Here is a 55,557-nt window from a genome sequence, read left to right as displayed (position 1 = left end):
CGTCTTGTAGCGGAACCAGAATGTCTGAAAGTCTTTGTCGCTGTACATTTTACTTACGTTTAAAATTACTGGCGACAAAGTTACATCTTCTTTATCAAATCACCAAATCCGTTTTTGGACGCTTACGCTCTATTCTCCCACAAATTCACACAGATTTCTTAGACCTGTGCGGTCTGGGGGATTAAGGGCACGCAGATCTCGCTGATGACGCAGATCTTTTGAGTTATGCGGGTTATGCTATGTCAAATATTGTTTCTGAATTATCGCAAATTCCAATTCTTCAATCTAGATGGCTGCGAAAAGGCTAAAATATCGGTTTTATATCGTATTATATGCTCCTTGCAGAACGAATGACCTATAGTTGTACGACCATAAGGCTGCGGTTGTACAACTATATAGGCTATGGTTGTACAACTCTGGAGTTATGGTTGTACAACTATAAGGGTCTTAGTTGTACAACTGCAGAATTCTGATTTTTTGACGAAATTCATAAACATAGATAACATGCTGATTTTCTGATATTTACATATTTTTGTCATATTTCAGATATTCTCCAGAAAAGATTTCCTGGTCGAAAATCCGCGAATTTTGAAGAGATTTAATCTTGAATTTGTAAGATTTATTAGCATCATTCTACCCTTTTATCCGTTACTGTTCTTTCTTAAAGTGCAACTTATCCAATGCTTCTGGGGTCAAAAGACAATTATCGGAGAAAAAGATAACCTCCGTTCCTGTACCATTATTATTTGCACTATAATTCAAGCGAAACTCCTGATGACGAAACTCCTGATAAAGAGACTTGATGAACTCTGAATTATCATACGAAACGACCCATTTCATTTGACCAAGCCGTGATACCAGACTCTTGATGTCCCGGTGATCAGAATCCTTATAGTAGTTCATATACAACCCCTGCCCCTTCTTATAATAAGGTGGATCCAGATAAAGTATCGTTTTGTCGATATTCTGATTAGTTATTTTTTGAATGAAATCTACAGCATCTTCATTGTGCAATTCTATCCTATCCGCATAAGAGGCTATGCGACGGATACGCCTCATGAGTTCGTCTTTCCTATACCTTGCATCCATCTTATAATTACCGGTCTGGGCATACCCTCCAATGACACCTGCCTTGATGATTCCTGAACGATTGGTACGGTTCATAAAGAATGTTGAGAAACCTAAGTCTAACAGACTAGCCTGGTCCTTCTTGTCTACCTTCTGCAACTCCCGGAGCTTTTTCCAGTTTTCCATCGTAACAGGTGTCTCTGCTATCAGGCGACACAGATTTTCCGTATCATACAATACACTGTGCCAAAAGGCATAGATAGAACGGTCCTTATCATTGATGATTATCTTGCTGACATACTCATCAAAGAGTAAAGACAATGCAACGGAGGCCCCTCCAGCATAAGGTTCTACATACACCCCGTCCAGAAGACCGTTGTCTTTCACAAACTGCTTGAAGAAGTTGGAGATTTTAGACTTTCCTCCAGGATATCTTAATGGTGAGAGAATGCTCATGATTTTGTTTCCTCCTTTTTGCTTATAGCACCCCAAAGGCATTCAAAGAAGGGCTGGATATTGTCCCATTCAATGATCAGATTATCTGCAATCGGACTGATGCGATAATTATGTATGTATGCATTGAGCGTTTGAGGTGACAAAGGAGAGTTACGATCACTGATTTCCATTTCTATTCCCTTTGTCATATCCTTATTGGCAAAGTGAGAAGTATGCAAATGCTCAATGACCCTTTTGAGTTTCTCATGCAGATTCAACTTCGACTGGCTCGCAGTCTGTACACCCACCGGCAATAGGTTGAACTGTTCCATATAAACGTCTACTGACATTTCTATGAAAATACGAAGCAGAATCGCTGCCGTATTGGTACAGGTCTTGACCAACAGTCCACTCATCTCCTTAAAAATTTTGGCTATCCGGGATTCTGTAATTGGCAAATGAAATGATTTCGGAACCAATGTGGCTCTAGTTTTCCGGGGCGACACCTTTTTGCCAATAGTGCTTTCTACAAATTTGGGAGCCTCAGCTATCTCCGGATTTTCCTGCAATTCCCATTGAACAACCTTATTCTCTGGAATGTTGGGATTTTCTATCCGCTCAAATAATTTGCTGATATAATCTGCACGATCTGATTTACTATAGATGACTCCTACCTTGAAAGAAGGAGTCAACATCTCGGAAATAATATCCACAAAAGACTTGGTCAATACCTCTGGTTTAAGGTCAGATACCAAACGGCCTTCCTGCAATGCCAATCCCAACTTTTCACGTACGGCCGGATCAGCCAACAGACGCTGCAAATTGGTAACATTCAGTTTTTTCATCCTTGCCTTGAAATCATCATCTACAAAAGACGAAGCATTCAGCATATTGATTACCTGTAAAGCATAAGCTTCTTTTCCAGTGGTCACCTTATCAAAGCGCTGCTTTTGTAAAGAAGTCCATTGCTTTGTACCTATTCCCTTCAATCCATTGGCATGCTTACGTACAACCCAAAAATTGACTTCATCTCTAGATGGAAAAACACCACATTCTACACGATGAATCAATTTGTCTGCATGTGAATTCTTCAGCTTGATAAATTTCTTTCGCAAAGAGAGATGAGATTCATCTATCAATTTAGGATTCAAAAGGAGCTTCAATGTCGTAATTCGCCGGTTACCTTCAATGACGATATATTTCTTCTCGTCAGTTGGATGAGGTATCACGTAGGGACTATCCATAGGATTCAAACCGATATTTAAAATATCAACGGCCAGTTGGTATAATTCATCATGATAGGCTTCAACCATCTGGTTGATGGCATCCCTCTGTGAATTCTGGTGTTCGAACCGGAAGTTATCCAAATCCAGAAACAGATTGGTAACACAAATTGTTTTTCTTTCCATAACAATTGAGTTTTAGTAAACCCCTCGAGCGGTAATGGAAAATCCATCCGCCCGAGAGGAATCATATTCTAAAATCGTTCATTAACCAAGCAATGACTTGACCTGCCTTTCATACTACCACATATTACGAAACGCAAAGCATTTATGGCAAATTACTTGATTGGCAAACCGTTTCCCTGTTGATGCTCCATCTCGTGAAGAGCCTTTTTGACGAGTTCTTGTCGCGGTGGGAAAGCTGCCCTCAATACATTGGCTGATGCCTGATACAGTAATGAGAGCTCTTGATTTACATCTTCGGTCGTATTACACTCAGTCCATACTGAAGTCATTAAGTTGGAAAACATCTGTTGAACAGAACCATAACTCAAACTTGCGTCGGGTGGATCAGCATAAAGCTTTGCCAATGTTCTGCCATTGATGCCGAGTAAAACTGCGAACTTTCTCAGAGAAGGAATACCCCATCTTGTTTGTATCTGGCGAATCTCATTTGCAGCCGTGGTTAACCAACTATCCGCCTTGACTTTTACGGATATTCGGTTCATTAGGCAAACGCAGGTTGGTTACTAATCTAACTAGTATCGACCACCTTATTTGCTAACAAACTTTAAACATATCTTAAAAAGTGTATACAGTGCTGCACCCTATAGAGTACATCACAGGATTTCCAAGATTACGTACTTTTGTAAGCGAAATCAGAATTGATTTTTAATTCATATATATATAATAATGTATAAAACTATCAGAATATGAGAGCAATGTATAAAAGCGAACTGGCTGCTTATGCCGGAGTGTCGACTGGGACACTGAGGAGATGGCTAATGCCGTACAGACAGGAACTGAATGAAATTGGTGTGAAACCGAAAGACCAGTTGTTAAGTCCGAAAGCAGTTAAGTTCATATGTGATCAGCTGTCTATCGATATCTAACAATGTCGAACAGCACGCTTTTGAAAAGTCATACCTTTGCAACGTCAATCAGAACAAACGGGATTGCTCATCTCTTTGAACTGACGATGACTGAACTTAATTATTAATTTCTTAAATGTTTTAAATTATGAGTAAAAGTTACAAAGTCTCTAAGAAGACCATGAACATGGGTCCTAAGAAGGGTAAGACTGTTTATAGCGTTCGCCCTTACAGTTACGGTACCTTGACAACCAAGGATATCGCTAACCAAATCGCTATGGAGTCTACGGCTACTCCTGCTGATGTGATGGCGGTACTCGACCGCTACACCTACTATGTGAAGGAAAACCTGAAGAAGGGTTACGACATCGAACTGTTCGGTTTCGGTAAGCTCTATCTCCGTTTCCTCACAAGTAAGGCTGTAGAGACTGAGAAGGAGGCGAATGCCAAGCTCGTGAAGAGTATCCTTCCTGCCTTCCGCCCTTCGTACTATCTCCTGAAGAACGGCAGCCGTGTTTACAACCTGATTCCTGATTCCATCGAACTCGTCAAGTACGGTGAAGAGAAAAAGGATAAGACCACTGGCGGTGAGACAACTGGCGGTGAAACGACTGGCGGTGGTTCCAACACCGAAGCTGGCGGAACAGGTTCCGACAATGGTGACGGATTGGAGTAGTCTCCAACTCTGGCAGTGCCTTACCTCTCCGAAAGGGAGGCACTGCTAAACTCTGATAACTTATTGTTTCATTTAAATATTATTGATTATGAAAATGTTTCGTTCTAACTCTGAATCAAATCCAAACAAGATTTCCTGGACTCAAATCGTGAATGCCATCGTACAGGCGCTGATTGCTGCTCTCACGGCACTGGGAGTAAGCTCGTGCGCCAATACGCTTTAATGTTGAATGTTGAGTGTTGAATGTTAAATGTTGAGTGTTGAATGTTGAATTATTCTTATGATAAAAGATACATTTCCAATGATTATCGGGGAGGAGAAGGTGCGCTCTGAGCGTAGACTCCTCGCCGGAGTTGAAGACGGCAAGAACATGATGTCTGCCGACTCTGTGAGATTTCTGGTACTGCATTGCTCGGCTAGCCGATGCAATCAGGACTATAGTGTGGAACAGCTGCGCCGTGACCATAAGGCTCGTGGGTTTTATGACATTGGCTACCACTTCTACATCCGTAAGGATGGAACGATGACGCAGCACCGTAAGCTGCTGGAGGTGGGGGCGCATGCCAGACCTTATAATAGATGCTCTATCGGCATCTGCTATGAGGGTGGACTAGATGAGCAAGGCAAGCCTTGCAACACCATGACAACTGAGCAGGAAACGAGACTCGTGGATCTTTTCAGGAATCTTAAGATTCTCTTTCCTAAAGCGAAGATTGTGGGGCATCGGGACTTGCCTGGGACTACTCCAAAGGAGTGTCCGTGTTTGGATGCGGGCAGCTGGACTGCTCGGCACCGCCTTGATTAACTCTTATATTTACTTCTTCTGGTTGGTATGGGAATACTGGCTAGAAGGAGTTTTTTCTACCTCCCCGTCTCTCCTGCAAGGAAAGACTTTTTTCGAAAACCTACCCGTCCTTCCTTACCGTTAAAGAAGGCTCCACCTCTCACCCCTGCCCTCTCTCCTCAGGAGCGAGGGAGGAAACCGCCCTACTCGGTGCTCGGAACCGCTGCGCTCTAAGGTTGGCGGGGCATCAAAGCCCTCGCCATATTTTGCGGGATGGGACCGCCGGGGAAGAGAGTTTACAATTTATAATTTACAATTAATAGTTTATAGCTTGCTGATTGGTGGTGCATGGGGGTCGGCTTGCTGGGATGGGACCGCAGGGGGACAACTTGCCATTACCTTGCAATAGTTTGCTATTATCTTGCTAAAGGTGGTGGGTACTACCCCTATTTTAAAACCACCCTGTTTTGTAATAAATCACAAAGAGAACGCAATGTCTTTAATGTATAAGGACGAATCGTCAAGTCATCACAAACTATCTTCTTATCCTTACCTAAGAAAAACATTCCACAATGCTCATTAAGACCTGCTTTAACAGGATATATTCTTAATCTATCATGTAAGTTTGCTAAATACTTTGGAGTAAAAAGAGCATAACCCACATAATGGTTTTCTGTCTTTTTAAAAACATACTTACCTTTTTTATTCAAATGCCTTTGGTCTATAAATGACATCCTAGACAATGAAACATAAGACTCGACTTCACCATTCGTAAAACGTCGAAGATTGAATGCCGCAAAATTCAACTGATGGGTATTTTCATCATAAAAAGCTGGAGAAGACAACAATCGAGCTATCTCCTCCATATCTTTCAATACTGGTTTCTCAAATGTTATATCACATTCCATTAGGCAATGTTCTTTAGGACTTCCAAAAATTTAGGGAGTTCCGAAAGTGGGAGGATGCCCTCTTTCTCTATCTCTCCATAATTGACATCATACACTATCCTATCACTAAGAATCGACAAGCAGGCATCTCCTTTGGAGGTCTTCCATTGCATTAATATATAGCCATTGGTGTTTGGGAATATTGCTAATCCCTGAAGTAATGGTTCGCTGCAAGATGAAACAACCTTCTGCGAATAATCACATGCTTTTGATGATATGGAAGGGGAACCTTCATAATCCCAATTTGCTGGCAAATCTCGAAGTTCAAGAATTCGCTTCTCAAGCCGTTGCCTTAACGAAAGACTTGACTTCTTTTTCAGCTGTTGCTTCAATAATCGCAAAGCTTCTGCCATAGCATCAGTCACACTGATGTTATTCTGCTCTGCTATCGTTGCATAGCCTTGATATAATGTATTATCGAGTACCAATGTTGCCATAATCGTAATATTCTAATTATTGCTTGCAAATATAAGGGTTTTCTGTGAAACTACCAAATTTTTGGAGGAGTTTTTGATTCTTGCTCTAATGTCCCACACGGATCTCACGGAGCTTTTTCGTTGCATTACTCCAAGTATTGCTTTATCATTATTCTTAGTCTCCCACAGATCTCACAGATTTACACAGATTTCTTCGTTGCTAGCAACGGGGATTCTCATTTGGCCTCTCAGTAAAAACTACGAAGGAGTAAAAAATCCGTGAGATACGTATGCGGAAATTCAACTTTCTTCTACGATTTCCAGCAAATTTCTACTTATCGTAAGCGTGGCACCACTGATGTACTTGATTTCGCTGCCGATGACGGCTTTCTTGCCATTATAGCTCTGTACGTAGGCTTCCACACCTTTCATGCTACCAGACACCACTCGCACTTTGATACCTTTCTTCAAAGGAATGGGGGCAGCAGTGACTGGCTCTTCGTCATTCTCTACAAAATATCTATAGTTGGCAATAACCTGGTCGGGAATTCGGTATATATTCCTTTGTCCCGGCATCGTCAGCATCTTATACACATCCGAACGGAAGCGAATCTTATCAAGTTGTCTCTGAGAAACATTGCAAAAGATGAAAGTGGAAAGAAATAGCTTTTCTTTCATTCTTCGCTTATTGGAACGCTTGTCTATATAAACTACTTTTACCTTGGGAATCCAGTAATCAAACCAAACTTGATTGTGATTAAGATTGATTTGTATAGAATCAGCTATTCTCGTTTCACAATTCACTCTCACTACAGCCACATACCATCCTGCATCATCAGGTTTATCAAGCCCATCATTAGGCTTTTTGGGATCCATTTTCTTAGTGTTTTCTTCGCTTTTTGCCACGGCTTCGCCGTCGTCCCCTGCAATAGTGGACGTAACCTGTGATTGTATATTTGTCTCTTTCATCATGCGAATCAAGTTCGTTTTTTGATGCCGATTATCTGAATCTCTACATAAGAGACACAGAAAAACCGAAAACTTTCGTTCAATCAACGACTTAGGAAATTATATATGGAAAGAAGAGTGAAAAAATGTTGATTTTCGTAGAACGATATTAATTTTTTAACACCCATAATTTGCTAGTTTCCAACAATTTTCGTATTTTTGCAAAGATATTCTGTGTCTCTTATGTAAAGATTCAGAAAAATCGGTTCATTTTGGTTCATTTTTTAGAAATCCCTCTTTTTATTCTTTTTTGCAGCTTATAGGGCTGCCAGTATTTTGGCATTGGCATCATCTACTTCTGAGCTTTTGATGGAGCGGAGATAGATCTGCGTGGTGGTTTCGGAATGATGCCCCAATGCCTCGCTGATGACAGAGATAGAGATATGGTTGTCTCTTGCTGCCGTTGCCCAGGAATGACGGGCGACATAGAGGGTGAGTTTGCCCTTGATGCCTATCTTAGCACCTAACTTTCTGAGGTGGTAGGAGATACGCGCTTCCGCATTGTGATACAGGCGCGTCTCGTCCTGCATTTTGTCAATATTTTCGTCTTGTTTTTTATTATCATCATCAACGAGGAAAGGGAAGAGATAAGGTGAGGAGGCGGTCTGCGCCTGATACTTTTCCAACAGCTTCTGCATCTCCTTCTCCCATCGGATGGTGAGACGCTGCCCTGTCTTTCTTCTTGTATAATGAAGAAAACCGTCCTTGAGGTCGGATTTGCGGAGATGAGCCAGGTCAATAAATGAGATACCTCGCAGATAGAAACTCATCAGAAATGTATCTCTTGCCATCTCTTCTTTGGGAGTGAGTTCCTTGACCGAATGCAGACGCTTGATTTGGCTGACATCCTCTGTAGGTATGGCTCTCTTGCGGGTTGGGGCAATACCGGTATAGACATTCGTGAAGGGATGCTGCTGTGGCGTCAGTCTCTTTGCCACGGCTTTGTTATAGGTGGCACGGAGGATGCGGAGATAGAAGGAACTGGTGTTTTTGCATACCTCCGCCGTATGATGCAGATATGCCTCATACGAGCGCATCACGTCTGCATCTATCTCACTCAGGGCAATATCCCTGTTGTCCCGGTATCGCTTAAAGCTGTTGAGGGTTGCCTTATAATGCAGCGAAGTGCGGTATTGCCCGTTCTTCACCAACAGGGCGATAAGGAGGTTCATGAACTGGAATAACGACTCTGATGTTTTCTTGTTTCTTGCCATAAAACGTATATATATTTGATGTTTATAAAAAATGATAGGGACATCTCTGTCTCTACGAAAGAAACAAAGATGCCCCTATATATAATAAGGTAACGGCAGGAAACAATGAACACTATGAGGTAGGGTTCAGAGAGGGAGATACAGGAAATCAATCCTCATTAAGGAGTTTCTTGATTTCCTCATCGGTCTTGGTGAGTTTGTCTTTACAGAGTTTCACCAAAGTTTTGGCACGTTTCAACTGCTCGGAGAGCTGATCAATATCGAGTTCATCATTCTCCATTCTTTCTACGATTTCTTCAAGCTCTCTTACGGCTTGTTCGTATTTCATTTCTTCTTTTTCCATACTTATTTCAGTTAAGAGTTGATAGTTTATAGCGGCTTCGCCGTTTAGCAAGATTGCTATAAACTATTAACTATAAATTATAAACTATTATTCAACTTTTGCCTTCACGCTGCCCTCGGCAAACCTCGTTTCAATGATGTCACCAGACTTCAGTTGCGAGGCAGAACGGATGCTCTTGCCATCTTTCAGCGTGATGCTGTAGCCACGTTTCAGCAACAGTTCGGGGTCTTGTGCCTGAATGCGCTGGGAAAGGAGCTGCAGACGATGACTCTCGTTGAGCATCTTCCTTTCCAATATCGGCTGAATATTCTGAGAAAGAATCTCGAAATGGCGCTGGGCCTCCGATAGTTTCGACTGGACATTTGTGCTTAAACGGCTCATCAGACGGTCGAGATAGGCTCCCTGCTTCGTCTTCACCAGCGAAAACTGGACAGGAATCGTGTTGCTCAGTCTGTCGAGCCTCATCTTCTCCACCTGCAGACGGTGCTTCACATTCTGCACGATAGCCTCTTGCGCATTCACCACACGGGCATAAACCTCAGTAAGATGATTAACGAGGAAGGCGGCAGCGGCTGTCGGTGTCTTTACACGTTGGAAAGAAATCATATCCAGCACACTCTCGTCCCTTTCATGTCCTATTCCCGTGATGATAGGCAGCGGGAAGTTTGCCACATTCTCGGCAAGCGCCAGGGTGTCGAAACCCGAGAGATCGCTCGTAGCGCCACCGCCTCGGATGATGACTACGCAGTCAAACTGTTCCCATTCGGCATTGATACTGTCGAGGGCAGCTATCACACTCTGCTCTACTCCCTCGCCCTGCATCGTAGCCGGAAAGAGGCGGGTTTGAAACTGCAGACCATAATCGTTATCGGCAAGCTGGTTGCAGAAATCACCATAACCTGCTGCCGTAGCACTGGAAATGACGGCGATGCGCTGGCAGAACATCGGGAGTGCCAACTCCTTCTGCAGTTCGAATACGCCCTCTGCTTTCAGCGTATTGATGATTTCCAGCCGCTTGCGCGCCATATCGCCCATCGTATAGTTAGGATCAATATCATCTACTATCCAGGAGAAGCCATAGTTCTCATGAAACTGCGCATGTACCTTGAGTAGCACTTTCATACCGGCATGAATGCGCTGTCCGGTGATGCGCTCGAAATTCGGTTTGATGAACATCCATCGGTTTCGCCAGCAGGAGGCATGTGCCTTGGCAATGGGCGTATTAGACCGCTCATCCTTCTCGATGAGTTCCATATAGCAGTGCCCGCCGTAGCCCTCGCGAGCCTCGGAGAGTTCCGCTTCCACCCAATAGCTATCGGGCAAGGACATCGAAATGACCTCACGGACTATGGAGTTTAATTCATAGAGAGATAACCTTTGCTTCATATATTGCTCTTCACTCTAAATTCTTCACTCTTCGTTCTTCACTTTTCACTTACTTAATCGCTTTCCCCGTCTGATAAGCCTTCCAGAAATCAGGCACACCATATCCGAATACATTATCGGGATGATGCTGATTATTACCAGCCAATCTCACGAGTTTCATAATCTGCTTAGCCGTCTTCTGAGGCAAAGCCTGCCAGAGACACGCTACCATTCCGGCGATGAGCGGAGATGAGAAAGACGTTCCGTTATCATTGATGATATTTCCACGGCCCGTAATCACACAGGTAGGACTTCCGTAAGCCATCACATCAGGCTTGATTCTGCCGTCAGCAGTAGGTCCCACGGCACTGAAAGCCGCATTCTCGCCCATTTCGTTTACGCTGCCCACGGTAAGGATATTGCGTGCATCGGCAGGGAAATTGATTTTCTTCCAACTTCCCATTCCGTCGTTTCCTGCAGAATTGACACAGATGATTCCCTTGTCAGCACACATCGAAGCGGTGCGGGAGATGAGGGTAGAATTACCGTCCTGCTCATAATAATGATGGTTGGTAGACGCATCATCGAAGCCATGATAGCCTAACGAAGAGTTGATGACATCCACGCCGCAACTGTCAGCATATTCAGCCGCAAAAGCCCAGTAATCCTCTTCTGCCAGACTCTCTGTGCGCTCATCTTCACAGCGCACCAGCAGATATTGAGCCTCAGGCGCCACCCCCACGAATCTTTCGGGTTCGTTGGCAGCCATCGTAGAAAGCACCATCGTTCCATGCTCCATCTCGGCGAAAATATTCTTGGATTGAGGAACCACAAAGTCCTTAACGCCCGCCAATCTGATATTATGCAGCGCCGGAATCTTATCCACATTCATGAATCCGCCGTCGAAGACAGCAATCATCATTCCTTTGCCCAAATGTCCGGTTCCATGCAGCCGCTTGCCGTTGAGCGACTTGATCTGCGCATCGGCAGCACCATATTCGCCTACTCCACCAGTCCAATCGTTCAATTCCCTGCGAACGCTACTTCTGATGCGCTGACTGACAGAATCGGGAGCAGAGAAGACCTTCATCTTCCGGGTGATGAAATCGAGATCATCCAGTTTCCGTAGTTCCTTCTCCTTATGAATGCGGACCAGCAGGGTATTGTTCCACTTGCTCTTGCCCACAATCTCGATGCCTGCCTCGCTTACAGCCTGCTCATAAGCAGGAGCTATAGGCAGATCAGTAACATCGATGGGCAGATTCTGCCTCTTTCTGCGCTCAATGGAACGGGGAGAGAGAAAATCTGCCGGGCGACTTACCGAAAAGGGAGTGTGACTGAGGTCTTTGTCTCTGAGATAAAGACGATACATCATACACTTGCCTCCCGGATACGACACCATATCGGTTTCGGCGATGCGGGACAACCGCATCAGTTGCTCAAAATTGCTAACCCTGTCTTCGCGAGCGAACAAAGAGAGAGCAGTCATTAAGAATGCATAAAGCATCAAAAATTTTTTCATCATTATATCGGTAGTCCGGTTTGTTATTGTTGTTGCTGCAATATTTCTGTATTGCATTTGTTAATGAGTTGAATTGTTTATTCTGAAGTGCAAAAGTACAGAAATTGTACGAAAACACCAAAGGAAAAGGGAAGTTTTTTATCATGAAATGCAAGTTTTTCTCATATATATAATAAGGTATCAGATATTTTTTGTACTTTTGCAGACAAGTAGCCGCTGCAATAGCATTCTGAAAGAAGCTGGGCGAGCGGCTATGAGGAAAAAACAGATACAAATGGAAAATAAACAAGCGACATTAGAATTAGGTACGAAGCCGGTGGGCAAGCTGCTCGTTCAGTATGCCTTGCCAGCTATGATTGCGATGACAGCCGCCTCACTCTACAACATCGTTGACCGAGTATTCATCGGTCAGGGTGTGGGAGCCATGGCCATCTCAGGTCTCGCCATCACCTTCCCCTTCATGAACCTCACCGCAGCCTTCGGAGCCGGTGTGGGCGTAGGAGCGTCTACTGCCATCAGCGTGAAGTTGGGACAAAAAGATTATGCCACAGCGCAAAACATTCTGGGTAACACAATTTCTCTGAATCTCATCATCGGTATCGGACTGAGCATCATCTGCCTGCTCTTCCTCGACCCTATCCTGAGATTCTTCGGAGCCAGCGACCAGACGCTCATCTATGCCCATGAGTATATGGTCATCATCCTGCTGGGCAATGTGGTGAGCCACATGTATTTCGGTATGAATGCCCTGCTCCGAGCCGCGAGCAAACCCAAGCAGGCGATGTACGCCACCATCTTCACGGTGGTGATGAACGTGATACTGGATGCCCTCTTCATCCTCGTTTTCAAATGGGGAATACAGGGTGCCGCCATCGCCACCATCCTATCGCAGCTGATGGCGCTGATGTGGCAAATCAAGCTCTTCAGAAACAAGAATGAACTGCTCCACTTCAAGAAAGGCATCTACAAACTGAAGAGGAAACTCGTGGATAATATCCTTGCCATCGGCATTTCGCCGTTCCTGATGAACGTGTGCGCCTGCATCATCGTCATCTTCATCAACAACCAGCTGGTACGGTTCGGAGGCGACCTCTCCGTGGGAGCCTACGGAATAGCCAATGGTATTGCAATGGTGTTCGTGATGTTCGTATTCGGCGTAAACCAGGGAATGCAGCCTATAGCCGGATACAACTATGGAGCCCAGAAACTGGACCGACTGATTCGCGTACTGAACCTGAGCATCATTGCCGCCACCGCCATTATGGTAACGGGCTGGCTGATAGCGATGTTCCTGTCTTACTACTGCGCGAGAATGTTTACTACCGATAAGCAACTGATAGACTTGGGCATTAAGGCGATCAGAGTAGTGATGTTCTGCTTCCCGGTCATCGGGTTCCAGATGGTTATCACCAACTTCTTCCAGTGCATCGGAAAGGTGAAGATCAGTATCTTCCTCTCCTTGTCGAGACAGTTGCTCATCCTTCTGCCGCTCCTGGCTTTTCTGCCGATGATATGGGACATTGATGGAGTATGGTACAGTATGCCTATCTCCGACTTCTCAGCCGCAGTCATCGCTGCCATCGTAATGTCATGGTACATGAACAAGTTGAAAAGACAACATAGAGAAAGTGAAGAACGAAGAGTGAAGAGTGAAGAATTCAACGGCTTTACTAATCATAAAGTTCAATGTTCAAATCTCAAAGTTCAAAGTAACAAAGGCTTATCATAAAGTTCAATGTTCAAATCTCAAAGTTCAAAGTAAATGGAAAAGATTATCATAAACGTAGGTCGCCAGATAGGTAGCGGCGGCCATATCATCGCCGAGAAGCTGGCAGAGGATTTCGGTTGCAAATGTTACGACCGTGAGCTGCTGAATCTTGCCGCCAAGGAGAGTGGATTCTCTGAGAAATTCTTCGAGCAGAACGATGAGCAGAAGGGATTCTTCAAGTCTCTCTTCCATACCCATCTGCCCTTCCTGAGCGATAACAATTTCTATCACAATGACTTCTCGCAGGAAGGTCTGTACAAGTTCCAGAGCGACGCCATCAGAAAGGCTGCCGATGAGGGCAACTGCGTGTTTGTGGGCAGAACCGCCGACTATGTGCTGCGTGATTACAAGAATGTGATCAACATCTTCATCACCGCCAATATCGACGACCGCATCAAGGCAGTTTGCAAGCGAAAGGACATCGACAGAGCTAGCGCCCGCAAGTTCATCGAAAGCCACGAGGAGCAGCGCGCCTCTTACTACGATTACTATACAGGCAAGAAGTGGGGACACAGCGAGAGCTACGACCTCTGCATCAACAGCAGCCATCTGGGAATCGAAGAAACAGAGAAGTTTATCGCAGAATTTATCAGAAAGAAGTTCGGACTTAGTGATTAATTATTAGTGATTAGTGATTAATTTTAGGGACATAAAATATTAAACATCATATAAATGAAGAAGATTATGCTTTTGGGCTCAGGCGAACTGGGCAAAGAATTTACCATCGCCGCAAAGCGAGCAGGACAGTATGTCATCGCTTGCGACAAGTATGACAATGCACCAGCCATGCAGGTAGCCGACGAGCGGGAAGTTTTCTCGATGCTCGATGGCGACGCATTGACCGCAGTGGTAGAGAAATATCACCCAGACATCATCGTGCCTGAGATTGAAGCTATCCGCACTGAGCGACTCTTCGACTTCGAGAAGGAGGGCATCCAGGTTGTGCCTTCTGCCCGTGCCGTAAACTACACCATGAACCGCCGTGCCATCCGCGACCTTGCCGCCAAGAAACTGGGTCTGCGCACCGCCAAGTATTTCTATGCCAAGACCTTCGAGGAATTTAAGAACGCAGCCGATGAAATCGGTTTCCCATGCGTAGTGAAACCTCTGATGAGTTCAAGCGGCCATGGTCAGAGCTATGTTCACAACGATGATGAACTGAAGGAGGCTTACAAGGAAGCAATGGAAGAAGGTCGTGGCGACGTGAAGGAAGTGATCATCGAGGAATTTATCGACTTCGATTCTGAGTTCACCCTGCTCACCGTCACCCAGAAAGACGGTCCTACCCTCTTCTGTCCACCTATCGGCCACGTACAGAAGGGCGGCGACTACCGCGAGAGTTGGCAGCCATTCCAGATTTCTGAAGAGGCTTTGAAGAAGGCTGAGCACATTGCCGGCGAAGTAACCAAGGCATTGACTGGTGCCGGTCTCTGGGGCGTAGAGTTCTTCCTGAGCAAGCAGGGCGAGGTTATCTTCTCAGAGTTGAGTCCTCGTCCACACGATACAGGTATGGTAACCCTCGGTCACACCACCAACCTGAGCGAGTTTGAACTCCACTTCCGTGCAGTGATGGGCTTGCCTATCGCCGGAATCCATCTGGAGCACATCGGCTGTTCTGCCGTCATCCTCTCGCCAGAGGAAAGCACCGAGCCATTAAACTACAATATGCTCGATGCGCTGAAGGAAGACCACACCCGCATCCGTATCTTCGGCAAGCCAGAGGCTCACGTAGGTCGCCGCATGGGCGTCGTACTCTGCTACGGCGAAAAGGGCGATGACCTCAACCAGCTTCGCGACAAGGCAAAGCGTCTGGCAAAGACTGTATTGGGAACCGACCCATACATGAAGAAATAAGACATGAAAGAATTAGGAAGAATTATCACATTACCCAAGATATTCGACCCAAGAGGCAACCTGACAGTGGCAGAGGGAGAGACGCATATTCCCTTTGCCATTGCCCGTACCTACTGGACCTATGATGTTCCGGGCGGAGAAAGTCGCGGGGGCCATGCTCACAAGAAATGCCAGGAATTCATCATAGCAGCCAGCGGTTCCTTTTCGGTAACACTGGATAATGGAGAACAGAAGAAGACCTATCATCTCAACCACCCTTGGGAGGGACTGTTCGTGGATGTCAATATCTGGCGAACACTGGATGATTTCTCTTCCGGCTCATTGTGTCTGGTTCTGGCTTCCCACAAGTTTGAAGAGGAAGACTACATACGCGAATATGACGAATATCTCAGATATGCAAGACATCATGTTTGAAATCATCAAATACACCCCCGAATATCGCCAGCAATGGGATGAGTATGTGGCAAAAGCCCGAAACGCTACGTTTCTCTTTTACCGCAACTATATGGATTACCATTCCGATAGGTTCAAGGACTATTCTCTCCTATTCTTCAAGAAGGGGAAGCTCCACTCCATCCTGCCAGCCCATCAGGTAGGCAAGACCCTCTGCTCGCATTTCGGACTCACCTATGGCGGACTGATCATGAACATCCACGTCACGATTTCAGAGGTCTGCCAACTCTTTGAGGAACTGAATGTCTATCTGCGCCTTCAGGGTTTCGAGAAGGTACAGTATCGTCCTATTCCCTGGATCTATCATCTCCATCCTTCAGAAGAAGATCTCTATGCCATCTTCTGGAAATGCAAGGCTCATCTTTCGCTCCGCAATATCGGCACTACCATCTTCATGCAGCAGAAATTGCGCTGGCGCAAAGACCACCTGCGCCGTCTGAAGAAGGCTCATCAGAATGGAGTGACCGTAGTGAGAGATGCAAGCCTGTCGGAATTCTGGGAGGTATTGAATGAGAACCTGGAAAAGCGATTTGGTGCCAAACCGGTACACACGCTTCAGGAAATGGAACTTCTGAAAAGTCGATTCCCCGAGAATATCATCCAATACAATGCTTATCGCAACGGGCACATTATAGGAGGCCTCACCTTTTATATTACCCAGCAAGTGGTACACGGACAATATAGTTCTACCAACGATGAGGGAAAGGAATTCGGAGCCATGGAGGCTATCTATGAACAGATTATGTATCATGATTACCCCGATTATCCCTATCTGGACTTCGGCAGTTCTACGGAACAGCAGGGAGCCTGGATCAACGAAGGCCTCATCGCCCACAAGGAAGGTTACGGAGGAAGAGGCGTGGTCTACGACACCTATGAATGGACAGTATAAAGAGAAATCCCGAAGTTCACACGATAGTGAGCTTCGGGATTTCTGCCTTTTACAAGAGTATAACTGTCACACCACGAGCAGCTTGCGCACCCATAACCAGAGCCTGCTCAATATCGGCAGTCTTGGAAGGACCACTGATGAAAATACCGAAATTGTACTTCGGATCCATCTCAATACGGGCATAAGCCTCATGCATATTGTTCACAATCTTCTCTTTTTCGAGGAATATCACAAGGTATTCCGAGATGAAAAGCACCGCTTTCTCTTTCATGGTCTGAGGAATCCAGACGCAACCATTCTCGGCAACACCCACTTCACCACGAACAATACCCACATCAGTACCATTCAGGTCATTAGCCTCAGCCACCGTATCAGGATTCTTCTGAGCAATCGTGATTTCTGGCAGATGAGAGGCAAAGACCTTGGCTTCCGGATAAGCCTTCTTCACCAGCTCATCCAGACTCTCACCCTCCTTCGCCTCTATCACATGGCCACCTACCGATTCCGTCATCTCAATAAACTGTTTCAGCGTATCCTCATACTGGATACCCTTCACATCTACGGCAGGCATATCGAATTGAACATGCGTATTCTTACGCAACTTGTTCAGGAAATCTTCTTTCTTCATTTTACTTTTCCCTCCTTCCATAATTGATGAAAACTCTTCTTGGCAAACTCAGGCATGGCGTGACCGATGCCCCAGGCATTCCAATTGCTGAAGTGCGTACAGCATTCAGGAATCAGGTTGGCGAGTGGCGCAAACTTCAGGGCAGTGGTGTAGAGCGCAGGACGCTCGAAGAGATACTTCATACCATTCGACATCTCCTTCTTCACAGGATCTGCCTTGCTCAACTTCTCCAGACTCTGGCGCCATACGTAAATCTGCGAACCCGGTCCTACCTTGGAAGGACAGACATTGTCGCAAGACAAGCACAAGGTGCAGGCAGAAACATTGTCGCTGTACTTCTGAGGATTCTTCAGCATACCCAGGTTCACACCAATAGGACCCGGTATAAAATAGGTGTAACTGTAACCGCCTGAACGACGATAAACCGGACAGGTGTTCATGCAGGCTCCGCAACGCATGCATTTCAAAGTCTGCCAGTGGTCCTTATCGGCGAGAATATCGCTTCTGCCATTATCCACCAGCACCACATGCATCTCGGCACCCGGACGAGCCTGGCGGAAATGAGAAGTGAAGGCGGTGGTAGGCTGACCGGTTCCGCAGCGGCAAAGCAGACGCTGGAACACAGCCAATGACTTATAATCAGGAACCAGTTTCTCAATACCCATCGCTACGATATGGAGCTTAGGCATGGAAGTGGTCATATCCGCATTACCCTCGTTGGTGCAAACCACGCAATCGCCGGTGGCAGCCACACCGAAGTTACATCCGGTCATACCTGCTCCAGCTTCCATAAACTGGTCGCGGAGATGATGACGGGCACAGCGGGTCAGGTAAGTAGGATCGTAGTTGCCGATTTCCTTGGAGATTCCCTTCTCCTCGAACATCTTACCTACCTCCTCACGCTTCAGGTGGATGGCAGGCATCACGATATGGCTAGGCTTCTGACCCAGAAGCTGGAGGATACGCTCACCCAGGTCGGTCTCCACCACGTCAATACCGTGCTGCTCCAGATAAGGATTCATCTCGCACTCCTCGGTGAGCATCGACTTCGACTTCACCATCTTCTTCACGTTATGATCCTTCAGGATACCGAGCACAATCTCATTGAATTCCTGCGCATCCTTTGCCCAGTGAACCTTCACCCCACGGCTCTCCAGATTCTTGGAAAACATATCGAGGTAATCGGCAAGATGGGTAATCGTGTGCATCTTGATTTCAGACGCATGCTCACGTAGGTCTTCCCACTCAGGAAGTTCCTGCGCCATTTTATCTCTTTTCTGACGAACAGACCAGAAGGTAGCGTCGTGCCAGGTGGTCTTCTCTACATTCTGCGTAAACTTCGCAGCTCTCTTGGAATGTTCTGTACTCATAGTCCTGCAGCTAATATTTGAACAACATGAATAAACTTGATCGGCATCTTCTCTTTCTTGGCGATTCCCGCCATGTGCATCAGGCAGGAAGAATCCGGACCCGTTACATACTCAGCGCCCGTAGCCATGTGGCGCTTGATCTTATCTTCGCCCATACGGGTAGAAACGGCAGGTTCCTCAATAGAGAACATACCGCCGAATCCGCAGCACTCATCCTTGCGCTCCGGTTCGTGGATGGTAATGCCTTCCACCATATTTAAAAGGTCGATAATCTTGTTGAACGGCTTGATGTGGCGCTCAGAAGGAGATGACAATCCCAGTTCGCGCACACCGTGACAACTGTTGTGTACACTCACCACATGCGGGAACTTTCCCGGCACATGATCCACCTTCAGCACATCGTGAAGGAACTCCACAACATCCATGATTTTATTTGAGGAAATACACTCGTGCTTACCCTCAAGGATTTTAGGATAATACACCTTTACGTAAGCGGCACATGAGGCAGAAGGAGCTACGATATAATCGTAATCCTTGAACAGCTCATCAAATGTCTCTATGACCTTCTCCGACTTGTCCTGAAAACCGGCATTAGCCATTGGCTGGCCGCAGCAAGTCTGTTTTTCGGGATAACCCACGTCTAGTCCGTAATGCTTAAGCAACTTGTATGTAGCCACACCCGCTTCAGGGTAAAGGGCATCCACATAACAAGGGACGAATAATCCGACTTTCATTGTTGTTATATTTATCTTGTTTGCTATTTTTTATTCTTTTTCTACATGACTAAAAGCCGTTGCAAAAGTAACAAAATAATTGCAAAAATACGACATTCTAGAGAAGAAATAATAATAATTGATGTTATTTAACTGTAAAGAATTGCTGAAAAATTGGAATAATCAATAAATAGCGTAACTTTGCATTCCGAAATAGAATCCGTCATGGCGCCATCGACCACAACATTCCCCTGTTCACCAATGCCCGTCTGGCTTCCGCCTTCATCGAGGCATTCTGCACATTGAGCCAGAACCAGCTTCAGATTAAGAGCTGGCAGGAGTACGAGTAATCCGTGCCTTTTCTATATTATGCCACACCCTCCAAGCCTTATAGGGCTTTTATTTTATTCCCCGCCATGAGAAAAAGAAGCTGAAATGATGGCTTTCTCATTATTTTATTGTACCTTTGCAAACAGAAATAAGAATAAAACATGATAGTTTGTATAGCAGAGAAACCTAGCGTGGCTAAGGACATCGCCCGAATCATCGGAGCTACCACGGCACGCGACGGTTATATGGAAGGTAATGGTTACCAAGTAACATGGACCTTCGGCCACCTTTGTGAGCTGAAGGAACCGGATGATTATACTCCGATGTGGAAACATTGGAGCCTTGCGGCGTTGCCGATGATTCCACAGCGTTTCGGTATCAAGCTCATCAACGATGAAGGCATCAAGAAACAGTTTGCTACCATCGAGAAACTGATGCAGGCTGCCGACAGCATCATCAACTGCGGTGACGCCGGGCAGGAAGGAGAGCTTATCCAGAGATGGGTGATGCAGAAGGCACAGGCGAAATGCCCCGTCAAGAGACTGTGGATTTCATCCATGACCGATGAAGCCATCAAGCAGGGCTTCCAGGAACTGAAAGACCAAGGAGAATATCAGTCACTCTATCTTGCCGGACTTTCCCGTGCCATCGGCGACTGGATTCTCGGTATGAATGCCACCCGACTTTACACATTGAAATACGGCCAGAACCGACAGGTGCTCAGCATCGGCCGGGTGCAGACCCCTACTCTTGCCCTGATCGTAAACCGCCAGAAGGAAATCGACAACTTCGTTTCCGAACCTTACTGGGTACTCGCCACCATCTACCGCGACACCCAGTTTACCGCTACCAGCGGCAAGTTTACCAGCAAGGAGGAAGGCGAGAAGGCTTTCAGCACCATCGCCGGCAAACCCTTCACGGTTACAGATGTAAGCAAGAAGAAGGGAAACGAGGCGCCACCTCATCTCTACGACCTCACCTCGCTACAGGTGGATTGCAACAAAAAGTTTGCTTACTCTGCCGATATTACGCTGAAGCTCATCCAGAGTCTCTACGAGAAGAAGTACACCACTTATCCTCGTGTAGATACCCAGTTTCTGACCGACGATATCTATCCGAAATGTCCGCAGATTCTGAACGGAGTAAGTCAGGCAAAGATTATGAGTCAGCAGAAATACCTCCCGCTCATCCAGCAGCTCGCTACTATCAGCAAGAAATTGCCGAAGAGCAAGAAGGTTTTCGACAACAGTAAGGTAACCGACCACCACGCCATCATCCCAACCGGTGTTCCGCCAACCGGACTCACCGATATGGAGGCAAACGTGTATGATCTCATCGCCAAGCGTTTCATCAGCGTGTTCTATCCGGACTGTAAATTCTCCACCACCACCGTATTGGGCGAAGTCATCAACGAAGACGGACCGAAACCGGAGAAGATAGAGTTCAAGGTAAGCGGTAAGGAAATTCTCGAACCAGGCTGGCGAGTTGTCTATGCCAAGGATGTAAAGAATACAGATGACGATGATGCTTCAGATAACGCCGCCGGAAATGCAGACTCAGGAAATGGTGCCAAGAAGGAAGTGGTAGAAGAAAGAACCCTCCCATCCTTCACAAAAGGCGAATCGGGAGAACATCAGCCCACCCTGACGGAGAAATGGACCACGCCACCTAAGTATTATACCGAGGCAACCCTGCTCCGTGCAATGGAGACAGCCGGTAAATTCGTAGAAGACGAAGAACTTCGTGCTGCATTGAAGGAGAACGGAATCGGCCGACCTTCCTCCCGTGCCGGCATCATCGAGACCCTCTTCAAGCGCCACTACATCCGTCGCCAGCGCAAAAATCTGATGGCAACCCCGACAGGCATCGAACTCATCGACACCATCCATGAGGAACTGCTGAAGAGTTGCGAGCTGACCGGTATCTGGGAGAAGAAACTCCGCGACATCGAGCACAAGACCTACGATCCTGCCGACTTCATCAACGGACTGAAAGAACAGATCAACAAGATTGTCATCGATGTATTGTCAGACAATAGCAACCGGAGAGTGACCATTATGACAGAGGAAGACCTCAAGAAGAAACCGGCTGCCAAGAAACCGGCTGCCCGAAAGGCTCCTGCCAAGAAAGCCGATAAGGCAGCAGCACAGAATACAGATTCTCAGAATGCTCCTGCTCAGCCAACTCCTGCGACCGACCCAATGGTTGGCAAACCATGTCCGCTCTGTGGCAAGGGTATCATCATCAAGGGCAAGACCGCCTATGGCTGCAGCAACTGGAAGGCAGGCTGCCAATATCGTCAGCCATTCTCGCAGATGTAAATCAATATGAAACAAATAAGATTTTATCAAATCATAACAGCAATTAGCTGCCTCTTTCTGATAAGTTGCGGCATTGACCAGAACCTGAAGAAAGCAGACAAGCATCTTTCTTTAGGCGAATACTACGATGCGGCAACCCAATATAAAAAGGTGTACACCAAGACACCTACCAAAGAGCGGGCTGCCCGGGGCAAGGTGGCTCTGAAGATGGCACGCTGCTATGATAAAATCAACAGTACGCCGAAGGCATTGGCTGCCTACAGCAATGCCATCCGATACAAGCAGGCAGACCTCAACGACCGCCTGGCTTACGCCCGGCTTCTCCTGAAGAACGGAAGTTACAGACAGGCAGCCAAGGAATTCGAATTTCTGCTCGATTCCATGCCCGACAACGTGCTGGTAAAGAACGGACTCGAATCGGCACAAAAAGCCCCAGTCTGGAAGAAGGAAGGAAGCCGGTACAAGGTAAAGCGGATGGATGTTTTCAACTCCCGAAGAGACGACTATTCGCCGATGTTCCTCAGCGATGACTACAGCCAGCTCTATTTCACCTCAACCCGCAACGAAGCCCAAGGCAGCGACCTGAACGGAGTGACGGGAACGAAATCAGCCGACATCTTCTTCTCTGAAAAGAACGATAAAGGCAAATGGAGCAAGCCGGAAGCCATCGGAACCGGTCTCAACACCGACTACGAAGAGGGCGCATGCTGCTTTACCCCAGACGGCAAGCAGATGTACCTCACCCAGTGTACCACCGATCCCACTTCGCCCCGATTAGCCCAGATAGTAACCTCCAACCGCTCAGATGCAGCCTGGAGCAAGCCTACAAATCTGCAAATCAGCAAAGATACACTCAGTTGCTTTGCCCATCCAGCCATCTCTCCTGATGGCGAATGGCTCTATTTCGTATCAGACATGCCGGGCGGAAAGGGCGGTCTCGACATCTGGCGAGTGCGCATCACCCCTGCCGGACTGGGCGGTGTAGAGAACCTGGGCGAACCTATCAACACCCCAGGCGATGAGATGTTCCCTACCTTCCGTCCTAACGGCGACTTCTACTTCAGCAGCAATGGTCATGTAGGAATGGGCGGACTCGACATCTATATCGCCAAAGTAAATTCCCTCACCCGGAAATATGAACTCACCCACCCCGGCTATCCGCTGAATACAGAAGCCGATGACTTCGGAATGACTTTCGAGGGGCTCCACAACCAGGGTTTCTTCTGCTCTAACAGAAAAGACGGAAGAGGCTATGACCATATCTACTCCTTCGAGAATCCGGAGATTGTTACCACGATGAAGGGATGGGTCTACGAGAAAGACGGTTATGAACTGCCTGCCGCAGAGGTGAGAATCGTAGGCAACGACGGAACGAACAGGAAACTATCCGTCAAGGGCGACGGTTCGTTTGTCCTCCCTATCAATCCGCATGTCGACTACCTGGTGATGGCATCCTGCAAAGGCTACCTCAACCACAAGGAAGAACTTCGGGTTGATTCGGCTAAAGAGAGTAAGGAATACGTGCTCCAGTTCCCGCTGGCTTCCATCACAGCCCCCGTACTCATCGACAATATCTTCTACGATTTCGACAAGGCAACCCTTACCGAAGCCAGTACAACAGCCCTCGACCAGCTGGTAACGCTGCTGAAAGAGAACCCGCACGTTACCATCGAACTCAGCGCCCATTGCGACTACAAGGGAAACAGCGAATATAACAAGCATCTGTCTCAGCGCCGCGCCCAATCGGTAGTAGACTATCTGATAAAACACGGCATAGAGAAAGAGCGCCTCATCCCTGTGGGCTACGGCAAGGAGAAGCCGAAGAATGTGCGCAAGAAACTCACCGAGAAGTATCCTTGGCTCAAGGAAGGCGATGTGCTCAGCGAAGAATTTATCCTGAAGCAGAGCAAGGAGCATCAGGAAATCTGCAACCAGCTGAACCGCCGAACCGAGTTCAAAGTGCTCCGCACTACCTATAAATTGTTTTAGAAACCGATATCATAAGCATAGGTGCTCTACTGAAAAAGTAGCAGCACCTATTTGTTTTTCTATATTCAGCAATATTAAATCTTCGTCCATCGACGCTGAATGTCCGTTCAGCGACGTTGAATGTCCGTTCAGCGACGTTGAATGTCCGTTCAGCGACGTTGAATGTCCGTTCAGCGTCGATGAATGTCCGTTCAGCGTCGATGAACGGAGATTTCAAGAGCATAAAGATGATATTTATAGTAATAAAAAACTCTTTCTATTAGCACTAAAAACTATTCTGCTAATAGAAAGAGTTAATCATTCATACAATTGATATCAGGGAAGAAACCTACTGACGTGCATCAGCCAGCTCATTATATCCCCAAACCATGATGAGGACAACGAAGCCAGCCAGCACCATCAGGAGATTCTGAGAGTGAGCGACGGAGTCTGTTACATGCGTAAGCGCACGGGAACCGGAGAGGAGGAAATCTATCTTCATAGAGAAAAGCCAGCCCTGAATCTGCTCCCAGCCCTGGCAGACTACGGCTATGATGATGCCGGCTGCCACACAGGCTGCCGTCCATAAATGTTCCAGGCGCTGGCGCTTAACCAGCGACTTCTCTATTTCTGTTTCGGGTAAAGCCGGCAAGGCATGCATCACCCTATCGGAGAATCCGTCATCGGGAATCTCAGACATCTGGCAATCGGCAAAGAACTGCTGCAAGAGCTCTTCATCCTGAAGGCTCAACGGCTCTTCGTTTATGTTCTTCAACTTATTATCATTTATCTTATCGGTCATAACCATTCTGTTTTAAGTAACTTGCAAGTTTCTGTTTTCCACGAGAGAGATGCGACTTGATGGTGCCTTGCGCCATTCCCGTCACCTCTGCAATCTTATCTATAGAGAGTCCATCCATCAGCTGCAGCGTGATGCATGTACGTTCATTTTCGCCCAATATCTGTAGGGCTTTCATCAAATCCATCTTCAATCCGGCATTGGTGCCCTGTGCATTCCTGTTGGAAACGGCAGGCGTATCGATGTCCTGCGTCTCCTTATGACTGCGGGTATAATCATACCATACATTATAGGCTATGCGGTAGAGCCAGGTGGAGAAAGAGGCTGTACCCCGGAAACCGGACAGATGGGTATAAGCCTTTACAAAGGTATCCTGAGCCAAGTCATCACTCAGCTGCGCATCTCCCAGCGTCTGACGCAGGAAGAACCCACGAATGGGTGACTGATACTTCCTGACCAGCAGGTCGAACGACTTGCGGTCATGAAGCATCACCACCTTCGTGACGAGAGAGATATCGGATAACTTTTCCACCTTATATATATTAACTAATAATTGTTGTTTGATTTTTACACCGGAGTACCATTATATCCCGTGCCCTGATCGCCATGACGGTTCTTCCACCAATCCTTGATGGCTGGAAGCGAACCGATAACGGTCTGACCGATGCCATAGAAGAAGACCAGGGCTCCGATGCCAGCCAGGAAACCAGCATCCCACCAGGCAAACATGGCGCACAAGCCGGCTCCTAGGAAGGCATTTCTCAGTCCGCGTTTCACGAGATATTCATCGCTCTGCTTGTCTATCGGCCGGTCGCTTTCCGGAACATTGATGCCCTTCTCCATCGCCATCTCCGCCAGTTTCATCCGGTCGTTGTGTCTACGCATCAGATAACGGACGATGAGAAAGACGATAATCAAAGGGGCAAAGATGAACAACAAGCCGAAAATGATGCAGAAGACGATGATTAAAGACAACGCACCACGACCAAACACAGAACCGATGAAATCGAACGGATCATCATAGTTGTCTAAACTGTATTTAGAATGAACAGGTCTATTATCATTCTCATCATAATCATCATAGTTGGCCGAATCCGTACTGGTCGTATCAGAGTAAGCCTCCAACGCCTCGTCGTCTTTATCCTTCGAAGCAGATGGCTGTGCGGCAGATGCAGGAGCAGCCTTTGAATCTACCTGTTGGGTAGTTGGATGATAACGATGTTTTGGAGCAGAAGACGCCAAAGACACTTGGGTGGCTCCGATGCTCATAACGAGCGCTAATGCCAATATTGCTTTCTTCATATCATTATTTTTTATTGTTTTACCTTGTTATTTTGAAAAATTTCTGCTTCTTAGACGCATCTCTTCGCGATTTAGTTGCAAAGAAACGAAAAATTTCTTATTTTTGCAAACAAATTAAAGAAAAAGAGACAGAATGAAGACATTACCTGAAGATTTCAGAACATATACGCAGGCGCTGATGGGCGAAAAGCTGTATCAGCGTCTGGAGCATGCTATCCTTGAAGAGGAGGCGCCAACCAGTATCCGCATCAATCCTTTCAAATGCAAGGATGCAGTAGGCGAACCGATTCCCTGGTGTCCGGAAACCGGACGTTATCTCTCTACCCGTCCCGGATTCACCTTCGATCCGCTGCTGCATGCCGGCTTATATTATGTGCAGGAAGCCGCATCTATGTTTGTAGATATGGCTATCCGACAGTACGTAAAAGAACCGGTGATGATGCTGGATCTCTGTGCTGCCCCTGGCGGAAAGTCGACTGCCGTAAGGGCTGCCTTGCCGGAAGGGAGTCTGCTCTTCAGCAACGAACCGATGCGCACCCGCTCGCAGATTCTAGCCGAGAACGTACAGAAGTTCGGTCATCCGGATATGATTGTTACCAACAACTATCCTCGCGATTACAAGAAATCGAAGTTGCAGTTTGATGTGATTCTTACCGATGTTCCCTGCTCCGGCGAAGGAATGTTCCGCAAAGATGAAGGGGCTATCAGCGAATGGAGTACCCAGAATGTGAACAACTGCTGGCAGCTGCAGCGCGAAATCGTTTCGGATATCTGGAACTGTCTGAAGCCAGGCGGTATCCTGATTTACTCTACCTGCACCTTCAATGCGCACGAAGATGAGGAGAACGTGGACTGGATATGCGAAGAACTGGGTGCAGAAGTGATGGCACTGGAGGGAGTAGAAGATGCATGGAACATCACCCACAACCTCACGGGCAGCGACTTCCCGGTTTACCGATTCATTCCTGGTGTTTCGCGAGGCGAAGGTCTGTTTATGGCAATTCTGAAGAAAGAGGGCGAATGGGAAGCTGGTTCATCAGCCAAGGAGAACAGGAAGGATAAGAAGAAAAAAGACAAGAAGGTGGCGAAAGGAAAGGGGCTGGAGATTCCGGTCGGCTGGCTGAAGACTGATACAGAATGGGTGCCAGCAGAGAGCAACGAGACGGTTTACGCCATTCCGGGCAGATGGAAAGACATCTACGACCAGGCTGAAAAGAACCTGAAGGTGCTGCATGCAGGTGTGAAACTGGGAACAGACAAGGGAAAGGGTCTCATTCCCGACCAGACTCTAGCCCTCTCTACGATGCTCAACAAAGAAAACTTCCCTCAGGTGGAGTTATCCTACGAAGATGCCATCCGCTACCTTCGCAAGGAGGCTGTGAATCTGCCTGCCGATACGCCTAAGGGCTATGTACTGGTAACCTACAGACAGGTTCCGATAGGCTGGGAAAAGAACATTGGCAACCGTGCCAACAACCTCTATCCGCAGGAGTGGAAAATCAAGAGCAGCCACATTCCTGAAGAACAATTTACAGTTAACAGTTTATAGTTTATGCTTAATATCATCGCCTGCATATCAAAGAAACATAGAGCCATCGGATATCAGAACCGGTTGCTCTATACTATCCCGTCGGATATGACCCGATTCCGTATGCTCACAACCGGACATGTCATCATCATGGGCAGGAAGACATTTGAGTCGCTGCCGAACGGAGCCTTGCCCCACCGCCGCAATATTGTTATCTCGAAGACAAGAGAGCAGATAACAGGGTGCGAAGTATACACCTCTCTGGAAGAAGCACTGGAAGCAAGGAAAGAAGCGGCAGAAGATGAATGTTTCATCATCGGAGGAGCCAGCATATATGAACAGGCTTTGCCTTTTGCAGACAAGCTTTATCTCACAATCGTAGAAAAGGAACCAGAACATGCCGATACCTTCTTTCCGGAAATCAATCCGGCAGAATGGGAAGTGACAGAAAAAGAAATGAGGAATGAAAACGGCTTACCGTTCACATTCCTCACCCTTTATAGAAGATAGCATCAAAAAAGCAGCAAGCCCTCTGGAGCCTGCTGCTTTTTCAGTTTATATCATATCGTTATTTATCTACCTTATTTCTCTGCTGTTTCATCTTCTGCAGTTTCATCTTCATCATCATTGAAGCTCTTGAGATCCTGCATAGAAAGCTGACGGTTGATAGATGCATTGAAAGAGATGATGGTCTCGCTGCGAGACAATCCCAATGGCTGCAACTTATCGTGGATGATTTCCAGAAGATGATGGTTGTTGAGCGCATAAATCTTGATAAACATATCAAAGCCACCTGTAGTATAGTGGCACTCTACAACCTCAGGAATCTTCTTCAACTCCTCTACAACATGGTCAAACTTCTCAGGCTCCTTCAGATAGAGTCCCATATAGGCACAAGTTTCGTAACCTATCTTTTCTGGGTCAATGATGAATTGTGAACCCTTGATGATACCAAGATTTGTAAGTTTAGCAACACGCTGATGAATGGCAGCACCGCTCACGTTGCAAGCGCGTGCCACTTCCAAAAATGGAATACGGGCATCCTGAGAAATCAGCTTCAGAATCTGCCTATCTAATGAATCTAAAATTTGTTTTGACATAATACTAATAATTTGGTTGCAAAGATAATACAAAAAACTAATAAAAGCAATTTTTTAAGAGAAAAACATGATAAATTAATATTATTTTCCTTTTTCTGTGGCAGAATAGCTTATTTTTAATGCTTTTGCCTGTCGCAAAGCCTGCTTTACATCGGTTATCACACCCATCTTTGTCTCTTGGTCTGCTTTGATCGAAACGGTCATCTGCTTCTGGTCTTCCGGTGACATACGCTTCTTTTCTGCCGAAATGTAATCCATCACTTCGGGAGCCGAAGCAAACTTGTCATTCAACTGAATCTGGGTACCGGTACCATACTTTGCCTGCATCTCTTTGGTTGGTTTACCTATATAGATATGGCTCACCGCCGATTTCTTGGTCAGTCGGGTGAGTTCCTTACCCTGTGGCAAACGGCAGTCTACCTTCAAGGTAACCTGACGCATGTGGGTAACAATCATAAAGAAGAACAGTACGGAGAAAATGAGGTCTGGCAGAGAAGATGTATTCAACCCTGGCACTTCATGCGATTTCTTATGAAAATTCATCATTGTTTACCTCCTTTCTGCTGTTCTGCAGCTGTTTCTATCGTTTTCTCTTCCCCCTGCTTTTCTTCAGCATTGGCATCAACACGCTGGTCGGTTTGAGTCATCGCATTGGCATACGACTCTGTGATGCGCTGCGGACAGATGTTGCGCACCTGTTCTTTCTGGTCATTGTTCAAGAGGGCATAATCCCTGTGATATTTCTTCTGGGCTGTTTCATTGCGTAGCTGGCTATATGCTTCCATCAGCTGGTTCTGCATCTGGAAATAGAGATTATAGTCGGCATCGCGGTCACTCTCGATAGAGATGAGATGTTTCTTGCCCAGGCGGTGTACAAAGCGGATGGTTTCTTCCTTGAGCTGGCTTACCTGCATCGGCTTGCCGTTTACCAGAAGCGTATCGCCAGCCGTCAGGTGCAGCGCCATCAGGTTAGCCTTATCAACCATCGTCTGTTGCTGCTCCTTCTTCTGCGGTTCAGGTGAAGGGAGTTGGCGCAACAGTCCCTTATCCACATCCATTGATGTGGTGACAAGGAAGAATATCAACAGCATGAACGAGATGTCGGCTGTAGATGTGGTATTCAGTCCCGGGGTTTCGTGTTGCTTCCTTCTAATCAGCATATTTAATCCTTATTTATAGAATAGAGAGCCCAGAGAGCTCTCTTAGTTTTTCTTTCGAATATAACGTGTGGCACCGAAACAGACGGCACCGATTCCTGCCACCAACATCAGGAGTGATGTGATGACAAACATATCTGAAAGCTTGAGCCAGAGCCAGTCGGCATAATTCTCGCCATTGATGAGCATCGGAGCAGAACCACCCAAAAAGAAGGTAAGCAGCAAAACTGCCAGCGTTCCGATCCATGTGATGCGGAAGATGCGGCGCACGGGAATGCCATTCACTACAGCCTCCGACTTGCTGCTGCGATAATCTCTGATCATCGAAAAGACTGCCAGACCCACACCTCCTATCAGGAAGAGCCACATCAGCAGGATGAGCACATCGGTAAAGAGAGGCGCATTGAAGTCAGGGTTCTCTTCGAAAGGCAGATCGTAGCCTACCAAAAAGAACAGACCGAAAACCAGCACCGCCAGTCCTATCATGATATAGAACACCTGCTGCGATATCTTTTCGGCTGACTTCGTCTTCTGCTTTGAAAATTGAAATTTAACCATTTCTCTCTTCGTTTATTTGTTCTTGGCAATAATATCCATTAAAGTAACCGCCGACTCCTCCATCTGGCTTGTCAGGTGCTCCACCTTAGAAACGATGTAGTTGTAGAAAATCTGAAGGATGAGGGCTACGATGATACCGAAGATGGTAGTGATGAGCGCCACTTTCATACCCGAAGCAACGATAGTAGGACTGATATCGCCCGCCTGCTGAATCTGGTCGAACGCCATCACCATACCAATCACGGTTCCGAGGAATCCGAGCGATGGAGCCATTGCGATAAAGAGTTTGATCCAGGAGCATCCCTTCTCCAGGTTAGCCGCCTGAACGGTACCATATCCGCTCACCGAGCGCTCGATATCATCAAGACTCTCGCTGATATGCATCAAACCCTGGTAGCAGATAGAAGCCACCGGTCCGCGGGTATTCCGGCAGAGCGTCTTAGCCCCTTCCACATCGCCAGCCGCCACCTTCTGGTCGATATCCTGCATCAACTTCTTGGCGTTGATTTCGGAGAGACTCAGATAGATGATGCGTTCGATACAGAAAGCCATACCCACAATAAGGGCGATGGCAACGAGAGACATAAATCCCGCATTACCCTCTATAAACTTTGTCTTAAGAGCTTGATGAAATCCCATGTTCTCCTCTTGAGCCATCAAAGGCAGAGAACACATCCAAGTGAAAACCAATATTGCAAAACGTGCAATAGCTGTATTTTTCTTCATATACCTTATTATATATATAAAAGCGGAAAGAGGGGGATTCGAACCCCCGAACCGGTTTTGCCGGTTACACGCTTTCCAGGCGTGCCTCTTCAGCCACTCGAGCACCTTTCCATATTCCGAAGAACTCTTCTTAATCACCGCAACATGCTGCTGCAACAATTTCGAAGTGCAAAATTATTGCTTTTCCTCCGAAATACCATAACTTTCATTGTTTTTTTATGTTTATTTAAGGAGTTTTGAACGCTTACTACTATACTTACGATACAGACAGCGGGAAAATCCGTTCTGCATTGAGGTTGGTCTGTCGGGCAAACTCCTCTTCGCTTACGCCATAAGCCTTGGCGAGCGTCTTCATCACTTCTACCACAAAAGCGCTCTCGTTACGCTTGCCGCGATAAGGAACAGGCGCCATATACGGACTGTCTGTCTCCAGTACGATGCGATCCAGAGGAACCACAGCCGGCAGATCTTCTCTGAGATGACTGGTCTTGAAGGTAGATACACCACCGACGCCCAAGACAAACTTATCAAAGGAGAGCAGTTCTTCGGCTTCCTTCTGGTTGCCCGTAAAGCAATGGAAGACGCCACCCGGCAGTTCCTTCTCATACTTTCTGAGCAGATGCACCATCTCGTTCTGTGCCTTACGGCAATGAATCATCAGAGGGAGCTGGGTTTCTACCGACCACTTCACCTGTTCCTCGAAAGCCTCGAGCTGCTCGTTTTCGAACTCACGGCTCCAGTAATAATCCAGTCCTACCTCTCCGATAGCGATAAAATCAGAAAACTGAGGAGAACCACCCTCAGGATTGGCATTGCCTGATTCGCCCACAGGATTGGCATTGCCTATCATGCGATGTTCCTCCAACATCTTCCGGAGTTCAGCCAGCTGTTCTTTCCAGTCTTCCTTCACCTCTTCAGGATGCAGACCAATCATCGGATAAGCATAGCCCGGATATTCCTTAGCCAATGCCAGGACCGCGTGTGTGGTCTTCACATCGATGGCAGGCAAGAACACCTTGCTTACCCCCGCTTCCCTGGCACGAGCGAAAGCCTCCGCCCTATCCTCATCAAACTCCTCCGCATCAAAATGCGTATGTGTATCTATTACTTTGAACATTGAACTTTGAACTTTATGATTAGTAAAGCCGATGAATTCTTCACTCTTCGTTCTTCACTCTTCACTTAAATTAGTACTGTCGCTTCATCATTTTCTGAGCATACTTCGCCAACTCCTCTTTGCGCTCAGCAGGAACATTGACGGCATCGAGATACTTCTTGCTCTGCTCGAAATAATAAGCAATCTTATCCTGTGCCAGTTTATCGATACCAATCTCGTTGTATAGACGGGTAACGGCAGCCACCTTCTCTGCGCGGTCGAAATCCTTGGCATCCACCCATTTCTGGAGTTCTGCACGCTGAGTATCATTGGCAAGATTGAAAGCATTGATGAGCATGTAAGTCTTCTTATTAGATGTGATATCGCCACCAATCTCCTTACCGAACACCTTGGTATCGCCGTAAACATCGAGGTAATCATCCTGCAACTGGAACGCCAATCCTATCTGCTCGCCAAACTTATACAGGTTCTCAGCATCCTCATCAGAAGCATCGGCAAGGATAGCACCCATCTTCAAGGCACAAGCCAGGAGAACGCTGGTCTTGAGGCGGATCATCTCGATATATTCCTCCTCCTTTACATCGTTGCGGTTTTCAAACTCCATATCAAACTGCTGACCTTCACCTATCTCAAGGGCAGTGGTTGTAAAAAGCTTCAACACCTTGGCGAGATGCTTTTCATCACATTGAGCCATACGTTCATAAGCCAGTACGAGCATGCTGTCGCCCGAAAGAATCGCCGTATTGGCATCCCACTTCTTATGAACCGTTTCATGACCGCGACGCAAATCAGCATTGTCCATCAGGTCATCATGCAGCAAAGTATAGTTATGATAAGTTTCCAGGGCAACGGCATTCATCAGAATCTTCTCAGGATTGTCCTTGAAAAGATTGTAGCCCAGGAGCATGAGCGTAGGACGGATGCGCTTACCACCCATAGAAAGTACGTATCTGATAGGCTCATAAAGAGACTTTGGCTTTCTTTCGTAAGGCAAATTTGCCAAAAACTCATTTACCATGCTTAAAATTTCATCTGCTGTCTTCATAATAATGTATATTTATAATGTATAATTTACAATGAATAATTCATAATTTATAACTGGAACACTACCGGGATGGCTATCATCGTGCGGCAGACCTTGCCTTTATCGATGCCCGGCTTCCACTTCGGCATCATCTTCATCACTCTCAAAGCTTCGTTGTCGAGCAACGGGTCTACCGATGTGCTTACCTTGATATTTGCCACACTACCGTCCTTGTTCACGATGAAAGATACCACTACGGTTCCCTGAATCTTGCTCTTCTGGGCAGCCACAGGGTACTTCAGGTTCTTGGTAAGCCACAGCATAAAGGCAGACCAGCCACCAGGAAACTGCGGTATCTTCTGAACGACGGTCAGTTTGATAGGAGCCTCAGCTCCCGGATTCTCAATCGGAGTTTCAGGAACCGCTTCCTTCACCTCAGCTCCATCCACTACACCCGAGCCGTCGCCGATAACCAGTTCGCTGGTTGTAGAACTGATTTTCGTCGGAGCCTGCTGAGGCTGTTGTTCGGCAGCCTTCACTTCCTGGGTAATCGATTTAGAAGCAGGAGCCGAAACAGCCTCCGCACTCACCATATCTTTCTGGTCGGGACGAGCCGACATTTCCAGATCCTGTGAGAGATCTTCCATCGATTCAGACAAGTCATCTTCTCCCTGCGGACCTCTCTGATATTGGAGTCCGACGAAGATGAAAGTAAAAGCCAGCAGCAATCCTAGCAGGAAAAATGTAACCCGCTTATCTTCCAGTTGTGCGCTATTTGATTTCTTAATTTCCACAATAAAATCCGTTTAAAATCGTTATTTCCTACGAAAACATTGCAAATTTACTTCTTATTATTGAAAAAAGCAGTATCTTTGCCAAAGAATTAGAAAATTTAAATGAAAAAATATGTAATTTCCGCTATATTGACGCTTTTTGCGACAATTATTGATGCTCAAGAGAGCCAAACGGGGTATAATTTCCTTCGCTTGCCGGTGAGTGCTCATGCAGCTGCTCTGGGTGGCGACAACATCACCTTGATAGAAGATGATGAAGCACTCATATTCCATAATCCGGCTCTCCTGTCATCTGTAAGCGACAAGACGGTCAATCTCAATTATATGAACTATATGTCGGGGGTGAACACAGCCTCGGCAAGCTTCAACCGTATCATCAATGATAAGGCGACATGGGCTGTTTCGGCTCAGTTTATTGACTACGGAAAGATGAAGGAGACGGATGAGAACAACATCCAGATGGGTGAGTTCTCGGCAAAGGATATTGCCGTTGCGGGTTACTTCTCTTATATGCTCGGTGAGAAATTCGCGGGTGGTATTGCCGCCAAATTCATCACTTCGTATATTGGCGATTACAATTCTATCGCAGTGGGAGTGGATTTGGGTATCAACTATTACGACCCGGAAACGGAATGGTCGGCTTCTTGCGTGGCAAAGAACCTGGGTGGACAGTTGAAAGCCTACGATAATGAATACGAGAAGATGCCTATCGACCTGCAGTTGGGTGTGACGAAACGCTTCGCCAACGCACCGTTCAGGGTTTCAGCCACACTGGTCAACCTGAACCATTGGGACAGCAGTCTTCGCGATCATGCCGTGGTAGGTGCCGACATTCTGCTTTCTGAGAGTCTGTGGATAGGTGCCGGCTACAACTTCCGCAGAGCCAACGAGATGAAAATCAGCACCTCTGAAGATGAGGAAAGCAGTCATGGAGCGGGCTTCTCGGTAGGTGGCGGTATCAACCTGGAGCGCTTCCATCTGAACGTTGCCTACGGCAAATATCACGTCAGTAGCAGCAGCCTGATGCTGAATGTAAGTTACAGATTATAAATTATACATTAAAGTTAGTTCGAAATTATGAAGAAAATAACAATAGCAATAGACGGATACTCTTCTTGCGGTAAGAGTACGATGGCAAAGGATCTAGCCAAGGAAATAGGTTATGTTTATGTAGATACGGGTGCGATGTACCGCTCGGTAACTCTCTATGCGCTGCGTCATCAGCTCTTCGAAGCAGATGGAGCCGTAAAGACTGAAGAACTGCAGAAGGAGATGAAGAACATCAGCATCTCATTCAAGTTTAATGAAACAACCGGTCGCCCAGACTGCTATCTGAACGGCGAACTGGTAGAAAAGGAAATCCGTTCGTTAGAGGTTTCCAGCCATGTAAGTCCGATTGCCGCCGTTCCTTTCGTCAGAGAGGCGCTGGTAGAGCAGCAGCAAAAGATGGGCGAAGACAAGGGCATCGTGATGGATGGTCGCGATATCGGTACCACCGTGTTCCCGAATGCCGAACTGAAGATTTTCGTAACAGCCAGTTCACAGGTGAGAGCACAGCGTCGTTTCGATGAACTGAAGGAGAAGGGAATGCCAGCCGACTTCGATGCGATTCTGAAGAATGTAGAGGAGCGCGATTATATCGATACCCACCGCGAGACTTCTCCACTGAGAAAGGCTGATGATGCCATCACGCTCGATAACAGCAATATGACCATTCCGGAGCAAAAGGCATGGCTGATGGAACAATATCAAAAAGCAATAGAAAAATAAGCTACAGAAAAGAGACTACCGGGGTAGCAATGCAAAAATACGTTAAAGAGTATACTTTTACCGATAAATTTATTTTATTCGATGAAAAAGATTTGGAAAAAATATTTCAATGTAGTATCTTTGCAACCATATTAACAAGGTAGTAATGATATAGATTATAAATTTTGAGTTAATTACTGTTTTTTGAAGGTGATAGGTCTTCGGGAGAAGATTTATCACCTGTTTTATTTTCAGACAGTTTATAAAAGATAAACCCACTTGACGTTGTAAAACACAACATCAAGTGGGTTAACTGGTTAATAACCACCATATTAAGTTTTTCAATCAACGATAAAACTATCCTTGATAATCTTCTCCTTGCACTCTTCCATCAGCCACTTAGGCGTACTGGTAGCACCACAGATACCAACCGTTTCCACATTCTTGAACCAGTTCATATCTATTTCGTCGGCACTTTCTATCTGGTAGCTGTTGGCATTCACGCTCTTGCATTCCTTGAAAAGCACCTTACCGTTCGAACTCTTTCTGCCACTCACAAAGAGGATGACATCATGCTTGCTGGCAAAGGCAGCGATGTTAGGCATGCGGTTAGCCACCTGACGGCAGATGGTATCGAAGCTCTTGAAAGTAGCGCCCTCTACGATATGCTCCTGGCAGTATTCGATGATGCGGTGGAACTCGTCGAGACTCTTAGTGGTCTGGGAATAGAGATAGATATCTTTCGAGAAATCCAGCTGACCGGTTTCCTTCAGCTGCTTCACATCCTCAAACTTCTCTACCACGATGGCATGACTCTCCGTCTGCCCCACCAGTCCGAGCACCTCAGCATGACCGTTCTTACCGAAGATAACAATCTGTGCCTCCGGATTGTTGACATACTGCTTCTTGATGCGGCGCTGCAACTGGAGCACCACAGGACAGGTAGCATCGATGATTTCGATGTTATTCCGCTCGGCAAGGGCGTAAGTCTCAGGCGGTTCACCATGAGCACGGAGCAAGACCTTCACGCCCTGCAGTTCCTCCATCTGCTCATGGTCTATCGTGATGAGTCCCGCTTCATGCAGGCGCTCCACCTCCATACCGTTATGCACAATATCGCCCAGGCAGTAAAGTTTACCGCCCTTAGCCAACTCCTCTTCTGCTTTCTTGATGGCAGTGGTTACGCCAAAGCAGAAACCACTGCCATTATCTATTTCTATCTGCACCGTTTTAAAAATTTATTGTACATTAATCTTCACCACCACCTTAGCATGGTCAGGATCATTCGTAATCATGAGGATACGAGGGTGTCTGACACGCGATTTCTTCAAGTCGGCAGCCACAGCCGTCACCTTCATCTTAACGGTCTCTCCTGGCTGAATCTTACTCTTCTTCAGGTTCACCTGCAAGCCCATAGTAAACATCTGCATGCTGCGGATATCCAGTTCCGACTTACCCTTGTTGGTTATCAGAATCTCACCCTTCAGCTTCTTCTTTCCATTGAAGCTACCCAGATTAAGTTCGGTGGCAGACATCTCCATCTTCGGAGCCAGTGCCTTCTTAGCTGGAGTCATGTTCTCGAAACCAGGAAGAAGAACGGCTGATACTACGATTTCCTTCTCAGGCGCAATCTTATCGCCAGGACGCTCACCGAGATAAACTGAGGTCTGGTTCAAGCCCAGGTCACGCAGTTTCTTGGAATCCAGCACAAAACTGATTTCGGCAGAATGACGCGGAGCCACCTTGGAAGGCGATACGAAAGCATGAAGATAGTCAGGAAGATGCATCACTACCGGTTCCATCACTTCGTCGGTAGGATTGAAGATATGGATGCGCTGAACCGGACGGTCGCCACGGTTCACGTCATCAAACTCCACCTCCTGGGCATCACTCTTGATGGCGCCCAGCATCTCATCGTAAGAACCAGCGAAATCTACTACGCTGCCCACTACCTTTCCCCTCATAGAGAGGATGAACGGCTCTTCATCCGCATTGGTATAGAGGCAGACCTGCTTGGTGAAAATACCCATCTGCTTGGCATCGTATACCGCCTTGATGACGAAACTCTCGCCGGCAGCAATGCTCGTCTTCGGATAATCTACCTCCGTACAGCCGCAGCTTTTCAATACATTGTTGATAACCAACGGCTTGCGCCCGTCATTCTTCAGTACGAACTCGGCAGTTACAGGCTTGCGGAACACCACCTGTCCGCAGTCTACCACCTCGTGCTGGGTTGTAATCTTCTGTGCTGATGCAGGCAGCGCCAACAGCGCTGAGAGCATCCATATATTCATCCGTTTCATACTATTCTATTTTAAATTATCAATCTATTATCTGTAAACTATTAACTATCAATTGTTAACTTTCAATTCATACGCTTCTGTGCGACCGCCAAATTCCGGACTGTAAGTGCACTGCACGGTGCAAGTTCCGCTCTGGTAGTCGCCCTTTCTATCAACGTAGTATTCCATTTCTACCACATGCTTACCTTTAGATAAACGATCGAAATAGAAATTTGTTGCATGATCTCTTGGAGAAACATAGCAGCCCATGCCCCATTGATAACCGCTCAACTGGTTGACCGGCTCCAGACATGCCGCACGCTTATCCGTGATTTGCACGAAGTCGTAGTCGCGGTCGGCGGTGATGATGAGCGTTACCTTCACCTTCTCGCCTACCTTCGCCTGCGCTTTGCCCTTGCCCTCAGATTCGGCAGGAACGATGACACGGCGAATCCTAATGCCCGACTCCATAGAACCTATTTCGCTGATTGGCTGCTTGAACTCTGCATAGACAGCTCCCCAACTGGTATAATCGCTCTTTTTGTCGATGCTCAGTTTAGATGCCTTGCCCGTCTTTTCGGTCTTCACATAGCCCAAAGTAGTGGAATCCTGCGGCATCGGCAACTGCTTTCCGTCCAGTTTCAGCACGGCATTCTCAGCCTTCCTGCTCCAGTTGCTCTCATTGCCCTTCATGAAGGCATAGACAGCATCCACGGTGTTCACCGGCGTATCCCAAACCTGGGTGCGTTTCGACATCAGGAGCCAGCGCTGCAGTTCCTCAATGGTCTGCTTGTCGTTCGGCTTCAGCATCTGCATCGCCTCTATCACAGATACCTGGGTAGGAATCTTATAGTTTCGCCAACTGTAGAGTGCCTTGCGGGTATCGTAGTAGCGGCCCATCTCCTCACGGTAAACGGCATATTCGTTCACGCTCTGCAGATATTCGCCTGCCTTCTCGCGGTAAGCGGCATTCAGCTTACTGTTCTTGGCGAGCACCACGGCAGCACGTGCCTTACCATAGATGGTAAAATTGCTGGTCATCTTCGACATCTTATCCAGCAGATAAGTCTTGTCAGCTTCCAGATTCTGCTTCATCTTTCTGCCATCCATCGAGAGGATGTAGAGATAATGCAGCGCCTGTTCGCTAGGACTCACCTTCTGCTTTTTCTCCTCCTGCTTCTTCATATCTCTTACTTCCCGAGCGGTCTGCAGAGAGAGATAGTTCAAGGCTGAGGTCAGCATCCGGGCGGTGGATTTCTGCACACCGGTGATGGCATTCAATCGAACCATCATTTCGGCTACTGAGGTAGTCATATACCGGCTGCCCTTCATGCCTTTCCACCATGAGAAGGAACCGTTAGGGTTCTGCAACTTCTTCAGTTTCTCCACCTGATTCTGCAGGCGGATAGTCTCCTGAGAATGATTATCCAAAGAGAGAGTCTTCTGGATATGGGTGGTGATGGTATTGGCGTAGATGGCAGACATCAGCGAGATGGCATCTTCCTCATCCGGATTGCTGATGGCTGGCAGCGCCTTCACCATCAGCCAACTTGGATTGTTGGTGTACTCGATGGTTACCTTGGCGTCTTCAGCGCCCTTTGCCTGCTTGCCCTCCTTGTTCAGGAAGAGTTTGCTCAGGTCGAAGCTCTGCTCGCCCTTCTGATGCAGGGTGATAGGCAGGGTGTTCACCACGAGTTCGCGGTTGCTCAAAACCGGCAGATAGTGCTGCTCGCCATCGCTGTAACCGTTACCGGCAGCCACCACCTTATTTATATATACGCCTTCTTTCAGCCCTTGGACATCGAAGGAGATGGTAGCAGAGCCCTCGGCATCGATGCTGTAGTTCTGCGTCTTCTGCCAAACCACCTTGTTGGTCTCCGGGTCGAGAATCTGCATACGGGCGTTGCCGTTCACCTTCTTGTCGGAAGTATTGAAGAGTTTCACCACGATGGTGCTCTTGTCGCCCTCACGAAGGAAGCGAGGCATGTTAGGCTGCACCATCACGGTTTTCTGTGCCACAGCCTCATCCACCAGCAAACCATTGCGCATCTCCTTGTCATGAGCCAGACCCATGAACTTCCAGGTAGTCACGCTCTCCGGCAGGGTGAATCTGATGGCTACATCGCCATTGTTATCGCTCTCTAAGGCAGGATAGAAGAAAGCCGTCTCGTTCATGTTCTCACGCACCTGCACCTTATCGAGGAACAGTCCTGCGTCTGAGCCTGAACCGCCAGCAAACTGCGGCATCTCCTCTACTGCATCAAAAACCTTGTCGGCAGATGGAGGAGGAGCTGCAACAAGGATTGTATTACTCCCACGAGTTTTCATGACTCTCCCTTCTTCCTTAACCAGCTCGTCTTTCTGTATACGAACAGACTCAACGGTTCCGCCAGAAGAACGTTCCAACTTGCTCAGTTCCACCGCTTGCATATAAGCATAATAGCTAAAGAATTTGCCATCAAACTTATCCACGTCCAACTCCTTCTCGTCATAATACTTGGTAGGATAAACGCCATTCAAGTAAAATGAGCGGAAAGTGAGGTTGTGCTTCCAGTAGCAGTTTGGCAAACGCTGATAGAAGCCCAGAGAGAGATACCAAGGATGCCGGGCTATCTGGTCGAGCGACTTGTCATAGAGTACGCTCATCAGCTGCGTCTTGGCTGGCTTGCCGTCAGGGGTGGTAATCTTCAGCGTCCACTCCTCCTTCTGTCCAGGGGTCAGACGGTTGCGGAAGGTCTTCCAGGCGATATTCAGTTTCTTCTCAGGCAAAGGACGGGCGATGCTCATCATTCGGGTATAGCACTTGCCTTGCTTCACGAAACTATAGTTCAGTACGATGCCCGACGCATATTCCTCCTTGTAGGTGAAAGGCAGAGTCACGATACTGTCGCCCAACTCCCAGGCGCCCTTCTCCAGCAGTTTGTTGCCGGCGATGATGGAATATACGATGTGCGCTCCGTTCTCCGAAGAGCCCACCTGAATATAGACCGGTTTGCCATCACGAGGGAAGGTCTTCGCCGTCTGATAATACCATTCGGTGGTTGGCTCCACCGGATGGGTATCCTTCATACTGAAGAGCGTGAATTTCTGCTGCAGGGTGTCTGTTCCGCAGATTGCCTCCAACTGATGAACGCCAGATTTCCAAACGAGGGAAGAAGAGGCAGAAGATGCATATTCCTTGATAGAAACCGGTGCATTCGCCTCGGCATCCTTCCATTCGCCCTTATCAATGCGATATTTCAACCTACTAGAAATCGGCATACCACTGGCATTGCGGTAAGCGAAGGTCACCGTCTTCAGACTGTCTGTTTCGATACGCTTAGGAAGATTCACCGTGAGGATGGTTGGTTTGGTGCCCAAAGGCAGACTCATCACGCCCTCGTGGCTCTCGCCGCTGATGTCGGTAACGATGGCTGAGACCTCGAAGTTGAAGAAACGGGCGATGCGCATGAAATCGCTCATATCCGCCTCGTCTTTTCCTGACAAGGAAGCCTCCAGCGGAATTTCCACATCGAAGGTTCCGTCCTCACGGGTCACGCAACTGTCGGTCTTCACCAACTGTCCGGCAGAGCCTGCGCCCCACCACCAAAGCTGGTTTCTGCGGGTCACCTGATACTCCACCTTTGCACCCTGCACAGGCACACCGGCATAGGTCTTTGCTGAAGCCTTCACCACCACGGTATCGCCCCAGTTATATTTCTCATTCACCTTCGGGAAGGTAATCTCGAAGGTTGGACGCTTGTACTCCTCCACACGGAAGAAGCGGTTTACCTGGTCATTCACGGATACATGATACATGCCTGTCTGTCCCTCCTTCGGCAATTCGAAATCCACCGAAGCCGTGCCATACTCGTCAACCTTCGCCTTCTTCATCTCCACCTCTTTCCAACTGGCATTACAGAGTCCGAAATCCAGTTCATCTCTGCCAACAGGCACCTTTGCATCGATACCCTTCATGTCGACAAATCTGATAGCCGTAACATGCACAGTCTGACCCGGGCGATAGAGAGCACGGTCGGTATAAACCTGATATTTAGTCTCATTATCCTTCTTCTCATAATAGCGGTCACGAGAAAGAAAGATGCCCTTGGCAGGCGTAAACTTATCATTGCTGGTGGAAATCAAGATGTTTCCATCCACATTCTTGAAGTAAGCCTCTCCGTTCTCATCGGTCGTCAAGCGGGCATGAACCGTTCGTTTGTCCTTCTTCGTTTTGAAACCATACCACTGGTCATAGAGTTCAATCTTAGCCCCGGCAATAGGCTGTCCGTCGGTAGCATTCACCACCACATAGCGATGCTTATCATCCGGCAACTGCTGGATCATCACCGCCAGATTGCTGACATAGAAGAGCTGTCGCTGCGGAGCGATGCCGGTATTATCCGAAGTTACCTCCATCAGATAGGCACCCAGCGGCAGATTGCCACCGATTTCGATGGAATCCTTCACCTCTTGATAATCCGGACGACCATAGTAATTCCTGCTGTAATCCTTCTGATGCAGCTTCGTGGTCTTCTTCAGGAGCATCTTATAGGTAGCCTCATCCTGCGCATTATAATCGTTATCTGCCGTAATATTGAGGCGGGAAATGCTGATCTTCAGGTTCTGGAGATTGCGCACATTCAGATGCAGCCACGCCTTCTGCCCAGGGCGTAATACCTGCGGCATATCCTGCACCCGGAACATCGGTTCGGTGAGTCGCTTCTGCGCATTTCTCAGTTCGTTCATTCTCGACCAGCCACCCCAGCGACTCAGCGCATAGTTGATATAGTTAAGCTTATCCTGTGGCTTGGCATCGGTAGCCCCCTCCATGAAGCGGAAGTGCTCCACGGCAAGTTCGCCTGCCTCCGGAATATCCTGATAAACCTGGATGAGCGAATCGATGGTCTGCAGATACTTCGATTTCCTCACCTCTTTCACGTCGTCCTGACGGTATTTCTCAATGAGCTTATAGGCACAGAGACATGCCGCTCCCCTATTTCCCACCTTATTATAATAGGTGTACAGTTGCAGATACGCCTCCTTGCTGTCAGCCTCGAAACCGATGAGATGCAGCAGATCGTTATTGAAGGAACTGCCATCCACGCCCTTCAGCGTCAATGGTACATACTCGGTTGATGTATGCTTGGCAAGAAGTTCAGGCTGCTCCAGGGCTTTCTTGAAGAACTCCTGGCTTTTCTTTGAATTCACATCCCGCTGACTCAAAGAAGAAGCACTTGGGTTCAAAGAAGCATCATCACCTAGGTCCAGAGCAACATCCTCACTTTGATCCAAGGCAACATCATCCTCCTCCCCGTAATAAATATCCCGATAAACCTTGCCCAGCACGGCATATCTCACTGCCTTCAATGCCGGATCTTTCACCTTCAGTACCTCGGCTTCCATCCGCTTCACGTTCGGCGTCAGCGAATCAGCAGAAATCTCATTCCAGAGTGTCATCTGTCTTGTCTCAGCCGCCAGCAGCTGCCCGTAATCTTTGGCAGCCGAAGCCTTGGCGATGATTTTCTTCATCACCGCGATTTCGCTCTTAGGCTGGTCCTTCTGAGCAATAATTTCAGCTTGCTTCCACAAGTTGTCGTATGTCTGGGCCGCTACCTGCATGGTTGCAAAGAGGGCTACCAGAAGTGATAAAATGTTTCTTTTCATAAGCCAACTGTATAAAATGTTAATTGCATGATGATAATCATCAAACTTTTCATTGCAAAAATACAAAAAAAAACTGTTTTCTAACTCCGAAACTGAAACTTTTTACTATCTTTGCACCAAAATAATATATTTTACCTAGAAATAAACATTAAAAAAACAATGGCAGAAAAAAAGTATGGTCATTTTGATGACGCCAATCGCGAATACGTGATTACTGACCCAAAGACCCCATGGCCTTGGATCAATTATTTGGGTAACGAGGATTTCTTCTCGCTCATCTCCAATACAGCAGGTGGTTATTCTTTCTACAAGGATGCCAAGTTCCGTCGCATCACCCGTTATCGCTACAATGGTGTGCCGATGGATAACGGCGGTCGCTATTTCTACATCAAGGATGGCGATACCGTATGGAACCCGGGATGGAAACCTTGCAAGACGCCGCTCGACTCTTACGAGTGCCGCCACGGCATGAACTATACCCGCATCACGGGCAGCAAGAACGGCGTGGAGGCAAGTGTACTCTTCTTCGTGCCGCTCCATACATGGGCTGAGGTGCAGAAGATGACGCTCAAGAACCAGTCGCAGGAGGTGAAGACTCTCAAGGTGTTCTCCTTTGCAGAATGGTGCCTCTGGAACGCTGCTACCGATATGGAGAACTTCCAGCGCAACTTCTCTACGGGCGAAGTGGAGGTAGAAGGCTCTACCCTCTATCACAAGACCGAATACCGCGAGCGCCGCAACCACTATGCTTTCTACACCGTTAATACCGAGATTCAGGGATATGATACCGACCGCGAGAGCTTCATCGGACTCTACAACGAGTTTGCCGAGCCTGAGGCTGTGATGGAAGGCAAGCCACGCAACAGCTTTGCTCACGGCTGGAGTCCTATCGCATCTCATTATATAGAGGTAACCCTGCAGCCAGGCGAAAGCCGCGACCTCATCTTCCTCCTGGGATATGTGGAGAACGAGCAGGATAAGAAATTCAGCGCCAAGAAGGTAATCAACAAGGAGAAGGCGCACGAGCTTATCGCCAAGTTTGATGCCACTGAAAAGGTGGATGCTGCCTTCGCAGAACTCAACAAGTACTGGGATAACCTGCTGAACATCTTCACCGTGAAGAGTGGCAACGACAAGTTAGACCGCATGGTGAACATCTGGAACCAGTATCAGTGTATGATTACCTTCTGCATGTCGCGTTCGGCAAGTTTCTTCGAGAGCGGCATCGGTCGAGGTATGGGCTTCCGCGATTCCAACCAGGACCTCGTAGGCTTCGTTCATCAGATTCCTACACGTGCCCGCCAGCGCATCATCGACATCGCCAGCACCCAGTTCCCTGACGGCGGTTGCTATCACCAGTACCAGCCACTCACCAAGCGCGGCAACAACGACATCGGTGGCGGTTTCAACGACGACCCATGCTGGCTCATCTTCGGTACCGTGGCGTATATCAAGGAGACGGGCGACTTCTCTATCCTAGCTGAACAGGTGCCTTTCGACAACCAGCCGGGCACAGAAGTAAGCCTCTTCGAACACCTCAAGATTTCGATGAACCATGTTATCAACAACCTGGGTCCACACAAGTTGCCGCTCATCGGAAGAGCCGACTGGAACGACTGTCTGAACCTGAACTGCTTCTCCTGGGACCCTAACGAGAGTTTCCAGACCACCGAAAACAAGGGCGAAGGAAGCAAGGCAGAGAGTCTGATGATAGCCGGACTGTTCGTTGTTACCGGCAAGGATTATGTGGCTCTGTGCAAGCAGCTTGCCAAGGAAGCAGTGGAAAGCAAGGAGGGCGAAATAGCCGGCCTTGCAGAGGAAGATTATTTGACAGAAGCCGAGCGTATGCAGCAGGCTGTTGATGAGATGAGCGAGGCTGTGAAGCAGCATGGATGGGACGGAGAATGGTTCCTCCGCGCTTACGATTTCTTCGGCAACAAGATAGGTAGTGACGAGAACGAAGAAGGCAAAATCTTCATCGAGAGTCAGGGTTGGTGTACGATGGCTGGTATCGGTCTGAAAGAAGGACTCTGCGATAAAGCACTGGATAGCAGCAAGAAACGATTGGAATGCGAGCACGGACTGGTGCTGAACAACCCAGCCTATACCACTTATCATGTAGAAATGGGTGAGATTTCTTCTTATCCTGAAGGCTACAAGGAGAACGCCGGCATCTTCTGCCACAACAATCCTTGGGTCATCATCGGAGAGACTGTAGCCGGACGAGGCAACGATGCATGGAACCATTATACCAAGATTCTGCCTAGCTACGTAGAGGAAAAATATCAGACACTTCACAAGGTAGAACCATACGTAAACTGCCAGATGGTAGCCGGTAAGGATGCAGCCAAACCGGGCGAAGGAAAGAACTCCTGGCTCACCGGTACAGCGGCATGGATGTGGTATACAGTATCAGAATTCATCCTCGGCATCAAGCCAGATTATGAAGGTTTGCTCATCGATCCTTGTCTCCCAAGCACCGCTAAGGAGTATGAGGTAACCCGCAAGTTCCGTGGTGGCGAATACCATATCACAGTAAAGAATCCTAGCGGAAACCAGAAGGGCGTGAAGCAGATTACAGTAGATGGCACTCCTATCTCAGGCACCATCATTCCTTGCGCTGAAGGCAAGCATGAAGTAGTGGTTGAGATGTAAAATCTGCCAGATTTCATCAAGTTACGATTTGAAAGTTCAATGTAACAAAACTCCTTTTCATACCCATGCGCCCTATTTTAGGGCGTATGGGTATCACAATAAACACTTGACCCCTTATTTCAGGGGGTCAAGTATATTATATATCTGATAATCTGATACTTAACTTTTAATATAAGCACATATTCAACAGTATCAAGAGTAAGATTCAAAGTCCCTATTATTGACTCAGTTCCTCAATAACTCAGTTCCTCAGTTTTTTCCTAAGGGGTATATATCACTTATGGATTAATATTGTTACAATTTGTTATATATTATATATTATTATATATATATATATTTATATATATATAATAAACTTCTAAATAAAGACAAAAGTGAAGGGTCAGAGAAAAACTGAGGAACTGAGTACTGAGGAACTGAGTCATTCTAGTAAAAAACATCATAACCCTTGTAAACACCTGATTTACTGCTTAACTATATACTTTAAGAGAACAAAGCTATGAGTTGCGACCCGTAAAGCTATGAGTTGCGACCCGTAAAACTATGAGTAAGGAAGTTTAACTACTTTCAATCTGAAAGCACATTCCAAACATTTCCTTATCACACCCCGAAATTTGGCAGTATCAGAGAAAAGTTGTATCTTTGCACCAAATTCTATCCATTCCACCCATTCCGTTCCCTTTTCTACATTTTTGGCAAAAATTGTTCCCCCATCCGTACCCTCATTCAAACTATTTTTTGTACTTTTGCAGCCGAAAAGGCATAAAGCAAACAAAAACTCAAAAAGAAAGGAAATAACAATGAAGAAAATATTATACTTTGTGGCAGCCCTCGCCGCCACTGCCACTATCACAACAACCAGCACCAGTTGCAAGTTTGCACCCGACCAGCATGACGGTGACACGGTAGCTGCCAGCGAGTTTTACCCGATAGATACCACAGCTGCCCATGCCAAGAAGATGGCAAAGATAGCTGCCATCAAGAACGGCAAAGACAGCGTAGGCATCTATTACGTGGGCAGCAATTCTACCAAAGACCTCATCGAGCTCGTATCCTACCCTTCACGCCGCGACACGATGATGTACAGCAAAACCCGACATATAAAGGTGAAGGGCAATGCCGACATCAACCATATAGTCCGTGTAGACTTCTACCTGCATAACGGCAAGGATTCGCTGGTGAAATATGTTGAGGAGGTGGTGCTTAAAACAAATCATTAAGCACCACTTCGTTTTGAGCAATGCCCGAATACATATTCCGCAGAAGACCATAACTGCTGATAAACGTCAGCTGTATCGACTTCCGGGTCTTCGTTTCCTCCATAAAGCGGACTATCTTGTTTCTTAGAATCTTCTCATAATCCTTGTTGATAGAAAACTCACCCTCCGAAAACTTCATTTCGCAAAGATTGATGGTATTGTCGCCACGCTCTATCACCATATCTATCTGGGCAGCCCGCTCTGCCGACCCAGCATCACTCTTGCTTCGCCATGAATACAATTGGGTGGCAACACCAGCTATTCCCAACCGCTGCTTCACCTGGTCAATATGATTCATCGCCAATATTTCGAAAGAAACTCCTGCCCAGGCATAGAAACGGGGCGTGCGCTGCAACTTGCTCCAATACAGAAGATTCCGGAATGAACTGTCTCGCAAAAAACGGAAATAAAACAAAGTGAAGAAATCTACCAACTGATAAAGAGACTTCCGGGTGGAACATCCGTAGTTGACATATTTTCTGATGAAACCGCAGGATTCCAGATTGTCGAGAATCGTGGTCAACGATTTGCCCGACTTCATCCCTGTGGCATCGGCTATTTCCGAGCGCATCATACCATAACCACGCTCGTTCAGGCATTCTACCACCTTGACGTATGCCTCAGAATCCTTAAACAGAGAGCGATAAAGAATCGAAAACTCATTGTACAACTGACCATTGGGATTGAACAGCAGGCGGTCTATATTCTGAGCCAAACTTAACCGTTCGTCCAAAAGGTTCAGATAATATGGGATTCCTCCCAATATCATATAAAGTTCAGCCAGTTCATATCTTGACAGCATCATCCCCTTAGTCTTCAGGAATGTTTCCGACTCCCCAAGAGAAAAAGGCTGCAGGAAAAGACGATGGGTAAGACGCCCATAGAGACCACCGTGGTTATTGATGAGTTTATCCATCATCCAGGAAGTGGCAGAGCCACAGACTATCAGAACAATGTCGCGACGTGCAGAGGCCCATCCATTCCAAAAATGCTCCAGGGCAGAGATAAAATTAGAGCCCGCAGTATCCATCCAAGGCAGTTCATCGAGAAAAATCACCTTACGTTCTATCCCGTTCAAAGAGTCGAGATAAGAGATAAGCATCTCGAAAGCATCGAGCCAATCATGAGGTACTGACGTTGCATTCTTATCGTAGCGTCGAAGCGTATAAAAGAAGTTTTTCAGCTGTTCCTGTGTATTTCCACCAGCCAATCCTGATGACTGAAACACCATTTCCTGCTCAAAGTATTCACGCACAAGAAATGTTTTGCCCACTCTGCGGCGTCCACATACAGCCACAAATTCCGACTGCCTTGACTCGTATATACGTGCCAAGGTATCCTGTTCACTCTTTCTGCCGATAATATTATTCTTCATCTTCTTTTCCTCCTTCTTTAGTATCTTACCGTCTGCAAAAATAATAAGAAAAAATTAATTATTGGCTAATTTAAGTATACTTTTTAGCCAATAACACCTATTTTTAAATATTATTGGCTAAAACAAATGGCATATTTAGCCAATAACCATAAAACAAGCACTAAAAAAGGCTAGCGCTTATCAGAAATGCTAGCCTTTTTCGTATTTCATCTAACCTGAATTTCAGATCACTAAATAGCCTATAAACCAAGCCTACAAACCATAAACTAAGCCATAATCGAAAAAAAATCCTCCAAAAGTGGTGAGTTTCTCAGATTTATTTGTACTTTTGCCATGTCATTCAGAGTTTTATTTGTTTTTAAAGGCAACACAAAGATAAGTGAAATTTCTGACATGGCTAAATCCTGAGCAACTTTGTTGCTCTGGTGCTTATAAAAAAATTAAATTATAGTGTTGCGGAATAAAAAAATAGAAATGAAAAAGATTATTCTTGCCATCTGCACAATGTTTGCTCTTAGTGCGAATGCAAAAACCGAACTTATCACCGTACAAGGCGATCACGGAAAGCTTGACGTAAAAATTCAGACTCCAGATGCCTCCACAAAATGTCCACTCCTCGTTCTATGTCATGGATTTGGCGGTAACAAGGAAGGCAAACTTTTTGACTGTATCGTGGACAGTGTCAATAAGAAAGGCATTGCCGTACTCCGTTTCGACTTTAACGGACACGGCAAGAGCGAAGGAAGATTTGAAGACATGACGGTACCTAACGAAATAGAGGACGCCAAGTCTATCTTGCGCTATGCATCCTCACTGCCTTGGGTGACAGGAATAGCCATGGGCGGGCATTCGCAGGGAGGCGTAGTGACAGCCATGACCAGCGGACAACTTGCAGCAAAACCGGAACCTGACATCAAGCCGATTTCAGCTGTAGTTCTTCTCGCTCCTGCAGCCGTTCTGCGTGACGATGCATTGAGAGGCAACACTTTTGGAAAAATATATGACCCTAAGAATCCTCCGGCAAAGATAGAAATGGGATACGGCAAGGCTTTAGGATGCGACTACATCCGAACGGCGGTAAACTTGCCAATTTACGAAACTGCCATGAACTATCAAGGTCCAGAATGTATACTACATGGTGATGCTGACCGAATTGTCCCATACACTTACGGCCAACGTTTCCATTATCTCAACAAACAGAGTGAATGGCACATGATGAAGGATGCCGACCATGGTTTCGGCAGTCAGGAAGAACAAGTGGCGCATCTTGTAAGCGACTTTCTTGTTAAATCATTTAAGCAAAAATAAGCATTTCTAAAATAAAAAGGCTAGCGTGCGATTGTGCATGCTAGCCCTTTTTAATATTTCATCAGAATTAATCACTAATAACTAATCACTAATCATAGAATCCCGGCTGCTTATACTCGATGCCTAGTTCATCATCAACTGTAGCAATCACACCCTGAATCTGGCCCATGGCAAACATACGGCCCAGGAGAGTGTAACCGGCATTGTGGCCGTGGTTGCTCTCATCGAATACGCCACCTGGCTCATCAGTAAAGGTCATACCATGGTCAACACGCATTGGCAATCTGCGACCCGAATTGCATTTGCCCTCCTGCTCAGCCTTCTCGAAGATGCGGCAAAGCTCGATAAGATGGCCACGACCACCGAGGTGAGAAGCCTCTGTGAAGTTGCCGTTAGGGAAGATGTAGCAAGAACGCAGGTGAACGAAGTGGGTACGGTCAGCAAACTGCTTAGCCATTGCCACACAGTCGTTGTGCTCGCCGGCAGAGAATGAACCTGCACAGAAAGTCAGACCATTGTGCTTGTTTGGTACTGCATCCAACATCCACTGAATATCCTCGGCACGGCCGATGATTCTTGGCAAACCAAATACAGGATAAGGAGGATCGTCTGGGTGAACACACATATTGATGTCGTACTCATCGCAGATAGGCATGATAGCCTCCAGCCAGTATTTCATGTTCTCCTGCAACTTCTTCTTGTCGATGCCATCATAAAGCTTCAACAGGTCGCGGAACTTCTGGACAGGAGCTGAATCGCCCTCGCTGAAGTTACCGGAAACGAAGCCCTGGGTCTTGATGATGATATTCTCTACCAGGGCATGGTCCTGCTCTGGTGTAGAAGTCTTCTTGATTTCATCAGCCTCAGCCACCAGGTCTCTGCCCCACTTGTGCTCCTTAGAGAACTCAGCCCAATCCTCACGGGCGCCTTCACGCTGCAGGATATAGATATCAAAGTAGGCAAACTCGCCCCAGTTCATATAGAGGTTGTTGGCTCCGTTAGGATTGTCGTGAGACAAATCGGTACGTGCCCAGTCCAAAACCGGCATGAAGTTGTAGCAGATACATTTGATGCCTTCCTCACCCAGGTTGCGGAGACTCTCCTTGTAAACCTCTATCTGATGATCACGGTCAGGACCACCATATTTCAGGGTTTCAACCACTGGCAAAGACTCAACTACGCTCCATTTCATACCGTAAGACTCGATGTACTCCTTGAGTTCATGAATCTTCTCGCGTGTCCAAACCTCGCCTAGAGGAACATCGTGCAATGCAGTAACGATACCCTCAACACCTATCTGTTTCAACTGTGCAAGAGTGATTTTATCTTTCTTGCCAAACCAGCGCCATGTTCTTTCCATATATATTATATAATGTATAAGTTTAAAAATGAATTATCTTGCAGAAACATACTTATGCAATGTCTCTCTTACAGCACCCTTGCCAGCAAAGAGTTCCTTCACCATGCCCTCAATCTGCTCGCCGAAGCCAGCCTCATAGAGATCGAGACCGAACACATCCTTGCGGGAATAGAGATTCTTGAGGCAAGAATAGTCCTGATCAGCCTTGCCAACCTCAAGAGGAGCCACGATAGTCTGGAGTTCTGCCAACAATGGGTCAGAAGATGGCTCGAATGGCTTCAGGTTATCATCCAATGCCTTGAGATAGCGGGCATAACCTGCCAATACCAGAGGAATCAACACAAGGTTGCTCTTATCGAGACCGCGGTCGATATACTTCTTGATAGTCTCACCGAAGCGGATAGAGAGCTTCTGGCTGGTATCGGTAGCGATACGCTGAGGAGCATCTGGCATGAATGGGTTAGGCAGACGCTTGTTGATAACGGTGCCGATAAACTCGTATGGATTCAATACACCTGGATCTGTTACCACTGGCATCGCCTCGATATAACCGATCTTCTGGATAAAGGCACGAAGGTCCTCATCAGCCATCTCGGCAGAAATCAAGGTATAGTCGAGCATGCAGCCATAGATTGACATCGCTGTATGGAGAGGGTTCAAGCAGGTGGTTACCTTCATGGTCTCTACCTCATCTACGGTCTTGCGGGTAGTATAGAGCGCACCGCCCAACTCCAATGGTGGACGACCGTTGGTATAAGTATCCTCGCAAACAAGATACTGCACCTCCTCAGCATTCACAAAAGGAGCGGTAAAAGTATGCTTCTCGGTGATAATCGTATTGTTATCCTCGAAGCCATCCTCGGCAAGCATAGCCTGTACCTTCTCGTGTGGACGAGGAGTAATCTTATCAATCATAGACCAAGGATAAGTAATCTTGCTGCTGTCGTTGATATAATCAAGGAAGCCAGCCTCAACAATACCATCCTGTGCCCAACGCTCAGCATAAGCCTTTACGCCAGCCTTTACATGGTCGCCATTGTGAGAACAGTTGTCGGTAGACTGCAGGGTAAGTGGCAACTTGCCTGCCTTGTATCTTTCATAAAGCAGAGCGGTGAGCTTACCCATGGCGAAGACTGCATCGAGACCACGAGCCAGGTCAGCATCATTGAAAGAATATCCCTTTTCGGTGATAGTGAAAGTTACCATCTGCAGACTTGGTGCCTGGAAGATCTGAACCAATCGGGCCCAGTCCTCACCAAACTGCTTATCCGCCTTGAGGCTTTCTGTGATAGAAGCGATGACCTTCTTCTCGATGGTACCGTTGCTCTGGAGGCTGACGAGAAGAGAAAGATTATTGTAAGGACGATAAGCCTTGTCGATGATTTCGTAGTCGAAGCTTTCAGCTACGATTACGCCACGATCGTACTTGCCCGTGTTGAGCGCATCGTTGAGGATGGCTGCCGGGAAAGCACGGAAGATGTTACCTGCGCCGAAGTGAACCCAAGTAGGCTCATCGTGAGTCTTCTTAGCTACGGCTGCGATGTCATACTGAGGAAGCTGATAACCTTTAGCTTCCCATTCTGCAGCTTGAAAGTTGTTAGAAAGAATGTCATTCAGTTTCATAACTTAATAATTATTGATGTTGTTTTATGTAAATTTTTGCCTTTTTATTAGCAATACAATGATTCATTATTCTGTTGAGTCGGGACAAAATTACGAATTTAATCTGAAATACCGCTCCTTTTTAGAGATTATTTTTGAATATTGAACAATTAGAAATACAAATTGAACAATAAGAAATGCTTCGGTAACAAAAAACTGCCTTTTCGCCCTTTCTTTCTTTTAACCATTAGTAGCCTATTTGTATACACATACTATGTAAACAAAAAGAGCGCACCGCTATTGGCACGCTCTTTTCTAAAACTCATTTCTCAAATATTCTTTATCGGTTGGCAGATTGCCACTGATAAGTATCAGTGCAATGGATATCAGCACTCTGGTCAGCAATCATCAACTTGAAGTCGCCTTCCTCCAATCTCCATTTGCCATTCCAACCTACAAAAGCCAAATCGTCTGCCTTTAATTCGAAGGTCACGGTTTTGGTCTCACCAGGCTGAAGTTCCACCTTGTCGAAGGCACGAAGACGACGACCATCAGGCACCATACTGGCGATGAGATCGCTACTGAACAGGAGGACACTCTCCTTGCCTGCCACCTTGCCCGTGTTCTTCACATCCACGCTCACCTTGATGATGTCGCCGTGGCGGAAATCAGACTGGGAAACCTTCAGGTTGCTATATTGATAAGAGGTGTAGCTCAAACCATATCCGAAGCCCCACTGCTGGGTAATCTTCGCATTGTAGTCGTAAGCACCTTCCATCGTACCCACCTCCTCACTCTTCTTGAAGTCGTAGTTGGCGAGCGAATTGATTTCCTTAGGATAGGTGTAAGGCATCTTGCCACTGAAGTTTGACTTGCCCGATACCAGGTTTGCCAAGGCATCGCCGCCCATGTTGCCAGGGATAAGGATGTCGATGATACCCTGTGCCAATGGTTCGATGTCAGCGATGAGACGAGGACGACCTTCATTCAGCACCAAGATGACAGGCTTGCCTGTCTGAGCCAAAGCCTTGACCAGATTGCGCTGGTTCTCTGAAAGCCAAAGGTCGGTCAGGTTGCCCGGAGTCTCTGTATAGGAGTTCTCGCCAATGCAAGCCACGATGACGTCGGCATCCTTCGCTGCAGCCACTGCGCCCTGAATCTGAGGTTCGTTCTCCTCCCAGTATTTTCCCTTTTCATTATAGGTAACACCCTGGTTCAAAATAACATTCTCCTTGCCATACTCATTACAGATTGCCTCATAGATGGTATTGTACTTGCCGGCAAACTCATCGGCACGATGTCCCTGCCAGGTATAGCTCCATCCACCATCCAGGCAGCGCATCTGATTGGCATTAGGACCCGTAAGGAGAATCTTCTTACCATGCTGCAAAGGAAGGATATTACCCTCGTTCTTCAGGAGCACCATACTCTCGGTAGCTCCCTCCAAGGCGAGCTTGGCAAACTCCTCACCACCAAACTTAGGATAATTCTTCAGTTTCTGGGTTGGGTTCTTGAAGAGGTCGAGACGGTACTTCATGCGAAGCACACGGCGACAGGCATCGTCGATGCGACTCATCGGAATCTTACCTTCCTTCACCAATTCTATAAGGTATCCACAAGCATCGCAAGAATAAGGTTCCATAATCATGTCGATACCGGCATTGATGGCAATGCGGAGCGCATCCTTCTTGTCCTTTGCCACCATCTCACGAGTATAGAGATTGTTGATGTCTGCCCAGTCGGTGATGAGCACACCATCCCATCCAGTCTCTTCCTTCAGCCATCCTGTCAGGATGTCCTTGTTGGCATGCATCGGCATACCATTGA

General features: G+C 47.0%; 49 protein-coding genes and 1 tRNA gene. 18 read left to right on the top strand and 32 right to left on the bottom strand.

Annotated features, from left to right (window positions below; all coding sequences use genetic code 11):
- Window positions 1-648: 648 nt before the first annotated feature.
- The 3 genes from ACWJAO_RS06380 to ACWJAO_RS06370 form a co-directional block, all read right to left on the bottom strand.
- Window positions 649-1,524, bottom strand: coding sequence for a DNA adenine methylase (locus ACWJAO_RS06380; RefSeq protein ID WP_449139655.1), 876 nt, complete (start codon window positions 1,522-1,524; stop codon window positions 649-651).
- Entirely contained in the window at window positions 1,521-2,912 is a 1,392-nt protein-coding gene (locus ACWJAO_RS06375) for a hypothetical protein (RefSeq protein ID WP_449139654.1), read from the bottom strand. The genes ACWJAO_RS06380 and ACWJAO_RS06375 overlap by 4 nt, the downstream gene beginning before the upstream one ends.
- Window positions 2,913-3,064: 152 nt before the next feature.
- A complete protein-coding gene (locus ACWJAO_RS06370) occupies window positions 3,065-3,454 on the bottom strand; it encodes a hypothetical protein (RefSeq protein WP_449139653.1) in 390 nt (129 codons plus the stop codon).
- Window positions 3,455-3,965: 511 nt separating this feature from the next.
- Between ACWJAO_RS06370 and ACWJAO_RS06365 the strand changes: the two genes are divergently transcribed.
- From ACWJAO_RS06365 to ACWJAO_RS06355, 3 genes are all read left to right on the top strand, one after another.
- The gene (locus ACWJAO_RS06365; RefSeq protein ID WP_449139652.1) at window positions 3,966-4,493 is read left to right on the top strand and encodes an HU family DNA-binding protein; all 528 of its coding nucleotides are present in this window, start codon (window positions 3,966-3,968) and stop codon (window positions 4,491-4,493) included.
- An 88-nt stretch (window positions 4,494-4,581) separates the two neighbouring features.
- On the top strand, window positions 4,582-4,716 hold the full coding sequence (locus ACWJAO_RS06360) for a smalltalk protein (RefSeq protein ID WP_449139651.1): 135 nt from the start codon (window positions 4,582-4,584) through the stop codon (window positions 4,714-4,716).
- A 57-nt stretch (window positions 4,717-4,773) separates the two neighbouring features.
- Window positions 4,774-5,298 (top strand): N-acetylmuramoyl-L-alanine amidase, encoded by a 525-nt coding sequence (locus tag ACWJAO_RS06355; RefSeq protein ID WP_449139650.1) that lies wholly within the window; start codon window positions 4,774-4,776, stop codon window positions 5,296-5,298.
- A gap of 425 nt (window positions 5,299-5,723) precedes the next feature.
- On the opposite strand, the gene ACWJAO_RS06350 is transcribed toward ACWJAO_RS06355, so the two are convergent.
- The 7 genes from ACWJAO_RS06350 to ACWJAO_RS06320 form a co-directional block, all read right to left on the bottom strand.
- Window positions 5,724-6,185 (bottom strand): hypothetical protein, encoded by a 462-nt coding sequence (locus ACWJAO_RS06350; RefSeq protein ID WP_449139649.1) that lies wholly within the window; start codon window positions 6,183-6,185, stop codon window positions 5,724-5,726.
- Window positions 6,185-6,661: a hypothetical protein gene (locus ACWJAO_RS06345; protein WP_449139648.1), complete on the bottom strand. Its 477-nt coding sequence runs from the start codon at window positions 6,659-6,661 to the stop codon at window positions 6,185-6,187. Before ACWJAO_RS06345 ends, ACWJAO_RS06350 begins: the two co-directional genes overlap by 1 nt.
- A 279-nt stretch (window positions 6,662-6,940) precedes the next feature.
- Window positions 6,941-7,516: a transcription termination/antitermination NusG family protein gene (locus ACWJAO_RS06340; RefSeq protein WP_449139647.1), complete on the bottom strand. Its 576-nt coding sequence runs from the start codon at window positions 7,514-7,516 to the stop codon at window positions 6,941-6,943.
- Between the two features lie 389 nt (window positions 7,517-7,905).
- Window positions 7,906-8,862, bottom strand: a complete 957-nt coding sequence (locus ACWJAO_RS06335) for a tyrosine-type recombinase/integrase (protein WP_449139646.1) — start codon at window positions 8,860-8,862, stop codon at window positions 7,906-7,908.
- A 148-nt stretch (window positions 8,863-9,010) separates the two neighbouring features.
- Complete coding sequence (xseB, locus tag ACWJAO_RS06330) at window positions 9,011-9,205, bottom strand: exodeoxyribonuclease VII small subunit (RefSeq protein ID WP_153081956.1); 195 nt, start codon at window positions 9,203-9,205, stop codon at window positions 9,011-9,013.
- 87 nt (window positions 9,206-9,292) lie between these two features.
- Entirely contained in the window at window positions 9,293-10,591 is a 1,299-nt protein-coding gene (gene xseA, locus ACWJAO_RS06325) for an exodeoxyribonuclease VII large subunit (protein ID WP_287854060.1), read from the bottom strand.
- Window positions 10,592-10,640: 49 nt separating this feature from the next.
- Window positions 10,641-12,095 (bottom strand): S8 family peptidase, encoded by a 1,455-nt coding sequence (locus ACWJAO_RS06320; RefSeq protein ID WP_449139645.1) that lies wholly within the window; start codon window positions 12,093-12,095, stop codon window positions 10,641-10,643.
- A 271-nt stretch (window positions 12,096-12,366) separates the two neighbouring features.
- Here ACWJAO_RS06320 and ACWJAO_RS06315 point away from each other — a divergent pair, with 271 nt between their 5' ends.
- The 5 genes from ACWJAO_RS06315 to ACWJAO_RS06295 are packed head-to-tail and all read left to right on the top strand — an operon-like array spanning window position 12,367 to window position 17,059.
- Entirely contained in the window at window positions 12,367-13,821 is a 1,455-nt protein-coding gene (locus tag ACWJAO_RS06315) for an MATE family efflux transporter (RefSeq protein ID WP_287798563.1), read from the top strand.
- A 33-nt stretch (window positions 13,822-13,854) separates the two neighbouring features.
- Window positions 13,855-14,478, top strand: coding sequence for a cytidylate kinase-like family protein (locus ACWJAO_RS06310; RefSeq protein ID WP_418330843.1), 624 nt, complete (start codon window positions 13,855-13,857; stop codon window positions 14,476-14,478).
- A gap of 54 nt (window positions 14,479-14,532) precedes the next feature.
- Window positions 14,533-15,714, top strand: a complete 1,182-nt coding sequence (purT, locus tag ACWJAO_RS06305) for a formate-dependent phosphoribosylglycinamide formyltransferase (protein ID WP_449139644.1) — start codon at window positions 14,533-14,535, stop codon at window positions 15,712-15,714.
- A gap of 3 nt (window positions 15,715-15,717) precedes the next feature.
- Window positions 15,718-16,128 carry a sugar 3,4-ketoisomerase gene (locus ACWJAO_RS06300; RefSeq protein ID WP_316209246.1) on the top strand — a complete coding sequence of 137 codons (411 nt, stop codon included), beginning with the start codon at window positions 15,718-15,720 and terminating at the stop codon, window positions 16,126-16,128.
- Window positions 16,091-17,059, top strand: a complete 969-nt coding sequence (locus ACWJAO_RS06295) for a GNAT family N-acetyltransferase (RefSeq protein WP_334674865.1) — start codon at window positions 16,091-16,093, stop codon at window positions 17,057-17,059. Before ACWJAO_RS06300 ends, ACWJAO_RS06295 begins: the two co-directional genes overlap by 38 nt.
- A 49-nt stretch (window positions 17,060-17,108) precedes the next feature.
- Here ACWJAO_RS06295 and ACWJAO_RS06290 read toward each other — a convergent pair whose 3' ends face one another.
- Genes ACWJAO_RS06290 through ACWJAO_RS06280 form a run of 3 tightly spaced genes read right to left on the bottom strand, consistent with a single transcriptional unit; the run spans window position 17,109 to window position 19,791 of the window.
- Complete coding sequence (locus tag ACWJAO_RS06290; protein ID WP_287587554.1) at window positions 17,109-17,687, bottom strand: LutC/YkgG family protein; 579 nt, start codon at window positions 17,685-17,687, stop codon at window positions 17,109-17,111.
- Window positions 17,684-19,057 carry a lactate utilization protein B gene (locus ACWJAO_RS06285; protein WP_449139643.1) on the bottom strand — a complete coding sequence of 458 codons (1,374 nt, stop codon included), beginning with the start codon at window positions 19,055-19,057 and terminating at the stop codon, window positions 17,684-17,686. Before ACWJAO_RS06285 ends, ACWJAO_RS06290 begins: the two co-directional genes overlap by 4 nt.
- A complete protein-coding gene (locus tag ACWJAO_RS06280; protein WP_449139642.1) occupies window positions 19,054-19,791 on the bottom strand; it encodes a (Fe-S)-binding protein in 738 nt (245 codons plus the stop codon). The genes ACWJAO_RS06285 and ACWJAO_RS06280 overlap by 4 nt, the downstream gene beginning before the upstream one ends.
- Window positions 19,792-20,261: 470 nt before the next feature.
- On the opposite strand from ACWJAO_RS06280, the gene ACWJAO_RS06275 reads away from it, so the two are divergent.
- A complete protein-coding gene (locus tag ACWJAO_RS06275; protein ID WP_449139641.1) occupies window positions 20,262-22,421 on the top strand; it encodes a DNA topoisomerase 3 in 2,160 nt (719 codons plus the stop codon).
- A 6-nt stretch (window positions 22,422-22,427) separates the two neighbouring features.
- Window positions 22,428-24,410: a PorE family type IX secretion system protein gene (porE, locus tag ACWJAO_RS06270; RefSeq protein WP_449139640.1), complete on the top strand. Its 1,983-nt coding sequence runs from the start codon at window positions 22,428-22,430 to the stop codon at window positions 24,408-24,410.
- A 328-nt stretch (window positions 24,411-24,738) separates the two neighbouring features.
- Here the strand turns inward: porE and ACWJAO_RS06265 are convergent, their stop codons facing one another.
- From ACWJAO_RS06265 to ACWJAO_RS06255, 3 genes are read right to left on the bottom strand one after another with little or no spacing between them, the layout of a single operon-like run.
- A complete protein-coding gene (locus ACWJAO_RS06265) occupies window positions 24,739-25,191 on the bottom strand; it encodes a DUF5056 domain-containing protein (protein ID WP_449139639.1) in 453 nt (150 codons plus the stop codon).
- Window positions 25,181-25,720 (bottom strand): RNA polymerase sigma factor, encoded by a 540-nt coding sequence (locus ACWJAO_RS06260; protein WP_449139638.1) that lies wholly within the window; start codon window positions 25,718-25,720, stop codon window positions 25,181-25,183. The genes ACWJAO_RS06265 and ACWJAO_RS06260 overlap by 11 nt, the downstream gene beginning before the upstream one ends.
- Window positions 25,721-25,755: 35 nt before the next feature.
- A complete protein-coding gene (locus ACWJAO_RS06255) occupies window positions 25,756-26,490 on the bottom strand; it encodes a DUF6249 domain-containing protein (protein WP_449139637.1) in 735 nt (244 codons plus the stop codon).
- A gap of 133 nt (window positions 26,491-26,623) precedes the next feature.
- Between ACWJAO_RS06255 and ACWJAO_RS06250 the strand changes: the two genes are divergently transcribed.
- Both ACWJAO_RS06250 and ACWJAO_RS06245 read left to right on the top strand, forming a co-directional pair.
- Complete coding sequence (locus ACWJAO_RS06250; protein ID WP_449139636.1) at window positions 26,624-28,039, top strand: methyltransferase RsmF C-terminal domain-like protein; 1,416 nt, start codon at window positions 26,624-26,626, stop codon at window positions 28,037-28,039.
- Window positions 28,040-28,042: 3 nt separating this feature from the next.
- Window positions 28,043-28,528, top strand: coding sequence for a dihydrofolate reductase (locus tag ACWJAO_RS06245; protein WP_449139635.1), 486 nt, complete (start codon window positions 28,043-28,045; stop codon window positions 28,526-28,528).
- A gap of 71 nt (window positions 28,529-28,599) precedes the next feature.
- Here the strand turns inward: ACWJAO_RS06245 and ACWJAO_RS06240 are convergent, their stop codons facing one another.
- From ACWJAO_RS06240 to ACWJAO_RS06200, 9 genes are all read right to left on the bottom strand, one after another.
- Window positions 28,600-29,118 (bottom strand): Lrp/AsnC family transcriptional regulator, encoded by a 519-nt coding sequence (locus ACWJAO_RS06240; protein ID WP_449139634.1) that lies wholly within the window; start codon window positions 29,116-29,118, stop codon window positions 28,600-28,602.
- Window positions 29,119-29,199: 81 nt separating this feature from the next.
- Window positions 29,200-29,664, bottom strand: coding sequence for an ExbD/TolR family protein (locus ACWJAO_RS06235; protein WP_418326240.1), 465 nt, complete (start codon window positions 29,662-29,664; stop codon window positions 29,200-29,202).
- On the bottom strand, window positions 29,661-30,278 hold the full coding sequence (locus ACWJAO_RS06230) for an ExbD/TolR family protein (protein WP_449139633.1): 618 nt from the start codon (window positions 30,276-30,278) through the stop codon (window positions 29,661-29,663). Before ACWJAO_RS06230 ends, ACWJAO_RS06235 begins: the two co-directional genes overlap by 4 nt.
- Window positions 30,279-30,320: 42 nt before the next feature.
- Complete coding sequence (locus tag ACWJAO_RS06225; RefSeq protein WP_022121386.1) at window positions 30,321-30,833, bottom strand: hypothetical protein; 513 nt, start codon at window positions 30,831-30,833, stop codon at window positions 30,321-30,323.
- Between the two features lie 12 nt (window positions 30,834-30,845).
- Window positions 30,846-31,508 carry a MotA/TolQ/ExbB proton channel family protein gene (locus tag ACWJAO_RS06220; protein WP_449139656.1) on the bottom strand — a complete coding sequence of 221 codons (663 nt, stop codon included), beginning with the start codon at window positions 31,506-31,508 and terminating at the stop codon, window positions 30,846-30,848.
- A gap of 74 nt (window positions 31,509-31,582) precedes the next feature.
- Window positions 31,583-31,670 (bottom strand) — tRNA-Ser (locus ACWJAO_RS06215).
- Between the two features lie 145 nt (window positions 31,671-31,815).
- The gene (locus ACWJAO_RS06210) at window positions 31,816-32,676 is read right to left on the bottom strand and encodes a TatD family hydrolase (protein WP_449139632.1); all 861 of its coding nucleotides are present in this window, start codon (window positions 32,674-32,676) and stop codon (window positions 31,816-31,818) included.
- A 70-nt stretch (window positions 32,677-32,746) separates the two neighbouring features.
- Window positions 32,747-33,721 carry a polyprenyl synthetase family protein gene (locus ACWJAO_RS06205; protein WP_449139631.1) on the bottom strand — a complete coding sequence of 325 codons (975 nt, stop codon included), beginning with the start codon at window positions 33,719-33,721 and terminating at the stop codon, window positions 32,747-32,749.
- Window positions 33,722-33,768: 47 nt separating this feature from the next.
- Entirely contained in the window at window positions 33,769-34,494 is a 726-nt protein-coding gene (locus tag ACWJAO_RS06200) for an energy transducer TonB (protein WP_449139630.1), read from the bottom strand.
- Between the two features lie 102 nt (window positions 34,495-34,596).
- Between ACWJAO_RS06200 and porQ the strand changes: the two genes are divergently transcribed.
- The 3 genes from porQ to ACWJAO_RS06185 are packed head-to-tail and all read left to right on the top strand — an operon-like array spanning window position 34,597 to window position 36,407.
- On the top strand, window positions 34,597-35,544 hold the full coding sequence (gene porQ / locus ACWJAO_RS06195) for a type IX secretion system protein PorQ (protein WP_449139629.1): 948 nt from the start codon (window positions 34,597-34,599) through the stop codon (window positions 35,542-35,544).
- A 27-nt stretch (window positions 35,545-35,571) separates the two neighbouring features.
- On the top strand, window positions 35,572-36,264 hold the full coding sequence (cmk, locus tag ACWJAO_RS06190; protein ID WP_449139628.1) for a (d)CMP kinase: 693 nt from the start codon (window positions 35,572-35,574) through the stop codon (window positions 36,262-36,264).
- On the top strand, window positions 36,225-36,407 hold the full coding sequence (locus ACWJAO_RS06185) for a hypothetical protein (protein ID WP_449139627.1): 183 nt from the start codon (window positions 36,225-36,227) through the stop codon (window positions 36,405-36,407). The genes cmk and ACWJAO_RS06185 overlap by 40 nt, the downstream gene beginning before the upstream one ends.
- A gap of 177 nt (window positions 36,408-36,584) precedes the next feature.
- Here the strand turns inward: ACWJAO_RS06185 and ACWJAO_RS06180 are convergent, their stop codons facing one another.
- From ACWJAO_RS06180 to ACWJAO_RS06170, 3 genes are read right to left on the bottom strand one after another with little or no spacing between them, the layout of a single operon-like run.
- Entirely contained in the window at window positions 36,585-37,469 is an 885-nt protein-coding gene (locus tag ACWJAO_RS06180) for a 4-hydroxy-3-methylbut-2-enyl diphosphate reductase (RefSeq protein WP_449139626.1), read from the bottom strand.
- A gap of 12 nt (window positions 37,470-37,481) precedes the next feature.
- A complete protein-coding gene (locus ACWJAO_RS06175; RefSeq protein ID WP_449139625.1) occupies window positions 37,482-38,546 on the bottom strand; it encodes a DUF1573 domain-containing protein in 1,065 nt (354 codons plus the stop codon).
- Between the two features lie 48 nt (window positions 38,547-38,594).
- The gene (locus tag ACWJAO_RS06170; RefSeq protein WP_449139624.1) at window positions 38,595-44,171 is read right to left on the bottom strand and encodes an alpha-2-macroglobulin family protein; all 5,577 of its coding nucleotides are present in this window, start codon (window positions 44,169-44,171) and stop codon (window positions 38,595-38,597) included.
- 159 nt (window positions 44,172-44,330) lie between these two features.
- Here ACWJAO_RS06170 and ACWJAO_RS06165 point away from each other — a divergent pair, with 159 nt between their 5' ends.
- Together ACWJAO_RS06165 and ACWJAO_RS06160 are read left to right on the top strand one after the other, a co-directional pair.
- Window positions 44,331-46,826 carry a GH36-type glycosyl hydrolase domain-containing protein gene (locus ACWJAO_RS06165; RefSeq protein WP_449139623.1) on the top strand — a complete coding sequence of 832 codons (2,496 nt, stop codon included), beginning with the start codon at window positions 44,331-44,333 and terminating at the stop codon, window positions 46,824-46,826.
- A gap of 800 nt (window positions 46,827-47,626) precedes the next feature.
- Window positions 47,627-48,046 (top strand): hypothetical protein, encoded by a 420-nt coding sequence (locus ACWJAO_RS06160; protein WP_449139622.1) that lies wholly within the window; start codon window positions 47,627-47,629, stop codon window positions 48,044-48,046.
- On the opposite strand, the gene ACWJAO_RS06155 is transcribed toward ACWJAO_RS06160, so the two are convergent.
- Entirely contained in the window at window positions 48,030-49,460 is a 1,431-nt protein-coding gene (locus tag ACWJAO_RS06155; protein ID WP_449139621.1) for an AAA family ATPase, read from the bottom strand. The genes ACWJAO_RS06160 and ACWJAO_RS06155 overlap by 17 nt on opposite strands.
- A 474-nt stretch (window positions 49,461-49,934) precedes the next feature.
- On the opposite strand from ACWJAO_RS06155, the gene ACWJAO_RS06150 reads away from it, so the two are divergent.
- Window positions 49,935-50,768 (top strand): alpha/beta hydrolase family protein, encoded by an 834-nt coding sequence (locus tag ACWJAO_RS06150; RefSeq protein WP_449139620.1) that lies wholly within the window; start codon window positions 49,935-49,937, stop codon window positions 50,766-50,768.
- Window positions 50,769-50,856: 88 nt separating this feature from the next.
- On the opposite strand, the gene uxuA is transcribed toward ACWJAO_RS06150, so the two are convergent.
- The 3 genes from uxuA to ACWJAO_RS06135 form a co-directional block, all read right to left on the bottom strand.
- Window positions 50,857-52,128, bottom strand: coding sequence for a mannonate dehydratase (gene uxuA, locus ACWJAO_RS06145; protein ID WP_006847799.1), 1,272 nt, complete (start codon window positions 52,126-52,128; stop codon window positions 50,857-50,859).
- 33 nt (window positions 52,129-52,161) lie between these two features.
- Window positions 52,162-53,751: a mannitol dehydrogenase family protein gene (locus ACWJAO_RS06140; protein ID WP_449139619.1), complete on the bottom strand. Its 1,590-nt coding sequence runs from the start codon at window positions 53,749-53,751 to the stop codon at window positions 52,162-52,164.
- A gap of 319 nt (window positions 53,752-54,070) precedes the next feature.
- Window positions 54,071-55,557: glycoside hydrolase family 3 C-terminal domain-containing protein (locus ACWJAO_RS06135; RefSeq protein ID WP_449139618.1), on the bottom strand; the 1,487-nt coding region annotated here is incomplete at its 5' end.

It is taken from the genome of Segatella sp., assembly GCF_977051555.1.
This window is presented reverse-complemented; position numbering and strand designations above follow the sequence as displayed.

Excerpts from the sequence above, each read along its gene's own strand:
- ACWJAO_RS06360 (WP_449139651.1), top strand. The coding sequence starts at position 4,582 with ATGAAAATGTTTCGTTCTAACTCTGAATCAAATCCAAACAAGATTTCC.
- ACWJAO_RS06310 (WP_418330843.1), top strand. The coding sequence starts at position 13,855 with ATGGAAAAGATTATCATAAACGTAGGTCGCCAGATAGGTAGCGGCGGC.
- ACWJAO_RS06355 (WP_449139650.1), top strand. The coding sequence starts at position 4,774 with ATGATAAAAGATACATTTCCAATGATTATCGGGGAGGAGAAGGTGCGC.
- xseA (WP_287854060.1), bottom strand. The coding sequence starts at position 10,591 with ATGAAGCAAAGGTTATCTCTCTATGAATTAAACTCCATAGTCCGTGAG.
- cmk (WP_449139628.1), top strand. The coding sequence starts at position 35,572 with ATGAAGAAAATAACAATAGCAATAGACGGATACTCTTCTTGCGGTAAG.
- ACWJAO_RS06170 (WP_449139624.1), bottom strand. The coding sequence starts at position 44,171 with ATGAAAAGAAACATTTTATCACTTCTGGTAGCCCTCTTTGCAACCATG.
- ACWJAO_RS06365 (WP_449139652.1), top strand. The coding sequence starts at position 3,966 with ATGAGTAAAAGTTACAAAGTCTCTAAGAAGACCATGAACATGGGTCCT.
- ACWJAO_RS06375 (WP_449139654.1), bottom strand. The coding sequence starts at position 2,912 with ATGGAAAGAAAAACAATTTGTGTTACCAATCTGTTTCTGGATTTGGAT.
- porQ (WP_449139629.1), top strand. The coding sequence starts at position 34,597 with ATGAAAAAATATGTAATTTCCGCTATATTGACGCTTTTTGCGACAATT.
- ACWJAO_RS06160 (WP_449139622.1), top strand. The coding sequence starts at position 47,627 with ATGAAGAAAATATTATACTTTGTGGCAGCCCTCGCCGCCACTGCCACT.
- purT (WP_449139644.1), top strand. The coding sequence starts at position 14,533 with ATGAAGAAGATTATGCTTTTGGGCTCAGGCGAACTGGGCAAAGAATTT.
- xseB (WP_153081956.1), bottom strand. The coding sequence starts at position 9,205 with ATGGAAAAAGAAGAAATGAAATACGAACAAGCCGTAAGAGAGCTTGAA.
- ACWJAO_RS06320 (WP_449139645.1), bottom strand. The coding sequence starts at position 12,095 with ATGATGAAAAAATTTTTGATGCTTTATGCATTCTTAATGACTGCTCTC.
- ACWJAO_RS06255 (WP_449139637.1), bottom strand. The coding sequence starts at position 26,490 with ATGAAGAAAGCAATATTGGCATTAGCGCTCGTTATGAGCATCGGAGCC.
- ACWJAO_RS06280 (WP_449139642.1), bottom strand. The coding sequence starts at position 19,791 with ATGAAAGTCGGATTATTCGTCCCTTGTTATGTGGATGCCCTTTACCCT.
- uxuA (WP_006847799.1), bottom strand. The coding sequence starts at position 52,128 with ATGGAAAGAACATGGCGCTGGTTTGGCAAGAAAGATAAAATCACTCTT.
- ACWJAO_RS06220 (WP_449139656.1), bottom strand. The coding sequence starts at position 31,508 with ATGTGTTCTCTGCCTTTGATGGCTCAAGAGGAGAACATGGGATTTCAT.
- ACWJAO_RS06335 (WP_449139646.1), bottom strand. The coding sequence starts at position 8,862 with ATGGCAAGAAACAAGAAAACATCAGAGTCGTTATTCCAGTTCATGAAC.
- ACWJAO_RS06275 (WP_449139641.1), top strand. The coding sequence starts at position 20,262 with ATGATAGTTTGTATAGCAGAGAAACCTAGCGTGGCTAAGGACATCGCC.
- ACWJAO_RS06370 (WP_449139653.1), bottom strand. The coding sequence starts at position 3,454 with ATGAACCGAATATCCGTAAAAGTCAAGGCGGATAGTTGGTTAACCACG.
- ACWJAO_RS06230 (WP_449139633.1), bottom strand. The coding sequence starts at position 30,278 with ATGCTGATTAGAAGGAAGCAACACGAAACCCCGGGACTGAATACCACA.
- ACWJAO_RS06245 (WP_449139635.1), top strand. The coding sequence starts at position 28,043 with ATGCTTAATATCATCGCCTGCATATCAAAGAAACATAGAGCCATCGGA.
- ACWJAO_RS06140 (WP_449139619.1), bottom strand. The coding sequence starts at position 53,751 with ATGAAACTGAATGACATTCTTTCTAACAACTTTCAAGCTGCAGAATGG.
- ACWJAO_RS06340 (WP_449139647.1), bottom strand. The coding sequence starts at position 7,516 with ATGGATCCCAAAAAGCCTAATGATGGGCTTGATAAACCTGATGATGCA.
- ACWJAO_RS06185 (WP_449139627.1), top strand. The coding sequence starts at position 36,225 with ATGGCTGATGGAACAATATCAAAAAGCAATAGAAAAATAAGCTACAGA.
- porE (WP_449139640.1), top strand. The coding sequence starts at position 22,428 with ATGAAACAAATAAGATTTTATCAAATCATAACAGCAATTAGCTGCCTC.
- ACWJAO_RS06165 (WP_449139623.1), top strand. The coding sequence starts at position 44,331 with ATGGCAGAAAAAAAGTATGGTCATTTTGATGACGCCAATCGCGAATAC.
- ACWJAO_RS06295 (WP_334674865.1), top strand. The coding sequence starts at position 16,091 with ATGACGAATATCTCAGATATGCAAGACATCATGTTTGAAATCATCAAA.
- ACWJAO_RS06240 (WP_449139634.1), bottom strand. The coding sequence starts at position 29,118 with ATGTCAAAACAAATTTTAGATTCATTAGATAGGCAGATTCTGAAGCTG.
- ACWJAO_RS06205 (WP_449139631.1), bottom strand. The coding sequence starts at position 33,721 with ATGAAGACAGCAGATGAAATTTTAAGCATGGTAAATGAGTTTTTGGCA.
- ACWJAO_RS06300 (WP_316209246.1), top strand. The coding sequence starts at position 15,718 with ATGAAAGAATTAGGAAGAATTATCACATTACCCAAGATATTCGACCCA.
- ACWJAO_RS06315 (WP_287798563.1), top strand. The coding sequence starts at position 12,367 with ATGGAAAATAAACAAGCGACATTAGAATTAGGTACGAAGCCGGTGGGC.
- ACWJAO_RS06235 (WP_418326240.1), bottom strand. The coding sequence starts at position 29,664 with ATGATGAATTTTCATAAGAAATCGCATGAAGTGCCAGGGTTGAATACA.
- ACWJAO_RS06350 (WP_449139649.1), bottom strand. The coding sequence starts at position 6,185 with ATGGAATGTGATATAACATTTGAGAAACCAGTATTGAAAGATATGGAG.
- ACWJAO_RS06285 (WP_449139643.1), bottom strand. The coding sequence starts at position 19,057 with ATGAGTACAGAACATTCCAAGAGAGCTGCGAAGTTTACGCAGAATGTA.
- ACWJAO_RS06345 (WP_449139648.1), bottom strand. The coding sequence starts at position 6,661 with ATGGCAACATTGGTACTCGATAATACATTATATCAAGGCTATGCAACG.
- ACWJAO_RS06210 (WP_449139632.1), bottom strand. The coding sequence starts at position 32,676 with ATGTTCAAAGTAATAGATACACATACGCATTTTGATGCGGAGGAGTTT.
- ACWJAO_RS06150 (WP_449139620.1), top strand. The coding sequence starts at position 49,935 with ATGAAAAAGATTATTCTTGCCATCTGCACAATGTTTGCTCTTAGTGCG.
- ACWJAO_RS06290 (WP_287587554.1), bottom strand. The coding sequence starts at position 17,687 with ATGAAGAAAGAAGATTTCCTGAACAAGTTGCGTAAGAATACGCATGTT.
- ACWJAO_RS06265 (WP_449139639.1), bottom strand. The coding sequence starts at position 25,191 with ATGACCGATAAGATAAATGATAATAAGTTGAAGAACATAAACGAAGAG.
- ACWJAO_RS06225 (WP_022121386.1), bottom strand. The coding sequence starts at position 30,833 with ATGGTTAAATTTCAATTTTCAAAGCAGAAGACGAAGTCAGCCGAAAAG.
- ACWJAO_RS06175 (WP_449139625.1), bottom strand. The coding sequence starts at position 38,546 with ATGAAACGGATGAATATATGGATGCTCTCAGCGCTGTTGGCGCTGCCT.
- ACWJAO_RS06250 (WP_449139636.1), top strand. The coding sequence starts at position 26,624 with ATGAAGACATTACCTGAAGATTTCAGAACATATACGCAGGCGCTGATG.
- ACWJAO_RS06155 (WP_449139621.1), bottom strand. The coding sequence starts at position 49,460 with ATGAAGAATAATATTATCGGCAGAAAGAGTGAACAGGATACCTTGGCA.
- ACWJAO_RS06380 (WP_449139655.1), bottom strand. The coding sequence starts at position 1,524 with ATGAGCATTCTCTCACCATTAAGATATCCTGGAGGAAAGTCTAAAATC.